Raw genomic sequence first — 55,734 nt, forward strand, 5'->3', positions numbered from 1 at the left:
CAACAAGGCGCGGCTGAAATATGTGCTCGACGCCATGGGCCATGACGGCTTCCTCAAGCTGGTTGAGGAGCGGCTGAAGGCGCCGTTCACGCGCGTGCCGGAAGAGGCGTTCGCGCCGCGGCCCGCGGCGGACCGCATGGCGCATGTCGGCGTGCACAAGCAGAAGCAGGAGGGCCTCAACTGGATCGGCGTGTCGCTGACCCTCGGCAAGCTCACCTCCGATCAGATGCGGGGCCTCGCCAAGGTCGCGCGCGACCTTGGCGACGGCGAGATCCGCCTCACGGTCTGGCAGAACCTCTTGATCCCGGGCGTGCGCGACGAGAATGTCGAGCTAGCGGTCGCGGCCATCAAGCAGATCGGGCTCGCCGTGGAAGCCTCGCACATCCGCGCCGGGCTGATCGCCTGCACCGGCAATGCCGGCTGCCGCTTCGCCGCGGCGAACACCAAGCGCCATGCCGCCGAGATCGGCGACTGGTGCGAGCCGCGCGTCGCGATGGACAAGCCGGTCAACATCCACGTCACCGGCTGTCACCATTCCTGCGCCCAGCACTACATCAGCGACATCGGACTGATCGGAGCCCGCGTCCCGGTCGGCGAAGAGGACACGGTCGAGGGCTACCACCTCTTCACCGGCGGCGGGTTCGGGCCCGACGCCGATGTCGGGCAGGAGGTCTATCACGACCTCAAGGCCGAGGACGCGCCGAAGACGGTCGAAGCGCTGCTCAAGGCCTACATCGCCCATCGCTCCTCGCCCGAGGAAACGTTCCTGTCTTTTGCGCGCCGCCATGACGGCGAAACGCTGCGCAAGCTTGCCGATGCACAGGTGTCCGCATGAACCAGATCACCCCTCCGCCCAAGCTCGACATCATCCCACCCAGCGCGCCGTTCTCCGACGCGCAGCGCTCCTGGCTGAACGGCTTCTTCGCCGGCCTGCTGTCGCCTGACGCCGCAACACCATTGTCGGCGGAGCAGGGCGCGGCCGTCATGCAAGCCGGTGACGGCGACGACGGCGAGGCGCCGTGGCACGACCAGACCATGCCGATTGCCGAGCGGATAAAGCTCGCCGAGGGACGGCCGGTGCGCCGCAAGATGATGGCGGCGATGGCGCAGCAGGATTGCGGCCAGTGCGGCTACAATTGCCACGATTATTCGGAGGCGATCGCGAGCCGCAGCGAAGCACGGCTCAACCTCTGCGTTCCCGGCGGCAAGGAAACCGCGCGGATGCTGAAGTCGCTGTACGAGGAGCTCGACAAGGCCCCGGTGGCCAAATCGGCCGACAAGGCGGACGCCGCGGCGCCGGCCGTGACCGTGACGATCGCAGAGCCGGGACGCTCGCGCGACAATCCCGTGACCGCAACCTTCCTGTCGCGCCGCCTTCTCAACAAGGGGAAGTCGGAGAAGGAGACCTATCACGTCGAATTCGATCTCTCCGACAGCAAGCTCGACTACGTCGTCGGCGATTCCTTCGGCGTGTTCGCACGCAACGATGTCGGCCTCGTCGACCAGATCATCGCGCTGCTCGGCGCCTCCCACACGACCAAGGTCAATGGCAAGACGCTGCGCGAGGTGTTGATCGACGACGTCTCGCTGTCGCCGGCACCCGACACGCTGTTCGAGCTGATCTCGTTCATCACCGGCGGCGCGGCGCGCGAGAAGGCGCGGGCGCTGGCGCAGGGCGAGGATCCCGACGGCGATGCCGCCACCCTCGACGTGATGGCGGCGCTCCAGAAGTTTTCCGGCATGCGGCCGCATCCCGAGGCCTTCGTGGAGGCGCTGGAGCCGCTGCAGCCGCGGCTCTACTCGATCTCGTCCTCGCACAATGCGACGCCCGGAAGGCTGTCGCTGACGGTGGACTCCGTGCGCTACGTCATCGGCAAGCGCAAGCGGCTCGGCGTCGCCTCGACCTTCCTCGGCGAGCGCATCAATGACGGCGACAAGCTCAAGGTCTACGTGCAGAAGGCGCATGGTTTCGGCCTGCCGCAGGACCCGAAGACGCCGATCATCATGATCGGTCCCGGCACCGGCATCGCGCCGTTCCGCGCCTTCCTGCTCGACCGCAAGGCGACCGGCGCGCCCGGCAAGAACTGGCTGTTCTTCGGCCATCAGCGCAGCGATTGCGATTTCTTCTACCAGGACGAGCTCAACGCCATGAAGACATCGGGCGTGCTCACGCGCCTGTCGCTTGCCTGGTCGCGCGACGGCGAGAAGAAGTTCTACGTGCAGGACCGCATGCGCGAGGTCGGCCGCGAGTTGTGGACCTGGCTTGCCGACGGCGCGCATTTCTACATCTGCGGCGACGCCAAGCGCATGGCCAAGGACGTCGAGCGCGCGCTGGTCGATATCGTCGCCCAGTTCGGCGCGCGTTCGACCGACGAAGCCGTCAGCTTCGTCGCCGAGCTGAAGAAGAGCGGCCGCTTCCAGGCGGATGTGTACTGACCGCTGCCGCTCGCCGTTATCCGAGCCGGTTCCGACTGGCTCGGATTTGAACGAATAAGATTCTCGGAACCCGAGCCTTGAGAGAATTTACGTCTGCGAGACGGCCGCCTCGGAGGAGGCGCATCGCTATTTGCGCCACCATCTTGCCTCCCGCCCTGGTTGATCCCTCATACTCCCGCAAATGGGGCGTTGGAGATCGACCATGCGCGAACTATCGGCGGAAGCCAGGCTGCACTTCTACGCGCGCTCGCTCTCGCGGCAGACCCGGGCGAACGCCCATCATCTGGCGCTCTACAGCGCGTTTGCGGTCATCGCGGCGATCGTGTTCGGGACGCTCTCGGTGCATCCGTTTTAGAGCTCTCGTTTAGAGCTCTCGTGGGTGGGCAAGGGCGCGCTCTTCGCGCCGTGCCCACCAACTCTCAATATACGACTTCGGTTTGGTGGGCACGCTTCGCTCTGCCCACCCTACGGCACCTGTCGTACCTCACCCGCGCTTGAACGGCGCGACCTCGATCCCCGCATCCTTCAGCGCCTGACGCACCCCGCGCGCGATGTCGACTGCGCCGGGCGTGTCGCCGTGGATGCAGACCGTGTCCGTGCGCATCTTGATGACCTTGCCGGTGACCGAGACCACCGCGCCGTCCTGCACCATGCGCACCACGCGGTCGGCGATCGCCTTGGCATCGTGCAGCACCGCGCCGGGCTTCTTGCGCGAGACGAGGTTGCCGTCGTCCTCATAGGCGCGGTCGGCGAAGACCTCGTGCACCATCGGCAGATTGGCCGCTTCGCCGGCCTTCACCAGCTTCGAATTGGCGAGCACGACGAAGATCAGGCTGGGATCGACCGCCTTGATGCCGGCGGCGATCGCCGTCGCGGTCATGTCGTCCTCGCACGCGACGTTGGAGAGGGCGCCATGCGCCTTCACATGCGTCACCTTGTGGCCGGCGGCGGTCGCGATCGCCTGCAGCGCGCCGATCTGGTAGGCGACGAGGTTCTCGATCTCGGACGCCTTCAGGCCCGCGATCGGATGGCGGCCGAAGCCGTGCAGGTCGCGATAGCCGGGATGCGCGCCGACCGAGACGCCGCGCGCCTTCGCCAGCTCAACCGTCCGCCGCATGATATCAGGGTCGCCGGCATGGAAGCCGCAGGCGACGTTGACCGAGCTTGCGAGCTCGATCATGGCGGCGTCGTTGCCCATCTCCCACGCGCCAAAACCCTCGCCGAGGTCGCAATTGAGATCGACTGTCTTCATGGGTGCTCTCCGCCTCTGGTCTCGTTGTAGCTTACGGCTCGGCCGCGACCTGCCAAGTCCCTGCGTCCATGGCGCTCACCGCATAGCCCGCAACGTTGGCATCGCTGAGCGCCGCGATGTTGAGCGCGACGGTGTCGGAGGAGCGCAGGCGATCGGGCAGGCTGCGGATCAACCGTGCAAACTTACGCGCCTCGTCCTGCGCCTCGGCCATGCTGACGGCCTTGAAGCGGAACGCGGTTCCCGCCGAGGTCTGGGCAAGGCGGCCGACATCGGCCGTAATCACGGTTGCAATCTTCGGATATCCGCCGGAGGTGCCGCGATCCATCATCAGTGCGATCGGCGCGCCGTTGCCGGGCACCTGGATGCTGCCGTTGACGGTGCCGTCGGAGACGATGTTGTGGCCGTGCAGATGCTTGATCGCGGGGCCCTCGAGCCGGTAGCCCATGCGGTCGGAGGTTGCCGAGATCTTCCACTCGCTGTCCAGGAACAGCGCCTTGTTGGCCTCGTCGAACTCGTCATCCTGCGGGCCCAGCAGGACCCGGATCGGACCTGTCGCAGGATTCGGCAATTCGATGCGTAGTTCCGGCGCGCCGCTCGCAGCATCGACGCTGAACTCGTCGCCGGCCTGGAGGGGGCGCGGGTAGGGGCTGCCGAGGCCGGCGCGGGCATTGACCGCGAGACTGCCGAACACCGGCTCGCCCTTGATCGCGCCCTCGATCGCGAGATAGGTAAAGGCGCCGCCGCGGGCAAAACCGAGCGTCAAGGTCTCGCCGTCCTTCAGCGTCACCGATGTGTCCATCGCGACCGGGTTTCCGGCGACGTCCGCATTGCGCGGCGCGCCTGATATCCCGACGCGGACGGCGCCGTCGCGGGCAGTGAAGGAGGCGCTGAACGGGCCGATCTCCACGGCGGCCGCGAACGGCTCGTTGCCGACCAGCGTGTTCGCTGCCGCAAGCGACAGGCGGTCCATCGCCCCGCTGACCGTCAAGCCATAGCGCTGTGCGCCGAAGCGGCCGCCATCCTGGACCGAGCTTGCAGGGCCGACGCTGGCGACGACGAGGCGGCTCATGCGTCCACCTGCTCGGCGACGATCTCGCCGGCTTCCGCGGCGCGGTCCAGGTCCGCGAACGTCTTGTGGTCGATGGCGAAGAACGTCACGCGATCGCCGGGCTCGGTGAGGAAGGTCGGATTGCGGTGGAGCTGATAGGTGCGCACCGGCGTGCGGCCGAGCAGATGCCAGCCGCTCGGCGCGGCGAGGCACTGGATCCCGGCCTGGATGCCGCCGATCGAGATCGTGCCGGCCGGCGTCAGCAGCCGCGGATTCTGCCGCCGCGACATGTGCAGCGATTTATCGAGGCCGCTGAGATAGGACCAGCCCGGCGTGAAGCCGATCATGGCGACCTTGTAGTCGCCGCCCGCATGCCGGGCGATGATGTCGTCGGGCGTGGTGTTGAGCGCCTTCGCGACATCCTCGAGGTCGATGCCATGCTCGCCGCCATAGGCGACGGGAATGCGCCAGCGGCGCGCCTTGGTGACCGGCGGCAGCGGCCGGGTGGCGATCGGGAGGATCTTTTCGCCGAGCGCGTCGAAACCGATCTTTTCGGGGTCGTAGTGGACCAGCAGCGAGCGATAGGTCGGCACGGTCTCGGTGATGCCGTCGATGGGGCTTGCCGCGAGCGCCTTGTCGAGCGCCAGCACGCGCTGGTTGGCGTCCTCGTCGATGGTGCGGCTGAACTCGACCGTGACGGCGCTGTCGCCACTGGGCAGAAGGCGGGGCGGGGGAAGCGTCGCGGCCATTGAGCTGTCGAAGAGCTGTCGAAATCGGACTTTTGGAAGTGCGCGGGCTCGACGTTGAGTTCCGCGTCACCCCTGCTTCGCGTAAATGCGCCCGCAAGTCCAATAAATTAATGCAAGGGGAGCCGATAAAGCCTTGTTATCGCGTCGCATAACAGCTCGGCGGCCCTGCGTTATTGGGACCCTCTTGGCCCTTGACGCAAGGGCTGCGGCTCGCAAGATGCGCGCGTTCTTTCCCGCCTATCCGGAGCTCGTTCTCGTCCATGTCGCTGTCCCCCGAAGCCCGCAAGACCCTCGCCGGTATCACCACCGCCACGATCACCACGGTCCTGCTGAAAAAGGGGCTGCGCAATGTGTGGATGCGCGGCGCCCGTCCGCTCCGCCCGGGCCTGCCGCGCCTGGTGGGTCCGGCCTTCACGCTGCGCTTCGTGCCGGCGCGTGAGGATCTGGCGACGCCGGAATCCTGGTCGTCGCCGATCTCGACCCGCACCGCGATCGAGGCGATGCCGGAAGGATGCATCGCCGTGGTCGACGCCATGGGCATCACCGATGCCGGCATCTTCGGCGACATCCTGTGCGCGCGCATGGTCAAGCGCGGCGTCACCGCGCTCGTCACCGACGGCGTCGTGCGTGACGTCGAGGGCGTGCTCGGCACCAATTTGCCGGTGTGGTGCGACGGCTATGCCGCGCCGCCTTCCGTTGCGGGCCTCACCTTCGTCGGCTGGGGCGAGCCGATCGGCTGCGGCGGCGTTGCCGTTTTCCCGAACGACATCGTCGTCGCCGACCAGGACGGCTGCGTGCTGATCCCGCAGGCGATGCTCGATCACGTCCTCGCCGAGGGTGTCGAGCAGGAGCGGATGGAGGCCTGGATCGTCAACGAGGTGAACAACGGCGCGGTGCTGCCGGGCCTCTACCCCATGAATGCCGAAACCAAGGCGCGCTACGCCGCGAGCAAGAAGTAACCGGGAAGAAGAGAGGTCATTTCGATGGAGATCACTGTTGCAGGCACGCGGCCGACCCGCCACGCGCCCAAGGAACACTTCACCGGCACTGTCTTGCAGGACCCCGTGATCATGGCGCCCGCGCCGGCACGGCTGAACTGCTCGCGCGTGTCGTTCGAACCGGGCGCGCGCACCAACTGGCATCACCATCCGCTCGGGCAGACGCTTTACGTCATTTCCGGCGTCGGCCGCATCCAGGCCAAGGGCGGGCCGATCCGCGAGATCCGTCCCGGCGACACCGTCTGGATTCCGCCGGGTGAACTGCACTGGCATGGGGCATCGCCGACCAACGCCATGTGCCACATCGCCATGCAGGAAGCGCTCGACGGCGTCTACTCGACCTGGCTCGAGCCGGTCACCGACGCGGAGTACGGCGGTCCGCTGGGCTAGAGCCTCGTGTCCCGGACAAGACGCATCGCCCTAAGGCGATGCGTCACCGATCCGGGACCCAGAGTTGCCCTGTCACGAAGCGTTCTGGGTCCCGGCTCTGCGCGGCAACGCTTCGCGTTGCCACTTGTCCGGGACACGGCAATCTACATCCGCTCCGCCGTCCACGTTCCCGCGCACACGGCGCCGCGCCACGTGCCGGAGCCGGAAATGCCGTTCAGCCGGCCGAAGCCGACGGCGCGCTCGATGCCGGTGCTCAGGGTGACGTTGATGCTGCCGGCATCGGCGACGCGACCGGACGCGTTCACCTCGAGATTCCGGGTTCACGCTTCGCGTGCCCCGGAATGACTCGGTATTGGAGAGTGCAAAAAACTCAGTTCACGCGAGTCCAGGTCTGGCCGCCGCAGAACATGCCGCCGAAGGCGCAGCCCTGCACGCGCAGCCGGTCGGTGCCTTTCATCGCGATCGTGGAATCGTAGGTCGAGCCGGAGTTCGGATCGAGGATGCGGCCGGACCATTTCTGGTCCTTGCCGGGCTTCATGTTGATCAGGACCTGCTCGCCGTTCTGGTTCGATCTGCTGTCGACCGAATAGCCGCAGAGATTGCTGCCGCATTGCTCGATGCGGACCTTGCCTTCCTTCTCCTCGGTCAGCCAGACGCCGAGCGGTGAATTGAGATCGCGCGTGGGCGCCGCTGCAGGAGCAGGCGGCGCGACGGCAGCCGCCTGGACTGGGGCGGTTGCCGGGGGCGGAGCGGGCGGAGGCGGCGCCGGAGGGGCCGCAGCGACGGCCGGGGCCGGCGGTGGTGTCATGGCGGGAGCTGCCTGCTGCGTGGCCGGTGCAGGCGGCGGCGAGGGCGGCGGCAGCACGGCAGTCTCGGCCGGCGCATTGCTGGCGGTTGCCGCCGGAGGCGGTGCAGGCGGTGGTGTTGCGGCAGCGGGTGCAGCAGGCACAGGTGCCTGCGCAGCCGCCGGCGGCGGGGCGACGGGAGCGGGCGCTGGCGCGGCCGGCGTTTGCGGCTCGACCGTGGCTTGCTGCGGCGCTTGGCCCGGGGCCGTCTCGTTCTTCTTCGCCTTCTTGGGCTTGCCCTGGCCGGTGTTGTCGTAGACGCCGGGGATCTGCACCGTGCCGCGGTCCGGATCGATGCGGATGGTGCGCCCGCCATACTCGAAAGTGTACTGCGCCTGTGCGGCGGTGCTCGCCAAAAGGAATGCGGCCGTGGCCAACAGCTTCCTCATTTCCGTCTCCTGAACAGGTGGTCCCCGGACCAACGCTTACGCGCCGGCTCGCTCGCAAAAAGTGATCTAGATCACTGTCGTTGGTATGAGTCGTCTTCCGGTGGTTCCGGGTTCAATAGGCCCGCAGCCGGTCCAAAGTTTGGCCGGGGCAAGCGACAGGAGGACGCGGCCAAAAACGCCTCAAGCATGATCCGGAAAAGTGCGTAGCGGTTTTCCGAAAAGATCATGCTCAAACAACAACCTAAAGCGCGATGACGATTTCATCCTCATCGCATCGCGCTTTAGTCGAACCAGGCGGCGTAGATCTTCTTGTAGCTGCCGTCTTCCATGGAAATATGCAGCCATTGGTCGACGTAGGCTTTCAGCGCCATGTCGCGCTGGAGCCAGTAGGCCTTCTCGGAGAAGTCGAACGGCTTTTCGGGATGGACCGCGCAGAGCACACCGGCATGCTGCTTCTGCTGGTAGCGGGTTTCGGACGCGTCCGTCATCATCAGGTCGGCGTTGCCCTTGGCAATTTCGTCGAAAATCACGGTGTTGTCGGCGAAGACAGTGATCTCGGCATCCCTGATGTTGGCACGCGCGAAGCGCTCATTGGTCCCGCCGGGATTGACGATGACGCGGGTGCCCTTCTTGTCGATATCCGGAAGCGTCTGGTACTTGGCGACGTCGGCGCAGCGCGCGATCGGGGTCTTGCCCTCGCGCATGATCGGGGTGGAGAACAAGCCTTTCTTCTGCCGGTCGAGTGTCACCGAGACACCGCCCATGGCGATGTCGAATTGGTCGGCCTCGAAATCCTTCATCAGCTTCGGCCAGGCCGTGGGCACGAATTCGACCTTGACGCCGAGCGCGTTGCCGAGAGCTTGCGCCATGTCGACGTCGAAGCCGCTGAACTGCTGCGTGGTCTTGTCCAGATAGGTGAAGGGCTTGTAGTCGCCGGTCATGCCGACGCGTAGCGTGCCGCGCTTGACGATCTCGTCGAGGCGCGAAGGCGCGGCCTGCTGAGCCTGCGCCGAGACATTCACCAGCAACGCTACGGCCAAAGCCGTCCAGAACCGAACGATCATCTCTTTTCCACCCATGCCCGAGCTGTCATTGTGCAGCCCTTGAGCGGTGGATTTAGACCAGATGCCCCTCGGTGGCGAGGCAGAATTGAAGGGAATCCAGAGGTGACGATCTCGATGTACGAGGCCTCAGTCGGCCTCTTCGTGCCCTATTTGCGCAACCTGTCCGCGCTGCTCGACAAGGGCGTCGCTGATGCGGAGGCCCGCAAGTTCAATCCGACGGTTCTGCTCGGCATGCGCCTTTCGCCGAACATGTACGATCTGGCGCAGCAGGTCGGCGAAGCCTGCCGGCACGCGGTGGTCGCGCCCGCCTTGCTAGCGCAGTGCGAGCCGGTGGCGCTGCCGGCCCTCGAGCACGACATGGCCGGGCTTCAGGCGCGCATCGCAACGTCCATCGAGTTCATCGAAAGCCTGCCGCGCGCGGAGATCGATGCGGCTGCGGAACGGAATGTCTTCTTCAGGTTGAAGAACGGGACCGAGCTGCCCTTCACCGGGCGGACGCTGCTGCTGACGTTCAGCGTCCCACAGTTCTTCTTTCACGTCACCACCGCCTACGACCTGTTGCGGCACGCCGGCGTCGAGCTGGTGAAGAAGGATTATCTCGGCAGGAAGTAGTTGGCGGGCTCGGTATACACCTCTCCCTGCGGGAGAGGTGCACGGCGACCTCCGATGCGGCTTTACGCTTCGCCCTTGCGCTCGTAGTCGGCGAGCGAGCTTCGGCCGGCGATCTCGCTGCGCAGCTCTTCGAAGCGACGATGTGACTCGTCCTCCCGTTCGTCAACGAAGCGCACGGCGGCCTCGCTCGTCATCGGGCCGCTGACCACGGGGGCGGATTGCTCGCCGATGGTCTCGTGGACGTAGAACTGGCCGTCATCGCCGCGATGGACCGTCCATTTGAGGCGGATCGCGACCATCGGACCGGGGCCAACCTTGCTGTAGCCATCCGCATCGGTGTGTTCCGGCACCAGCGGCTGCTCGTCGATCATCGGATGCTCGTCGACAGCATGATGTTCTTCGACCGACGGCTGCTCACCGACGACGACGATCTCGGTCTCCCGGATGGTCTCGGTCTCACGAACGACGAGGACGGGCTCGGGGTGCTCCAGGATGCTGGCGATGGTCGCGAGCGCGTGGTCGGTCGGGTCGATCTCTGACAAGGGCTCATCCTCCAGCTCGACGCGGCCGGCCAGTCTGTCCCACTGCCGCCGCGGCGGGTCTTATTACGCGCGTTTGATTAAGGCTGAGTTGGGGCTCGATCTGCACCAAAATGGGACGCTTTCTGGCACTCCGAAGGCGGGCGCATCCGACGCCCGCCCCGGAGTTCGGCTCAGCCCAGTACGTCCTGGTTGATCACGTTCTGCCTGATCGGATCACCGTCGAGCACACTCAGGATGTTGCGCGCGGTCTGCTCGCTCATGCGCTGGACGGCCTCGACCGTCACGCCGGCGACATGCGGGGCGACGATGACGTTGGGCAGCGCGAACAGCGCGTTGCTGACCGGCGGCGGCTCCACCTCGAACACGTCGATGCCGGCGCCGGCGAGCTTGCCGGAGACCAGGGCGTCGTACAGCGCAGCCTCCTTCACGATGCCGCCGCGTGCGGTGTTGATGAGGTAGGACTTCGGCTTCATCCGGCCGATCCGCGCCGCATCGAACAGGCCGACGGTTTCCGGCGTCTTCGGGCAGTGGATGGTGACGAAATCGGCGTTTGGCAGCGCGGCGTCGAGGTCAGGCACCGGCTCGCATCCTGCCGCCTTGATCTCGGCGGCGTCCTTGAAGGGATCGTAGACCTGCACCTTCATTTCCATCGCCAGGCAGCGCTTGGCGGTGCGACTGCCGATGCGGCCGAAGCCGATGATCAGGACGGTCTTGCCGTAGAGATCGAACGGCAGCATGCCGAGCCGGTCGGCCCATTTGCCGTCCCTGACACAGGCGTGCATCTCCTGCGCACGCTTGGCCAGCGTCAGCATCATGAACAGCGCCGCTTCCGCGACCGAGGGCGAGTTCGCGCTGCCCGCGACCATCAGCGGCACCTTGCGGCGGGAGAGGGCGGGCACGTCGACGGCGTCGTAGCCGACGCCGATCCGGGTCACCACCTTCATGTCCCTGGCGGCTTCGAGCTCGGTCTCTCCGAAGGCCGTTGCGCCGAGGGCCACGCCGTGGACGGGGGCATGGCTCTTCAACAAGGCCTCGAAGTCCTTCGCCGAGATCAGGTTCGCAAACTCGACAAGCTCGATATCGTCCCGCCGGGAGAGGAGGGCGCGTGCCCCTTGCGACAAAGTTTGTGTAACGAATATCTTCTTCTTGTTGGTCGCCATCGCTCCCCTGCCTGCGTTTCTTGGATCGCGGCGTCACAACACGACGCCGGTTTCCTCATTTAGCAGGTGTATGTTGTTGAGGTCCATCGCCAGGCGCATGGGTGCCCCGTCCTTGGCGCCGGCATTGGGATTGACGCGGCCGCAGACCGGCGTGCCTTCGAGCCCGAAATACACCAGCGTCTCCATTCCCATCGGCTCGGTGACGTCGAGCACGGTGTCGAAGGTCTCGACGCCGGGCTCCAGATGCGCATGCGACTCGGTAAGATGCTCGGGCCGGAGGCCCAGCAGCAGCTTGTCGGTGCGCGGCAGCGAATTGTAACGCGCGGCGCGGGCTGGCGGCAGCGGGAAGGCGATGCGGTCGGTGAGGCGGATCTGGAGCGTGCCGCCGACATCCTCGAGCCGGCACGGGATGAAGTTCATCGCCGGCGAGCCGATGAAGCCCGCGACGAAGCGCGTCGCCGGCTTGTGGTAGAGCTCGTTCGGCGTGCCGATCTGCTCGATCCGGCCCTTGTTCATCACCACCACGCGATCGGCCAGCGTCATCGCCTCGACCTGGTCGTGGGTGACGTAGACCGTGGTGGTGCGCACCTTCTGGTGCACTTTCTTGATCTCGATCCGCATCTGCACGCGGAGCTTGGCGTCGAGATTGGACAGCGGCTCGTCGAACAGGAACACCTTCGGGTTACGTACGATGGCCCGGCCCATCGCGACGCGCTGGCGCTGGCCGCCGGAGAGCTGCTTCGGCTTGCGGTCGATCAGGTCGGTGATGTCGAGGAGGCGGGCGGCCTCCGTCACCCGTGCCTTGATCTCGGCCTTGGGGTAGTGCTTCAGGCGCAGCCCGAACGACATGTTCTCGGCGACCGTCATGTGCGGATAGAGCGCGTAATTCTGGAACACCATCGCGATGTCGCGATCCTTCGGCGGCACGTCGTTGACGACGTCGCCGCCGATCATGATGTCGCCGTCGCTGATGTCCTCGAGGCCTGCGATCATGCGCAGCGTCGTCGACTTGCCGCAGCCGGAGGGGCCGACCAGCACGATGAACTCGTGGTCGGCGATATCGAGATCGATGCCGCGCACGGCTTCGACATCGTCGTAACGCTTGACTACCTTCCGCAAAGCAACTTCAGCCATGAGCCATCAACCCTTTGTCGCGCCGGCGGTCAGGCCGGCAATGTAATAGTCCATCAGGAAGGCGTAGATGATCAGCGGCGGCGCAGCGCCCAGCAGCGCACCGGTCATGATCTGCCCCCAGTTGAAGACGTCGCCCTTGATCAGCGTGGTCGTGATGCCGACCGGCAGCACGAGCTGATCGACCGACGTCGTGAACACCAGGGGATAGAGGAACTGCGCCCAGGACACCGTGAACGCGAAGATGGTCGCTGCGATCAGCCCGGGCAGGGCGACCGGGATGAATATCCGCGTCAGGGTCTGGAGCCAGGAGGCGCCGTCGATGAGGGCGGCCTCGTCCAGCTCCTTCGGGATGGAGGCGAAATAGCCGATCATGATCCAGGTGCAGAACGGCACGGTCAGCGTCGGATAGATGAACAGCAGCACGTACCATCGGTTGAGCAGCGTGATGCCGGTCAGGTCCTGGACCACCGCGAGCATCTTGAACAGCGGAATGAAGAGGAGGCTGTCCGGAATGAGGTAGGTGAGGAACACGCCGGTCGCGAGCGTCGTCGAGCCCCAGAACTTCATCCGCGCCAGCGCGAACGCCGCGGGAATGCTGATCAGCATGGTGACCATCACCACCACGATGGAGACGATGGCAGAATTCCAGAAGAAGCGCAGAAACTGGTTCGAGGTCAGAAGCTCGACGTAGTTGGAGAGGGTGGGATGAAACACCCACCAGGGATTGGTCGCCGCCGAAATCTCCGCGCTGCTCTTGAGCGAGGTGATCAGCATGTAGATCGGCGGAGTGAGCGAGAATATCGCGAACAGCACCAGGAAGAAGTAGGACCAGCGCAGCGCCCAGGTGCGATCCCGGCTCATGCTCCGGTATTTGACCTTGCGCGTGGGGCCGCCCTTGTCGATTGCAAGCGTGCTCATCAGGCTTCGTTCCCACGTTTGTTGACGTCGCGCAGAATGAAGATTGCCGCGACAGCAAGGATCGGCACCATGAACAGCGAGACGCAGGCGCCGAGCGGAATATCGCTGCTTTGAATGCCGACCTGGAACGCCCAGGTCGCGAATATATGCGTGGAGTCCAGCGGGCCGCCCGAGGTCAGAATGCGCACGATGTCGAAATTGGCGAAGGTCACGATCAACGAGAACAGCGTCGTGATGGCGATGATGTTGCGCATCATCGGCAACGTCACGTACCAGATCCGCTGCCACCAATTGGCGCCGTCGATGGCGGCCGCCTCGTAGAGCTGGTCCGGCACGGATTTCAGCGCCGCCAGGTACATGATCATGAAGAATGGTGCGCCGTACCAGACGTTGACCAGGATGACGGAAAAGCGCGCCCAGAAGGTATCACCGAGCCACGGGATCGGGCCGATGCCGAAGAACGACAGCGTGTAGTTGAAGGCGCTGTAGGAGGGGTCGAACAGCCACAGCCAGGCCAGCGTGCTCATGGCCGGCGGGATCACCCACGGCACCAGCAGCATGCCGCGCCATTTGCGCTGGCCCTTGGCCGGCAGGTTGTGGACGAAATGAGCGACGATGAAGCCCAGCAACGCTTTGAAGAACACCGCGGTGATCGCGAAGATGCAGGACTGCCTCACGACCATCCAGAACGTGTCGCGCTTGAACAGGAAGGTGAAGTTGCTCAAGCCGACGAACTTCTGCATCGACTTGTTCAGCGTCGCGAGATGCACGGAGTAGAAGGCGGGATAGAGCACCAGCAGCGCGATCAGGAGAATCAGCGGAAGCGTCAGGAAGAACGCCACCGTCGACTTCCGCCTGAGCGCGTTGTGCAAGCTGGTGCGTTTGCGCGGGCTCGCGGCGCGGACGGAGCGACCCTGCTCAACGACGACATCGGCCATGGTCAGACTTTCTTACGGAAGATTCAACGGGGAAGCCGGCCGCAACGGTCGCCTTCCCCCGACAACGGGACGGGCGGAATCATCGGCGGCTCACACCCAAGGATGTGAGCCGCCGTGGCGCACGGGCATCAGCTCCGCATGAAGCCTTCGCACTCGCCTTCGGCCCAGGCGAGCGCCTGCTCCATCGTCTCGCCCCGCGCATAACGCAGCGCCAATTTGGTCAGCGTCGCCTGCGAGTAGATCTGCTGTGCGATCTTCGGCGGTGCCGGAGCCGCCGCGATCGACATCGTCTGGTGCTTGTAGGGATCGGGATAGTGAAAGAGCGTGCCCTTCGGCGGCCCTTCCTCGGCCCAGGTCTTGAGCTTCGTCATGTTGGCGAATGCCGGAAGATCGTAGCCGCCGCTCGCCGCGACGAATTTTTCGATCGATGACGGCTGCGACAGATGAACGAGCAGGCTCTTGGCGGCCTCCTTGTTCTTGCCGAAGCTCCAGACGCCCCAGAAGTACGGCAGGAAGGGCGCGAAACGCCCTTTCGGTCCGGACGGGAAGCCGTGGGTCCAGCATTGCTCGGCCACTTGCGGTGCGTCGCGCTTGGCGACCGCCCAGGAACTCGGCGGGTTCAGGATCATCGCCCCGCGGCCCGAGATCAGCCATTTGTTGTTGGACGCATCGTCCCACGACGCCGCGTCAGGCGGCAGGACGGCAATCAGCTTCTTGTAGAACTCGAGCGCCTGACGAACCGCATCGGTCTTCACCGTGACGTCGCCCTTGGCATTGACGAGGTCCGCACCGAAAGAGCTGAAGATGGCGCCGGCGGTGTCGACGCTGTCGGTGGTCTCGCCGAGGCCGATGCCGAACGCAAAGCCGGCCTTGTGGCAGGCCTCGGCCGCCTTCAGGAAGGTCTCCATCGTCCAATTGTCCACCTTTGGCGGTGCGCCGACCGGGTACATCTCCTGCACGTCGATGCCGGCATGCTTCTTCATCAGGTCGATCCGTGAGCATGGGCCCTTGATCTGGCTGCCGACGGTCGCCGGGATGGCCAGCCATTTGCCACCGGCCTGGCCGAGATATTTGACCGTGTCGTTGACCTCGCCGTTCTGCTTGATGATCGGCTCCATCACGTCATTGACCGGCTCGAGGTTGTCCGCATAGGCATGCGGCCACCAGGTCGGCATCTGCAGAATATCGTGGCCGGATTTCGCCTGCGCTTCGGCGGCGACCGTCAGCTCGAGCTTCTTGTTGTTGCTGGTGATGTAGTCGATCGAGACTTCGACCTTCTCCTTCGCGGCCCATTCGTTGACCAGATCGGTCGAGGCCTTGTTGGCGCCCGGAACCCAATGGTCCCAGAATCCGATCGAGAGCTTGCCGGCGGCGTAAGCGCCCCGGACGTAGGGCGCCGTGATCAGCGCCGCGGAGGACATTGCAGTAGCAGCCACAAATTGACGCCGCGTCAGTGTCTTGCGTGACATCTCGTTTCCTCGCCTGGGTGTTGTTGTTGGAGTTTCCTCTGAAAGACTTTTGAGTTTCTTGTTCTCGAATTTTCTTATTGATGCCGGCGGCCGACGTGACAATTCACGCCGCCCGGAGCAAATTGGTAGCGCGATCAGATCATGATTGATGGCGTCTGTCGAGAAAGCCGAGCGGCTCCTCGTCTAAAACTAACGTTGTGCCCAGGACGCGCATCGCTGCGTGCAGGGCCATGCGTCTGACGTGAACCGCGGACGTATATTTTTGCGACGCACACAGCGCACAGACCAACCCGGAACGATCCGTTGCGCAATTACGCCGCAGTTTCGAATGAGCCTGCATAACCGCTTCGCGCGACAGACTTTTCCGGCGTGGACAGCACTCGGCTGTGTCTGGACCGCGCAGCGCTGGAAACGATAGAGTTCAGCTGGTGGTTTGCTTCCGCCCGCCAAGACCAATTGGATCGACGATGGAGACGAGAATGATCAATGCGGCGCCGCCAGCGCGGCCTTACCTGCGACGATGGCTCGCGCTGGGGTCCATGCTCGCGCTGTTGTTCGGCGCAGCGACTTGGGCGAATGCTCAGGGATTGGTCAAAGGCGTTCAGGAAGGCGCTGCGGCCGGGAACAAGGCGGCAGGTCCGGTCGGTGGCGTGCTCGGCGGCGCAATCGGCGGCGTGGTTGGGGTCTTCACGGGCGTGCTCGGTGTCGGCAACAACAGCGGTAGTCCTCCGCCAGCCGCCAGGGAGTCCAGCAAGGACGCCAAGCAGCAAGGCGCAGCCAAGGACAAGGATGCCAAGAGCGCCAAGCCGGGCAAGAGCGCCAAGGCGACCAAAGAGGCGAAGAACGCGCCGCAGGACAAGGGCAACAAGGACGTCACGGTTCTCACCCAGCCCGGCACGCCGCAACTGACCGCCGAACAGATCGTCGCCAACAGCGATTCCTACATCGAGCGGATCAAGACCCAGCTGAACCTCACGCCGGACCAGGAGAAGCACTGGTACGGCTTCTCGAGCGCGATGCACTACCTCGGGCATAATGGTGCAGAGCGGCTCAACCTGAGGGTTGCGCGCGCCAAGCGGGATCCGCCCGACGACATCATCGAGCAGATGCGCAACGAGGCCCAGTTCCTGATTGATCGCGCCGCCGACCAGCGCAACGTTGCCGACGCCGCCGAGCCGCTCTATTCGAGCCTCGACGACAAGCAGAAGCAGGCCTTCATTCAGGAGATGGTGCGCCTCAGTCACGAGCGTGGACTGGACTGATCAAGTTGAATCGGTTCGGGCGCATCTGAATTAACGGCGCCCGCCACGAATTCGTGAATCCTCCCCGCAATTCGGTTATGGTTAGCTTTGTAAGCTGACTGCGGGGGTGATATGGCGGACGGACTCTCCGTTTTCCTGGTCGAAGACGAGGCGTTGATCCGGATGATGATGGCCGACATGGTGGCGGAACTCGGCCACCACGTCGTCGCGGAAGCGGACAATGTGCGCGACGCCAGCGCCTTTGCCATGACCGCGCAATACGACATGGCCATCCTCGACATCAATCTCATGGGCGTCTACGTCGATCCCGTCGCCGACCTGATCGAACGTCGCGGAAAACCGTTTCTGTTCGCCACAGGCTACGGTCCGGAACTGCTGCCGTCCTTGCTCCGGCGCAGGCCGATCCTGCGCAAGCCGATCGCAATGGATCAGCTCAAGGCGATGATCGATTCGATGTTTCCCGGGCCGTCAACCAAAAGTCCAGGCTGACCGATCACGCCCGACCTGCGCGGCCGCAAGGGATTTAGCCGGTTCAGCTGCGACCGTTCCTCAGCACCTTGGCAATGGTGTGGGCCGTCATGGCAGCGCGATCCGACGCGCGCTGAGCAGCCAGCCGGTCGCGCGCCTTTTCCTCGATCAGGAGTTCGATCAGGGCCAACCGCTTGTCTTCGCTGTCCGCTTCGCTCAGCAGACGGTGATAGCGGTGATAGTCGAAACCCAGATCCTGCTTACGCATGTCACGCCCCCGCAACTACGCCACACACGGGGAGATTGTTTCGCATCTGAAACATGCACGCAAGCGCGTTCCTGCCTGGAACCGGGCGCGTGCTGAATCATCTGTGAATTACTGGAACACGCCAGCAGCGGAGCGTGATCGTCCGTCAATTCGCAGTGTGGTCGGCAAACATCTTCAGGCCGACGAAGCTCGCATCGGGCTTGATCACCAGCCTGGTCGGGATGTCGCGCAGATAGTCCTGGAAACGTCCCTTCGCTTCAAAGCGCGCCCGGAACGCGGAGGCCGCGAGGAACTCGCGAAAACGCGGCACGATTCCGCCGGCGATATAGACGCCGCCGCGCGCGCCGAAGGTCACCGCGAGATTGCCGGCAACCGAGCCAAGGATGGCGCAAAACATCTCCAGCGTGGCGCGGCTGACGGGACAGCTGCCCTCCAGCGCAGCCTTGGTGATGGCGGCGGCATCGCGATGCGGCACCTGGACGCCATCGATCTCGCCCAAGGCTTCATAGAGGTTCTGCAGTCCGGAACCCGAGAGCGCGCCACGCTCGATGGAGACATGGCCGAGGCGCCGGCGCAAGCTGGCGATCACGCGTTCCTCGCGCTCGTTCTCCGCCGGCAGGGTCGCGTGCCCGGCCTCAGTGACGACGGCCAGTCGCGAACCATGGCGTTCGATTAGACAAGACACACCAAAGCCAGTTCCGGGCCCGACGACCAGCAACGGCTCTCCGGGCAGGCCATCGCCTCCGCCGAGCGGGATCAGATCGGCAGGTTGCAAGGCGGGCAGGGACCAGGCCACCACCTCGAAGTCGTTCAGCACGTGCACGCTGTCGAAGCCGAGCGCAGGCTGCAACTCGTTGCCGTCGATGACCCAGGGGCTGTTGGTCATGACGCAGCGGTTGTTGGTGACGGGACCGGCCACGGCAAGCACCGCTCTTTGGGGCTGCTCGCCGCTTGACCGCCGCGCCAGGACATCCGCGATGGCTTCCCGTACGGTCGGGAAGTCGGCGACCTTCACGTAGTCGATCGGTCCGGTCTGATTGTTCCGGTTCAGCGCGAAGCGCGCATTGGTGCCGCCGATATCGGCGAGAAGAATGGTTCCTGTCTTGCCGATGCCCATAGTCCTGCGGCTTCCGCGGCCTTGCGGCCCTCGGGAACCTTCGCCTCCGTTCCTGATCCGATCCGCAAACCGCGGACGGTCTGAGAATCCTCGCTTGGTTGTTCCTAGTCAACACGGACAAGGTCAAACCGTTGCATTCTGGGCAAATCCTGGCCGTCAGCGCGGTATCGCCGCACGCGGTCGGTGGTTGCTAAGCTGCGCCGGAAGATCGACATTGGGAAGAAGCGTCCGGCGCCTGACGCTGGGCGGATCGAGTGGGGCCTTGCAATGAAGATTTCCGACCGCGACGTATTGCTGGTGATCGACGTACAGAACGACTTCTGTACCGGCGGAGCGCTCGCCGTTCCCAGTGGGGAGAAGGTCGTCCCTGCCATCAACCGGATCGCCCAGAAATTCGCCAATGTGGTGCTGACCCAGGACTGGCATCCGAGCGACCACGTCTCGTTCGCGTCGAATCATGCGGGCAAGCAGCCGTTCCAGGCCATCGAGCTCGACTACGGCACGCAGGTGCTATGGCCGGCGCATTGCGTGCAAGGCACGGCGGGCGCCGAATTTCATCGCGATCTCGACCTGACGCGGGCAGGCCTCGTGGTACGCAAGGGCTTTCGCCGTGGCATCGATTCGTATTCGGCTCTGTTCGAGAACGACCATCGGACGCCGACCGGACTGCTTGGCTATTTGCGTGAACGCGAGCTGAAGACCGTCTTTGTCGCCGGTCTGGCGCTGGACTTCTGCGTCCGCTTCTCGGCGGAGGATGCGCGTAAGGCGGGGTTGGAGGTGGCCGTCATCGAGGATGCCTGCCGTGGCATCGATCTCGACGGCTCGGTGGCCGCGACCCATCAAAGTTTCAGGGACCTCGGGATCACTGTCGTCAGCCTCGAGGCGTTCCTGTGAGGATATCGAGGTAGCCATGGTGGAGAGGACCGCCAAACAGCCACGTGGACCAGGGCATGGCCCTGACGATCCACGGCTGTGGCCGTTTGCGGCGGCGCAGCTCGCGATGGATGCCTGTTTCTGGTGGCTGGAGCGCGGACCCGCGAAGCAGGGTGAGAGCAGCCTGCCATGGACGACGCCCAACAGCGTTGCCCTGGAGCTCGCAACGATGCAGCTGCGCGATTGCTCGCGGACCCGGTCCGGCCAGCCGGCGCTGGTCTGCGCCCCCTATGCGCTGCATCGGGCCCTGATCGCCGATTTTGCGTCAGGCCATAGCGTGGTGCAGTCGCTGCAAGAGGGCGGTGTCGACAGGGTCTATGTCACCGACTGGCGGTCGGCCACCCCCAGCATGCGCTATCTCTCGATCGACAGCTATCTCGCCGACCTCAACGTCGCCATCGACGAGATCGGTGCGCCGGTCGATCTCGTCGGCCTTTGCCAGGGCGGATGGCTGTCACTGCTCTATGCGGCGCGCTTTCCAGCCAAGGTGCGGCGGCTGGTCCTGGTCGGTGCTCCCGTGGACTTGTCGATCGATTCCTTGCTCTCCCGCCTCGCCCGCAACGCGCCCGAGATGGTCTACGACCAGCTCGTCTCGCGCGGCGGCGGCAATGTCAGCGGCGAGGAGATGTTGCACTTTTGGTCCAAGGCGCCGAGCCGCGACGATATCGTCGCGGCTTTGCAGCGGGATCTCTCGGACGAGCAGGGTGCCGCGCTGCTCGCGCGCTTCGACCGCTGGAACGCCGAGACGCTCAATCTGCCGGGCACTTACTATCTCGAGATCGTCAACGGAATTTTCCGGGAGAACCGGATTGCCGGGGGCAGTTTCGTCGCGCTCGGCCGCCCGGTTCATCTGAAGGACGTCAAGACGCCAATCTTCCTGCTGGCCGGGCTCGACGACGATGTGGTGCCGGCGGCTCAAGCGCTCGCCACCGCCGGGCTTGTCGGCACACCGCCAGCCTTCATTGAGGCGGCTTCAGAGCCGAGCAATCATCTCGGGCTGTTCATGGGCGCGCGCACCCACGCGCATGTCTGGCGCCGGATCGCCGGGTGGCTGCGCGACGATCTGCCCGGCGTACTCGCCCGCAGCGCCTGAGCTCGCCGGCGCCGGGCGGGCCGCCCTGCAAGTCCGTTATGCATGCCGGGGGATGGCTCGCACGGGACCCGGTCGATGGGCTACATAGGATCCGGGGCTGAACGGCTTCGCCAGCGAAGAGATTTAAGGGTACTGCGCTCGATGACTTTCCACTCGATCTACGCTCACGGATTTGCGCGCGTGGCGGCCTGTGTCACCACGTCCCATGTCGCCGATCCCACGGCCAACGCCAAGGCTGTCCTGGCAGCGGCCGAAGCCTGCCACGAGCAGTCGGCGGCGGTCGCGGTCTTTCCCGAGCTGTGCCTGTCCGGCTATGCGATCGAGGACCTGGTCAAGCAAGATCCGCTGCTCGATGCCGTCGAGCGCGGGCTCGCCGCGATCGTTGAGGCTTCCGCGGGGCTGATGACGGTCCTGATCGTCGGGGCGCCGCTGCGTTTTGGTCATCGCATCTACAACTGCGCTGTCGTCATCCATCGCGGCAACGTCCTCGGCGTGGTGCCGAAATCTTACCTGCCGACCTACCGCGAGTTCTACGAGGGACGGCATTTCGCCTCCGGCGCCGGCATCGCCGGCGAGACGATCGCCTTCGGCGGCCTGCACGCCCCGTTCGGCGTCGATCTCCTGTTCGCCGCCGAGGACGTTCCGGGCCTCACCATCGGCGTCGAGATCTGCGAGGACATGTGGATCCCGGTGACGCCGGCTTCGGAGCTCGCGCTCGCGGGTGCGAGTGTTCTGATCAATCTTTCCGGGAGCCCGATCACGATCGGCCGTGCGCGCTCGCGCGCGCTGCTGTGCCAATCCACGTCGGCGCGCTGCCTCGCGGCTTACGTCTATGCGGCCGCCGGGGCAGGGGAATCGACCACGGATCTCTCCTGGGACGGCCAGACCTCGATCTTCGAGAACGGCGTGCTGCTGGCCGAGGGCGAGCGATTCCGCCAGGGCGGCCAGATCACGCTGGCCGACGTCGATCTCGACCTGCTCAGGCAGGAACGCGCCCTGATGGGGACGTTCGACGACAACCGGCGGCAGCGCGAGGCCTTTTACCGCAAGGTGACATTCGCGCTGAAGCCGCCAGCCGCTGACATCGGCTTCCTGCGCAAGGTCGAGCGCTTTCCGTTCGTGCCGAGCGACGAGAGCCTGCTCGAGCAGGATTGCTACGAGGCCTACAACATCCAGGTCGCCGGGCTCGTGCAGCGCATGCGCGCGACTGGTACCAAGCGCGTCGTGATCGGCGTATCCGGCGGCCTCGATTCCACCCATGCATTGATCGTGGCAGCGAAGGCGATCGATCTGCTCGGCCTGCCACGCGAGAACATCCTGGCCTACACCATGCCGGGCTTTGCCACCGGCAGTGAGAGCAAGACCCATGCGCTGGCACTGATGCAGGCGTTGCGGACGAGCTGGCAGGAGCTCGACATCCGCACCACCGCAACCCAGATGCTGAAGGACATCGGTCATCCCTTCGGCAAGGGCGAGAAGATTTACGACGTCACCTTCGAGAACGTGCAGGCGGGCCTTCGGACGGATTACCTGTTCCGGCTCGCCAACCATCACGGCGGCATCGTCATCGGAACCGGCGATCTCTCCGAGCTCGCGCTGGGCTGGTGCACCTATGGTGTCGGCGACCAGATGGCGCACTACAACGTCAATGCGGGCGTGCCGAAGACGCTGATCCAGCACCTGATCCGCTGGGTGATCGCATCCAGGCAGTTCAGCGACGACGTCAACCGGACGCTTGGTTCGATCCTGGCCGCTGAAATATCGCCCGAGCTGGTGCCGGTGCAGCCCGGCGAGAAGCCGCAGAGCACGGAAGCGTCCGTCGGGCCTTACGAGCTGCAGGACTTCAACCTGTTCTACACGCTGCGCTTCGGCATGCGCCCGTCCAGGATCGCCTTCATGGCCTTCCAGGCGTGGAAGGACGTCGCCAAGGGCGAGTGGCCGCCGGCATTCCCGAATGATCGGCGCAAGGCCTATGATCTGCCGGAGATCCGCCGCTGGCTGGACGTGTTCCTGCGCCGCTTCTTCGCGTTCAGCCAGTTCAAGCGCTCGGCCATGCCGAACGGGCCGAAGGTCTCGGCCGGCGGCTCGCTGTCGCCGCGCGGCGACTGGCGTGCGCCGTCGGATTCGAGTGCGGCCGCTTGGCTCGAGGATCTCGAACGGAACGTGCCGAACTGATCGGCGCGGCCGATCGGCATTGTTGGGAGACGATCTGATGTCGGCCGGGGATCGAACGCAAACGAGTGAGGGGGCCAAGGTCACCAACGGCCTCTACATTTTCGACATCGAGATGCGTGATGGCAAGCGAGGGCGGGCGAGAGGCGTGGTCGTGCTCTGCGAGGGCCGCATCATGGGCGGCGACAGCTATTTCTACTACACCGGCAGCTACACCTTCCGGAACGGCAAGTGGCGTGGCGACATGACCGTCAACCAGCACACCGAAGCGGTCGGCAGGACGCTTGCATTCGGCGGCAGGGAGGTCACCTGCGGCTTTTCCGGTGACTATTTTCCCGGCGGTGCGGAGGTCGAAGGCATGGCACTGGTCGGCAAGACCAGCGTGACGTTCACGGCGCGACTGACTCTCAAGGATGCGATGTGAGCGCGGCCTGATCGGCTCGCTGGTGAAACGCTACGTTCCCACTCAGGAACCTTCGCAAGGACAGAACGTTCGCGTCTGTTGTTGCGAATTGTTGAGGAGAGGGACCATGCATAAACACTTGATGCTATCGACTGCGGCCATCGGACTCATGCTCGCATCCGGATTCGCCTACGCTCAGGCGCCCGGTGAGCGAAGGGACGAGCCGAAACGAACCGAGGAACCCGCGAAAGGCGCTGCGCCGCAGCGCGGTGGCGCGGCCCAAGGCGCTCAAGAGCGCGTTCAAGAGCGCGCGCAGGGCGCTCAAGAGAGACTGCAGGGAGCGGGACGCGAAGAGAAGGGCGGTGCCAACGACGACAAGCGTCAACCGGCCGCGGCTTCCGAGCGCGATCAACCGAAGGCGAAGGATCAGGCACAAGAGTCTCGTGAACCTTCACGCGATCGCAACCGCGAGGCTGAGAGCGCGAAGCCGGGACGCGACAGCGGCAAGAGCAGTGCGGAGACGAAGCAGGACAAGTCAGCGCCGCAGAAATCAACCGCCGAGTCCGAGAAGTCCAGGACCGCCCCAACTGCTCAGCAGAACGAGCGCGCGGGAGCTGCGGCCAACCAGAACGAGCGCAACCAGGCTCAGCCGCCGCGCAATGCCGCCGAGCAACAGCAGCCGGCGCAACAGACCAACCGGCCGGCAACCGCGACGGATACGAGCCGGACGGCTCCGGCCAACAATGCGCAGACCGCGCCCGGCACATCGGGCACGCAGACCAATCAGGCCAATCAGACCACCCAGACCAACACGCAGGTCAATCAGCAGGCCCAGGTGACGACCGAGAAGCAGGTGCGGATCTCCGAAACGATGAGCCGGACACGCCTCGCGCAGCCGGAGCGCAATCTGAACATCTCGATCCGGATCGGCGAGACGATTCCGCCGCGCGTACGTCTCCACCGGCTGCCGCCCGAAATCGTCTCGATCGAGCCCGAATATCGGGACTACGAATATTTCGCAACGGACGACGAGGTGGTCATTGTCGAGCCCCGGACGCATCGCATCGTCAGCCAGGTGCCCCGCGATCCGTCGCGGGCGCGTGCACAAATGGGCGGCAGCGCATCGTCGAGCATGGCGGCGGCCGGCGGAAGCCCTTTGAACTGCCAGATCATGCGGCGTGACGCCTCGGGCAATGTCGCCCAAGCGGAACCCTCGACCGTTGGCTCGACTGCGCGCACCGATTCCTTGAGCGTGACGGTCCAGATGCCTGACGGCGGCTCGTCCGCGCCGATCGCGCTCGGCGCTCCCGCGGGCAACATCGTGGTCGCAACGCAAGGGCAGGGCGACTGCACGGTGACGATTGAGCCGCAGACGCGCTGACAGCGACGACGCTGAAACGACAACGCGCCGCCCGGCGGAAACCAGCCGGGCGGCGCGATTGCGTTCGATGTCGAAAGTTTCGAGGTCCGGAGTGCCTAGGAGTCCGGACCTCGTCACCTTGCCCCAGCCTTAGATCCCCCGCCCCATGTGGTCCCCCAACCCCGAGGTGCGCGATCAGAAGGTGATGCCTCTTGAAGTGCCGCCGATCGATGTCGCGCGATGTACGCGAGATCTGAATAGGATTCAAATCCGGATCACTACGGACACGATTGAACTTGCTGCTGCGGGAATCTGCAGATGCCTGCATTGACGGCAGCACCGCTGCTCAACATCGTTGCTTGCAATGCGCAGGATGTCCACATCTCGTTAGCGCCGCCGAAGACACATTCACGGGCCTGTCATTGAACTGGTCTAGCGCTGCTCCCGTCATCGCCGACAGTCAAGGAGCAAGCCATGTCGAAGCCGGTGCTGGGCGCCGCATTGTCCATCAAATCGATCCCCGCGCATCGCGACTGGCTTCTCGAACGGCAGCGCGATCTCGAGATCCAGGATTTTTTCCGCGCCGATCTGCTCGACAGCGATTGGCGGAGCACGGCGGGCGACATCAAGCAGATGCTTTCCGGCCATACCGGCCGGCTCGGCATCCACGGGCCGTTCTGGGGTTTCAAGATCGACAGCCACGATCCGATGATCCGCCAGGCGGTGACCAAGCGCCTGCTTCAGGGCCTGGATGCCGCCGAGTTCCTCGGCGCGACGCAGATGGTGATCCACTCGCCGTTCACGACGTGGGATCACAACAATCTCGATCTCTATCCGGAGAGCCGCGGCAACATCGTCGAGCGCGTCAAGGCGACGCTGGCCGAGGTGATTGCGCGCGCTGAAACCATCGGCTGCGAGATCGTCATCGAGAACATCGAGGACAAGGATCCGCGCGACCGCGTGCGCCTCGCCAGGGCGCTCGAAAGCAGCAAGGTCCGCGTCTCGCTCGACACCGGGCACGCCAACTACGCGCATGTCTCCACCGGAGCGCCGCCGGTCGACTACTATGTCGAGACAGCCGGTGACATGCTGACCCATGTGCACCTCCAGGACACCGACGGCTTTGCCGACCGGCACTGGGCCCCGGGCGAAGGCAATATCCCGTGGGTCGCCGTGTTCCGCGCCCTGGGCCGTCTGACGTCAAATCCGCGGTTGATCCTCGAACTCCGCAATCACGACGACGTCCGCGCCGGCGCAGCCCATCTCGCCGCGCTCGGCCTCGCCGAATAACCGTCATCACAAAGGCAGGGTCATCATCATGAGCAAGCTCACCCGTCGCAGCATCCTGAAATCCGGCGGCGTTGCCGCAAGCACGCTGCTGCTCCCGCGCTTTGCGATCGCGCAAGGCGACAACCGTCCGTCGGTCACGATCGCCGTGCAGAAGGTCACCAACTCGAACGTGCTCGACGTGCTGCGCGAGCAATCCAATGTCGGCGAGCGCGTATTCTTCTCCTCGGTTTGGGAGGGCCTGATCTCCAAGAACTGGCGTGGCAGTCTCGAAGCCGTGCCCGGCCTTGCCACCGAATGGCGCCGCATCGACGATCAGACCGTGGAGGTGAAGCTGCGCCAGGGCGTCAAATTCCACAATGGCGACGAGCTGACGGCAGAGGACGTCGTCTTCACCTTCAGCCGCGAACGCATGTTCGGCGAGACCGAGGCCAAGAACCGCTCCACGATCAAGGCGTTCGAGAAGATCCCGACGCCGCGGCCGGGCAAGGAGCTGCCGCCGGATGTGCCGGCCGTCGCCCGCCGCATCTGGCCGGACCTCGTGCGCGTCGATGCCGTCGACAAGTACACCGTGCGCTTCTACAACGCGACGCCCGACGTCACCATCGAGGGCCGGCTGTCGCGCTACGGCTCGGACATCATGAACCGCCGCGCCTGGGATGAGTCTGCGAGCTATCTCGACTGGGCGCGCAAGCCGATCACCACCGGCCCCTACAAGGTCGTCGAGCTCAAGCCCGACGTCTCGCTCACGCTCGAAGCCCACGACGAATATTGGGGTGGCCGTCCGCCGCTCAAGCGCATCCGCTTCCTCGAAGTGCCTGAAGTCGCGAGCCGCATCAATGGTCTGTTGTCGGGCGAATACCAGTTCGCCTGCGACATCCCGCCGGACCAGATCGCCGGCATCGAGAAGAATTCGGCGTTCGAAGTGCAGGGCGGCACCATCCTCAATCACCGCCTGACCGTGTTCGACAAGAACCACGCCCAGCTCGCCAATCCGCTGGTGAGGCGCGCGTTCACCCATGCGATCGACCGCCAGGCCATCGTCGACAGCCTGTGGGCCGGCCGCACCCGCGTGCCGAAGGGCCTGCAGTGGGAATTCTACGGCGACATGTTCAATGCCGACTGGAGCGTGCCCGCGTATGATCCCAAGCTTGCGCAGGATCTGCTCAAGCAGGCCAATTACAAGGGCGACCCGATTCCCTATCGTCTGCTCAACAATTACTACACCAACCAGGTCGCGACCGCGCAGATCCTGGTCGAGATGTGGAAGTCGGTCGGCCTCAACGTGCAGATCGAGATCAAGGAGAACTGGTCGCAGATCATGGAGCGTGGACCCGCGCGTGCCGTCCGCGACTGGTCGAACTCGGCCGCGTTCAACGATCCCGTGTCCTCGCTGGTCGCCCAGCACGGGCCGAACGGCCAGCAGCAGCAGATCGGCGAATGGACCAATGTCGAGCTGAACAAGCTCTCGGAGTTCCTGGAGACCTCGACCGACCGCGCCGCGCGCAAGAAGGCGTTCCGCCGCATGCTGGAGATCGCCGAGCGCGAAGACCCCGCCTACACGGTGTTGCACCAGAACGCGACCTTCACCGCCAAGCCGAAATCGATCAAGTGGAAGGCATCTCCCGCCTTCGCGATGGATTTCCGCGCCGGCAATTTCGAGGCCTGACGTGCCGCAGCTGGTCAGCATTGCAGGCCTGAGCGTCGCCTTCAGCGGCGTGCCGGTCCTGCGCGGCGTCGATCTCACCTTGGAGAAGGGCGAGGCCCTCGGCCTCGTCGGCGAGTCCGGGTCGGGCAAGTCGGTCACATGGCTCGGCGCGCTGGGCCTCCTGCCGCGCCATGCGCAGGTCTCCGGCTCGGTGCGACTCGAGGGACGAGAGATCCTCGGCGCGCCGTCCGCCGAGCTCGATCGCGTGCGGGGCGGACGCATTGCCATGATCTTTCAGGATCCGGCGAGCGCGCTCAACCCGGTGCTGACCATCCGCAAGCAACTCTGCGAGGCGCTGGCGCTGCATCGTGGTCTCTCCGGCAACGCCGTGAAAGCGGAAGCGCGCCGGCTGCTCGATCTCGTCGGCATTCCCGACGCGGCGCGGCGGCTCGAAGCCTATCCGCACGAATTCTCCGGCGGCCAGATCCAGCGCATCATGATCGCGATGGCGCTCGCCGGAAATCCCGATCTCCTGATCGCGGACGAGCCGACCACGGCGCTTGACGCCACCATCCAGGCCCAGATCCTGGAGCTGCTGTCCACCGTCCGCCGCGAGCTCGGCATGGCGATGGTGCTGATCAGCCACGATCTCGGCGTCGTCGCCGAGAATTGCGACCGTGTCGCGGTGATGTATGCCGGCCGCATCGTCGAGCAGGCGCCCAGCAACCAGCTGTTCGCCGATCCCGTGCATCCCTATGCGCAGGGTCTGATCGGCGCGCTGCCGCCGCTCGATGGACCACGCCGGCGTCTCACCGCCATTCCCGGGACGGTGCCTGATCCGGCGCACATGCCGAGCGGCTGCGCCTTCGCGCCGCGCTGCACGCTGGCGGCCGAGCCGTGCGGCCTTGCCGCTCCTAGCCTGGCGCCGATCGCGGATGACCGCAGCGTCGCCTGCATCCGCACCGAGACCTCGCGCCGCGCGCTGCTTGGGGTCGCGGCTGAATGAGCCCGCCGCTCGTCGAGGTGTCCGCGATCTCGCGCAGCTATGCCATGCGCTCCGGAATGTTCGGCCGCAGCACGGCCGTGCACGCGGTCGATGGCGTGTCGCTCACGATTGCCAAGGGCGAAACGCTGGGTCTCGTCGGCGAGTCCGGCTCGGGCAAGTCGACCACGGGACGCATCGTGCTCGGCCTCGAGCCGCCCGATAAGGGCGAAGTGCGCTTCCAGGGCAAGCCGATGGCTGCTGCCGGGACGGCCGCCTGGCGCGCGCAGCGGGCACGCATGCAGATGATCTTCCAGGATCCGCTCGGCGCGCTGGATCGGCGCCTGCCGGTGGCGACGCAAATCCGCGAGCCGCTGGACATCCATGGCCTCGGCACGCCCGCCGAGCGCGAGGAGCGCGTCCGCGAGTTGCTGCGCGCCGTCGAGCTGACGCCGGCGCATGGTGCGCGCTATCCCGGCGCACTGTCCGGCGGCCAGCGCCAACGTATCGTGCTGGCGCGGGCGCTCGCCACCAAACCTGATTTCCTGGTCTGCGACGAGCCGGTCAGCGCGCTCGACGTCTCGATCCAGGCACAGGTGGTGAACCTGCTCGCCGATCTTCAGGCCCGGCTGTCGCTGACGCTGCTGTTCATCAGCCACGATCTGCGCGTCGTCAGGCAGATCAGCAATGTCGTTGCCGTGATGTATCTCGGCCGCATCGTCGAGATCGGCAGCGCCGACGACCTGTTCGCGCGGCCCGAGCATCCCTACACCCAGGCGCTGGTCTCCGCATCGCCGGCACCGGGCCGCCGCAGCGCCGGCCGCATCGTGCTGTCGGGCGATCCGCCCAATCCTGCTGCGCGACCTCAAGGCTGCGCCTTCCATCCGCGCTGCCCGCGCGCCGTCGCGCGCTGCGCGAGCGAGGTACCGACACTCGCGGTCGTCGGCGGCAACAGGCAGGTCGCCTGTCATCTCGTCGCGGGCGCCGCGACACGGGACGCAGCCTGATGGGACGCTATTTCGCCATTCGGATCGGGCGCGCGGCGCTGACGATCGTGCTCGTCGTCACCTTCGCCTTCGTCGTGCTTCGCCTCTCCGGCGATCCCGCGCTGATGATCCTGGGGCCGGAGGCGCCGCCCGAGGTGCTGGCCGCCTTCCGCAAGGCCTGGGGCCTCGATGATCCCATCTGGTTCCAGTATCTCGACTATTTCAGCGCCATCGCCAAGGGCGAGCTCGGCCGCTCCATGCGCGACGGACGGCCCGCGATCGAGCTCGTGCTGGAGCGCATCCCGGCCACGCTGGCGCTGACCTTGCCGGCCTTCTTCTTCAAGGTCGCGCTCGGCGTTCCCGCCGGCATCTACGCCGCGCTGCATCGTGGCTCGGCGATCGACCGCGCCGTGATGATGACGGCGGTCGCCGGCTTCACGGTGCCGAGCTTCGTGCTCGCACTGCTGCTGGTGCTCGTCTTTGCCGTGCAGCTCGGCTGGCTGCCGTCCGGCGGGCAGGACAGCTGGCGCCACGCCATCCTGCCGATCGCAACCCTTAGCCTTGGCGGCGCTGCGGTGCTGGCGCGCTTCACCCGCAGCGCGATGCTCGAAGTGCTCGGCCAGCCCTATATCCGAACCGCCTCGGCCAAGGGCGTGCCGTGGCGCAGGGTGGTGACGTCACATGCGCTGCCGAATGCGGCGATCCCGACCGTCACCATTCTCGGCTTCATGGTGGGCACGCTGATCGCGGGCGCGGTCGTGGTCGAGAGCGTGTTCGCCTGGCCGGGGGTAGGGCGCCTGCTGGTGGTCGCCGTCGCCAATCGCGATCTCGCGGTCGTGCAATGCATCCTGTTGCTGGTCGCGATGACGATGGTGACGTCCAACCTGATCGTCGACTTCCTCTACGGCTTCCTCGACCCGCGGCTGCGCGCGAAAGGAGCCCACGCATGACCGACGCGACGCTGAAGGACACCGAAGCGTTTTCAAGCGAAGTGGATACCGGTTCGCGTAAAGAAAACGCGTCAAAACTAGAATCTGGAGCCCCGTTCCGATTTCATCGGAACGGAGGGGGCTCTGGCGTTCGTCGCCGTGTCGGCCTGCCGGCAATTCCGGTCTCCGTCGCGCTTGCGGTCGCCTGGATCATCGCGATGCTGCTGATCGCGGCATTCGCGGAGAAGATTGCGCCTTACGGCTTCACCCAGCTCGACCTGCGCAACCGGCTGGCCGCGCCCGGCAACGCGGCGCATTGGCTCGGCACCGATGAGCTCGGCCGGGACGTGCTGTCGCGGCTGCTGGTTTCCATCCGCATCTCGCTGCTGATCGCTTTCGGCGCGACGGCGATCTCGGCGATCGTCGGCACCACGCTGGGATTCCTCGCCGCTCATTTCCGCGGGGCCGCGGAGCAACTCGTGCTGATGCTGACCGACTTCCAGGCCAGCATGCCTTTCCTGATCATGGCGCTGGCCGTGCTCGCCTTCTTCGGCAATTCGCTGCCCCTGCTAATTGGCCTGATGGGCCTGTTCGGCTGGGAGCGCTATGCCCGCATCGCGCGCGGCCTCGCCATCTCCGCCAACGTGCAAGGCTATGCGGCGGCGGTGCGCCAGCTGGGGGCGACGCCGTCACGGATTTACCTCCGGCATATCCTGCCCAACATCGCCTCGACCCTGATCGTCTCGACCACGCTGGTCTTCCCCGAAGTGATCCTGATGGAATCCGGGCTGTCCTTCCTTGGCCTGGGCGTGCAGCCGCCAATGACCAGCCTCGGCAACATGGTCGGCTATGGCCGGGAGTACCTGACCCGGGCGCCCTGGATCATGCTGGCCCCGGCCACCACGATCGTCGTCACCACGCTGGCGGTCTCCGTGATCGGCGACTGGCTGCGCGACCGGCTCGATCCGACGTTGCAGTAAATGCTCCGTCATGGCCGGGCTTGTCCCGGCCATCCACGTCTTTGCCGCGCAAAACCAAGAACGTGGATGCCCGGGACAAGCCCGGGCATGACGGCTGAGACCGCCTGTGCCCCCTCGCCGGGAGCAGGGGAGCCCTGTCATGCCCAAGTTCCCGTTGCGCCCCGCCACCCCGTGCGCTATCCGGCCACAAAGGCCTGAGGCGGCACCAGATTTTCCCGCCCCGGCCCAACCCGAGGACGGAAACCGCCATGCCAGCCTATCGCTCCCGCACCACCACCCACGGCCGCAACATGGCGGGTGCCCGCGGCCTCTGGCGCGCCACGGGCATGAAGGACGCCGATTTCGGCAAGCCGATCATCGCGGTCGTCAACTCCTTCACCCAGTTCGTGCCGGGTCATGTCCATCTCAAGGACCTCGGCCAGCTCGTGGCCCGCGAGATCGAGCAGGCCGGCGGCGTCGCCAAGGAGTTCAACACCATCGCCGTCGACGACGGCATCGCCATGGGCCATGACGGCATGCTCTACAGCCTGCCGTCGCGTGAGCTGATCGCCGACAGTGTCGAGTACATGGCCAACGCCCACTGTGCCGACGGCCTCGTCTGCATCTCCAACTGCGACAAGATCACCCCGGGCATGCTGATGGCCGCGCTGCGGCTGAACATCCCCGCCGTGTTCGTCTCGGGCGGCCCGATGGAGGCCGGCAAGGTCAAGCTGCAGGGCAAGACCAAGGCCGTCGACCTCATCGACGCCATGGTCGCCGCGGCCGACTCCAAGGTCAGCGACGACGACGTCAAGGTGATCGAGCGCTCGGCGTGCCCGACCTGCGGCTCCTGCTCGGGCATGTTCACCGCCAACTCCATGAACTGCCTGACCGAGGCGCTTGGGCTTGCGCTGCCCGGCAACGGCTCGGTGGTCGCGACCCATGCCGACCGCAAGCGCCTGTTCGTCGAGGCCGGCCACACCATCGTCGATCTGGTCCGCCGTTACTACGAGCAGGACGACGCCAGCGTGCTTCCGCGCAACATCGCCAACTTCAAGGCGTTCGAGAACGCGATGACGCTCGACATCGCCATGGGCGGCTCGACCAACACCGTGCTGCATCTCTTGGCCGCCGCCCATGAAGGGCAGGTGGCGTTCACCATGCAGGACATCGACCGGCTCTCGCGCCGCGTGCCCGTGCTGTGCAAGGTCGCACCGTCGGTCGCCGACGTGCATGTCGAGGACGTGCACCGCGCCGGCGGCATCATGGGCATTCTCGGCGAGCTCGACCGCGCCGGGCTGATCGACACCACGGTCTCGACCGTGCATGCGCCGACCATGAACGAGGCGCTGGAGCGCTGGGACATCAAGCGCACCAAGAGCGAGACGGTGCGGACCTTCTACCGTGCTTCGCCCGGCGGCATCCCGACCCAGGTCGCCTTCAGCCAGGAGCGCCGCTACGATGAGCTCGATGCCGACCGCGAGAAGGGCGTGGTGCGCGACCTCGCGCATGCCTTCAGCAAGGACGGCGGCCTCGCGGTGCTCTACGGCAACCTCGCGCAGGACGGCTGCATCGTGAAGACCGCCGGCGTCGACGCCTCGATCCTGAAATTCTCAGGCCCCGCGCGCGTGTTCGAAAGCCAGGACGCGGCGGTAGACGGCATTCTGGGCGGCAAGGTCGTCGCCGGTGAGGTCGTGGTCATCATCTACGAAGGCCCGCGCGGCGGCCCCGGCATGCAGGAGATGCTGTATCCGACCAGCTATCTGAAATCGATGGGCCTCGGCAAAGCCTGCGCGCTCGTCACCGACGGCCGCTTCTCCGGCGGCTCGTCCGGCCTGTCGATCGGCCATCTGTCGCCGGAAGCCGCCGAAGGCGGCAACATCGGTCTCGTGCGCACGGGCGACATCATCGCCATCGACATTCCGAACCGCAGCCTCACGCTGGAGGTCTCCGACGAGGAGCTCGCCAGCCGCCGCGCAGCGGAAGAGGCGAAGGGCGATGCCGCCTGGCAGGCGACGGGCCGCAAGCGCAACGTCTCGACCGCGCTGCAGGCTTACGCCGCGCTCACCACCAGCGCCGCGCGCGGCGCGGTGCGTGAGGTCAAGCGCCGCTCGAACTGAGCGCACGCTGCGTTTGCGCGGCACGCAGATGGTCAACGAGTTCTGAACGGCCGGCGAAAGCCGGCTGTTCGCATTAAGGATGCCTCGACGAAGTTCGGCAGCCGAGGATATTGCGGCGTATACTGCGGCACCTTCGCAAATCCATTTCGGGCAACTGGGGCACCACCACAATGTCTCGTACTCTCGCCGTCGTCTTCTCGACTGCCGTCGCCGCGGTTTCCATGACGGGCGCAGCCTCCGCCGGCTGCTACAATTGCTACGCACCGCCGCCGTGCCAGACCTGCTATCAGCAGCAATACGTGCCGCCGCAATACCGCAGTGTCGACGAGACCGTGATGGTGTCGCCGGGCGCCGTGGTCGCGCACCGCACGCCGGCGCAGTACCGCACCGTGATGGTGCCGCAGACCGTGATGGTCGCGCCCCCGGGCGTCCAGTACGAGCGCATCCCGCCGCAATACGCCACGCGCCAGCGCGTCGAGATGGTCTCGCCGGGCTATTCCTACTACGCCCCGGTGCAGATGGGCTGCGCGTCCTGCGGCTACTGAACCGACGCGGAAGAGCATCACGCGGCGCTCCCCTCGGGGGGCGCCGCTTTCCTTTCCGGTGCTGCTTCGGAGCGCGAACAGGCAGAACTTCCGTGATCGCCGGCGCAACAGGATCGCTGACACGGATGCGCCCGATCCGCAGGCCGCGGGAAACAGCAACGCCGCCTGCTTGAAATATGGCAGGCGGCGTTGCTCCAGCCCCAGGGAGGGAAATGCAAAATCCCCGGTGAACGATAGGTCTGCATGGCGCGTGCCAAGGGTTCATGTGCCAGCCTGGGACAGCCATCGAGCCTATTGGGGGGATATGCGCACCGTTTCCGTCGGCGCTGGCGAACGCCGCATGTTGATCCGTCTCAGTGATGGGACAATCTGTTCAAGAACGGGATTGCCCCGCCTCGGCCTGATCATGCGGGAGCGGCGGCGCGGTTCAGGACCAGATTATTCGTTCGCCTTGCGTTCAACGCCACCATTGGCTAAGTGCTTGAGCCCGCTGACGGGGAAGGGTGGCCGAGTGGTTTAAGGCACCGGTCTTGAAAACCGGCGTGCCCGCAAGGGTACCGTGGGTTCGAATCCCACCCCTTCCGCCAAAAAATCAGCAAGATCAGGCGCTTGAGCTGAGCGTTCCTGCCGGAGCACAACCGGACGGTACAGCTCTTTTCGGTGCGGCCGCGACAGCTGTCGATATTGTCGCTTGGCTTCTGCGTGTGGGTGATGCTGGCAACCACATCAGGCTTGGCAAAAGAGACGCAGTTATGTTGAGAAGCCCGCCAGCGTAAATTGGCGGGCCTCGAAGCAGACTTCGCTCCAGGTCTTGAACTGTCCCTAGGTCTTCTCCCGCACTTCCGGCAGGCGACTTGGGGCAGAGCGACTTCAGCTCTTCGTATTGGCGCCCTTCAGCGCATTCCATGCGGTCTGGTTTGCTTGATCGAACGACTTTCGGGATTCGGCGAGCGCGGCGCTCAGGACGGACCAGGATTCACTGCCGGCCTCCTTCAGCTTCTGCAGACGTGCTTCGGCTTCGGACGCGTCGGATTTCATCTGCTTGAGTGCGGCATCGACGTCGGCCGTGCGGGCCGTGGCCACTTTGCCCGCGGCCTCGCGGAATTTGTCCGCCGCTTCGCGCCAGGCCTTGGCCTGTGCCGCCGCAACGTCGCCGAACGTGGCCTGCTGCTGCTCGAGCTGCTTGCCCGCGGTTTCGAAGAAGGTCTTCACCTGGGCTTCAAATCCAGCCCATTGCTTTTCCAGGTCTGTCTTGGCGCCCGCCCAGGCGGCTTCGCCCGCTTCCGCCTGCGTCTTGAGCAAGGCCTGAAACTCATCGCGCCGCTTCTTCAGGTCCGACAGGAGTTGATCAATCTTGACCTTGGACTCGGCCTTGGCCTCACCGGCCTTGACCTCGAAGGAGGCCAATGCGGCATCCATTTCGTCGATCCGCTCCTTGGCCCAATTGAGGTAAAAATGCACGCTGCTTTGTTGTGACATGGCCGCCTCCGTTTACTTGCCGAGGTCAGAATTCCAGAGCTCGGGCTGGCCCGTATTGACCTGTCTCAATGACCTTGTGGTCTGAAGCGCCGGCGAGCGGTCGGTGACGCACTTTATCCTAGCGCAAAGGAGGAAAAGCGCGCCAGGAACGCCATCGAATTTGAGAGATTAGCCTGACCGGAAGCTTCACAGCGGGCAACGCATGTTCTTCTTCTTCTCGAACCGGCTGGGATGTCTCGGCTCGCTGCTGATCTCCGGCTTGATCACTGTGGCGCTGCTGTTCCTGTTCGGGATACTCCGGTTTTGATCCTCACCATTTCGGCGCTCTCCGCCTTCGAGATGTCGTTTGCTCAGCTTCAGGAACTTGGTCCCGTCCGGTCTGTTGTTCGAACTCTCGACCACATGGAGAGCATCCTTGGAAAGGACCATCATCGGAGAATTCGACACGCGTCGTGGTGCCGAGCTTGCGGTTGAGCACGTCGTGCAGGAATGCGGCAACGGCCGTTGCGCTCCGAACCGCGATCGTGGGAACCCCTTGAGCGTCCAACGCGTTTAGACGCGAATGCGAATTGCGAGGTCCACCTGCTTCAGAGTTCATCGACCCTGATCCCTGGCGACACCGTCTGGCGGCGGTGCGAAGCGCGGCGTGTGGCGGTTCTGAACGATGCTGCCGCTTATTTCGCGGCCCTGCGGGAGGCGCTGCTGGAGGCGCAAGATCTCGTCTATCTCGTCGGGTGGGACATCCATAGTGAAACCCGGCTGGTCGGAGCTTCCGGACGAGCCGATGATGGCTTGCCGGAACAGCTCGGCCCGTTCCTGCGCGCGCTGGTTCAACGCCGGCCCGACTTGCGGATCAACATTCTCGTCTGGGACTTCGTCTCCCTTTACGCCTCCGAAAGGGAGTGGAATTCCGCGGCAAAACTTACTGCCGGAACAGATGGCCGCGTCCGGTTTCATCTGGATTCCACGCTTCCGTTTGGCTCGGCTCAACACCAGAAGATCGTCTGTGTCGACGGTTCACTGGCGTTCGTCGGCGGGCTCGATCTGACGATCAGGCGCTGGGACACGAGTGACCATCGCGCCGATCACGCATCGCGCTGCGACCCCCAGGGGAAGCCATACCTGCCGTTTCATGACGTCCAATGCATGGTCGACGGGGATGCCGCGGCATTGCTGTTCGAGCTCGCGGAGGCACGCTGGCGTGCGGCAGGTCAACAGAGAGATGAACGGCGCGCGCTGAAGAGCGTTCGGTGGCCGACCAATGTGCCGGTCGAGGCCGAGCACTTGCCGGTCGGTATCGCCAGGACCGAGGTGGTCTGTCCTGCAGGTTCGACCATCAGGGAGGTCGAGCGTTCCCTGATTGCAGCGATCCGGTCTGCGACGAGCTTCATCTACATCGAAAATCAGTTCACCAGCGCCACCAGGATCGCGCGTGAATTGGCGGAGCAGATGCGTCGCGCGCCATCGCTTCGGGTTCTTATCGTCGCTCCGAAACTGCATTCCTCGTGGCTGGAATCCCAGGCCATGCAGAACGGCCGCGGCGCCTTCATCGACTGCTTCGGTGCGGCCGGGGTCGCAGATCGCATTCGCTTTCTCTATCCGGTCTCACGCAGCGGAAATACGGAAGCTGCCGTGATGGTGCACAGCAAGCTCATGATCGTCGATAACAGGATATTGAGAATCGGCTCGGCTAACCTTAACAATCGGTCGATGGGGGCCGATAGCGAATGTGACCTCATTTTTGAGGCCGCATCCGAGGAGCATCGGGACTTCATCGCCTCGGTTCGCCATCGCTTGATCGCCCATTTCTGCGGTCTCGAAGAACAGACCCTCGCGCAAAATGAGGATCGTCTTTTTGCTCTCCTCGACGACGTGTCGAAAGGTGATGGGGCGAACACGCTGCGGGAAGTGGAGTCCTCGGGTTTGACCAGTACACTGGCCACGATGGTTCAGCCGGTGGCGGACCCTGAGAGGCCACTTCATTTGGAGCGGGCGGCATCTCGCATGTGGAGCACGAAGACGATAATCGGGATCGTATCGATCGTCGTGGCGCTTCTTGGGTTGGCGCTGGCCTGGACGTACACATCCTTGAGCGGTTTCGCCGATGAAGGCCGCATTTCGACGCTCCTGTCTGCCTATTCGCAATCCATCTGGGGACCATTCTTCGCGATCGCAGCGTTTGTCATCGGCGGGCTGGTGGTGTTTCCGATTCTCGTCCTCATTGCCGCAACTGCGGCTGCACTTGGGCCATGGCTGGGATTCTTCACTGCAATGGCTGGCGCCTTGCTCAGTGCCCTTGTCCTTTTCTTAATCGGACGGGTACTCGGTCGAGAACGCCTCCAGCATCTGCTTGGACGACGCGCAGCGCGCATCCAGGAACGGATTGTGGGTAGAGGCATTCTGGCCGTCGTCGTCATCAGGATGATTCCCGTCGCGCCGTACTCGATCGTGAATGTCGTCGCCGGTGCGAGCACGCTGCCGCTTCGTGACTTCATGGTTGGAACGCTGCTGGGTATCACGCCCGGGATTCTCGCCATGGCTGTCCTGGGAGCTCAGATCGCAGATCTGGCCAGGAATGCGTCCTGGAGCAACGTTTTGCTGCTCGCCCTGGCGTTTCTGGGCTGGCTCGGGTTCTGCGCGGGCGCACAATTCCTCGCGACCTGGCTCGCCGGGAGGCGCTGATGGCGCCGATGCGCTTCATGACATGGAATGTGCACGGCACGTTCAGTCTCAATCCGAAATTCAATCTGGAGGGTGTTTGCTCCATCATTCGCAAGTGGTCGCCGGATGTCGTCGCGCTTCAGGAGGTGGATTCCCGATCCCGGTCGGACGATCCGTTTGGGAAGCTCGCGCGTGTGGTCGGCGATCATCGCGTCCACGCCAAATCGATCGTCACGGAGGACGGTGACTACGGTCAGATGCTCCTGAGCCGCTTTCCGTTCTCCGGCGTGCCTGACATCGTCGACGTGTCGTATCGGGAGCGGGAGCCACGCCGAGCGATTGCCACAGGATTGCTGACGCCTCTTGGCGACGTCCGCGTGGTCGCCACTCATCTCGGCCTGAGTATCCACGAGCGTTATGCGCAGGCTCAGGCCCTGGTGAGCCTGGTGAAGCCTGGAAGAACTGTCGTCCTCGGCGATTTCAACGACTGGTTTTGGGTGAAATCGGTGCGGCGCGTGCTCGCGCAGGCCTGCCCCAACCGTACGCGGCTGCGAACCTTCCCGGCACGCTTACCCTTGCTTCGGCTCGACCGGATCTATGCAACGAGCGATAGTCGGTTCGGGAAAGTCTGGACCGACGAAGAGGCGAGGGCCTATTCGGACCATTTGCCTGTGATCGCGGACATCGAGATCTGATTTGCCGGCGACGGGACCGTTTCATTTCTCCTCTCGCCGTGGCCCAAAAAGCGGAACTCGCTCAGACGATGTGCCGAGGGATGAACGGGCTCTTGCGCCCTTAAAAAAGCGTTGTGGCAGCAGGACTTATCTACTGTGCATGGGGTTGTTTTCGCATATATTCAGGTATGGGCCTATGCCCCTCAGCGGGACCATACGGAACTTTTTCCTTGCCGCCGCGTTCATTCGGTATGACTGAAGACCTTTCCTTTCGACGCAAACCCCTGACCCCCGAACAGCGCCAGGCGCGTGATGCGGCGCGCCGGATCGAGGCCGAGAAGGCCATGCGCGACCATGAGGCGGCGCAGAAGGCGTTTTACGCCAACAAGGAACGGCTGAGGGCCGAGCGCTTGGCGCGTGAAGCGAAGGGCTGAGCGGACGCGCTTGCTGCCCAATCCTTGAAGCGTTTCTCCCGGCGACCCGCTTGGCCGCTTGTGTTGCTTGGACATTCCCTTCGCGCTCAGGGCCAGCTTCAGCGCCAGGACGGCCTCTGCCAAGGTCGAGCGGGCGTCATTGTGCCTCGATCGCTTTGGCCGCGCTGCGACAATCGTCGGCGACCTTCAGCAGTTCGTTCCTAAGCATCGCCAGCCTGGCCGGGTTGATTGGCGCGAAGCTGGTGCGTCGCGTGCACCCGCGCGTGCATCGGCAGGCTTGACGGCGTTCGGCTTCCGGGTGGAAGCTTCAAATGATCCCAAACTGACCTGAAGCACGGAGACCTTCGCTCCCAGCAAGTCCGATCCTCATCAGCGAACCCGAATGGAGCTGACCATGACCACGTTCGACAAGCGCGAGCAGGGCTTTGAAGCCAAATTCGCTCACGACGAGGAGTTCATGTTCAAAGCCACCGCGCGATCCAACAAGCTGCTCGGGCTGTGGGCCGCAGGCCAGCTCGGGCTCAGCGGAGATGCCGCGGCAAGCTACGCGAGCGCGCTGGTGACGGACCATCTGGAGAGCCGGACGATCGACGATATCGTCGGCAAGGTGTCAGGCGATCTCGCAGACAAGGGCGTCGCGCGTGAGCAGGTCGCTCAGAAGCTTCAGGAGTGCCTGCACCAGGCGCTGGCGCAGCTCGAAGCGGACAAGCAGTGAGACCGGCCGCTGCGCTTCATTCGGCGTGCTTGCGTGCGCCTGATTCACTGAGCTTGTCGACATAGGCAATGCCGATCGCCGAGACCACGAAGGTGAGGTGGATCAGCACCTGCCACATCACGCCGGTTTCGGTGAAGCCGGCGCGGTCGGAGCCGAGATTGCCGGCCTCGATGAAGGTGCGGAGCAGCGCGATTGAGGAGATGCCGATGATGGCCATCGCGAGCTTGATCTTCAGGACGCTCGCGTTGACGTGGCCGAGCCATTCCGGTTCGTCGGGATGGCCCTGGAGGTCGAGCCGCGAAACGAACGTCTCGTAGCCGCCGACGATGACCATCACGAGCAGGTTGGAGATCATCACGACGTCGATCAGCGCCAGCACGCTCATCATGATCTGCTGCTCGGTGAGGTCGAGGGCGTGCCAGGAGAGGTGCCAGAGCTCCTTGAGGAACAGCGCGATGTAGACGCATTGCGCCACGATCAGCCCGAGATAGAGCGGCAGTTGCAGCCAGCGCGAGCCGAAGATGATCGTCGCCAGCAGGCCGAGCCGCGGCGAAGGCGGGCGGGGGCCAGTTCTGGGTTCAGGCTCAACCGACATTCAGGCTGCAATCTCGCATAAGGACGATCTCGCCGTCGTGTACCCCGCCGAGATGGCCGGCGTAAGACGCGACGCGTCCGTGCCGCCTTCCATGGACAGCGCCGTTTCGTGCTACCGTGCCGACCGGCCGTCGGGTGACGACCGGCGAGTTGGAGGTGGGGAGTGTCTCGAAGCAGCCTTGGCAAGTGGTCCGGCGCAGTCGCATGCGCGGGTGCCATGCTGGTTGGTGCAGGCGGCGCCGAGGTCTCGGCGACGCCGCTGACGCCGTTTCGCTACGAGGCGCAGGCGCAGCGTCATTGCCCGCATGACAGGGTGGTCTGGCTCGACTTCAGGAACGGCGTCTACTACCGCAAGGGTCAGAAGCGGTATGGCCAGGGATTCGACGGCAGCTTCGTCTGCCTGAGCGAGGCCCGCGACGGCTTCTATCGCCGTTCACTGTTGGGTCTGCGCTGAGCGGCACGTGATCCAGGCTTGCCGACGCGCCAGCTACTTCTGCGCCGGCAGCTTGATCGGCACGTGCGGGCAGGTGCTGGTGATCCGGGGACTTCCATCCGGATAGGTGCGGTCGCCACGGATCAGGGATTCCAGGACCAGGAAGAATTTCTCGGCAAGCATCTGCGTCACCCTCGTTGGTGATGGCTCTCGCAATTGGTCGAGGCGCCGAACGCAGAAATTCAATCAATTGAATGGGAACGGGACAGTCGCGCTTGCTGCGCCGCGGTGAAGTTATGTCGTAGATCGGGAAGCAGGGCCCTCAGGCAAATGCCAGGGCCACGAGGCTCGAGCAGAGCAGCACCAAGCCGCCCGCGGTCAACGCCAGGAAACCATCGGATACGAGGTCATGGTTGCGCATGGGACACCTGCTACTCTCGTCTTCGATGCTCGGTCGGATCCATCAAAATCGTCCGAACGGGCCGCCTTGAAAGAGGTGACGCTTACCGCCCGCGCGAGTGCCTTTAGGCCCTCGTGCGGTAACCTTCAAACGCATGGGCCAGGAAGATCCCCGCGCTTACCAGACCCATCAGTGCCGAAACCGTCTCGATCATCGTTAAATTCCAATCCGCCCCTGCCAGCCGAGAAAACGCGTGCGGCCTTGCACAGTCAAAAGAATTTCGGTGAGCGCCGCGACAATGGGGGTGGGGTGAGGATTTGGCGCAACAGCTTGTCCAGCGGTGGCACAGAACGGGCGGCCAGGTTCCGTCGATCAGCCGGGAGAAACGAACCTGCCGTTTACCATGCCTGCGTGATCGCTGTGGGCTCCCCATTTCCGCCGTGTTCGGGTTGCGTTATCCTTACTACTTCCGACGCGGTGGTGGGCCGCCTTGGAATCACAGGACCGGATAGCGCTCTCCGTCACCAAGCGGGTTGGGTACGCCTCCGGCGGAATGGTATTTTGGGGCGCATGGGGATCCGACGGTCAGATTCGGTTTTGCGGGCCGCGCGTGGTGTTGCGGCGGTCGCGACCTGCCTCGCGCTCGCCAATTGCGCCTCGTCGAACAAATTCGCCAGCCGCGTCGATCCGAAATACGGCGTGTCCTCGAGCCCGCGGGTGGTGGCCTGGGGCGAACCGGTCCCGAAGGGCGGCGGCACCTACCGTGTCGGCAAGCCCTATGTCGTGGCGGGCCGGACCTACGTGCCGGAGGAGGACGTCAACTACCGCGCCGAGGGCATGGCGTCCTGGTACGGCGACGATTTCCACGGCCGCTTGACCGCCAACGGCGAGGTGTTCGACATGACCTCGCTGACCGCGGCGCATCCGACTCTGCCGATGCCGTCCTACGCGCGGGTGACCAATGTCTCGAACGGCAAGTCGCTGATCGTCCGCGTCAATGACCGAGGGCCCTATCACGGCAATCGCCTCATCGACGTCTCGAACAAGGCGGCCGAACTCCTTGAATTCAAAGGCAATGGTGTCGCCAAGGTTCGCGTCGAATATGTCGGCCGGGCGCCGCTTGAAGGCTCCGACGACCGCCAGCTGATGGCCACCTTGCGCACCGGCGTTCCGGCACCGTCGCCCTCGATGGTCCGTGTCGCCTCGGCAAAGCCGTTCGTGCCGGAGCTGCCGTCATCGAGCCGCGGCTCCATCCGCGGCGAGGTCCCGATGCCGGAAGGGCGCCCCTATAATCTCGGCAACACCTCGGCCGACATGGCATCGCTGAATGCGACCTCGGAAATGTCGGCCTCGAGCCGCGGCCGGGGCCGGGCGCTCCAGAACGCGCGCGCGGTGTCCTATGACGAGGACCGCCGCCTCGCCGAGAGCGCGCCTTCATCGGATGGCGCCGCCGAGGCCCGCAACATCCTGAGCGGCCGCGGGCTCTACTGAGCTGCGCTCGCCGTCAGGAAATTCACCAGCGCCGCGTTCACCTCGTTGGCCCGCTCCTGCTGCACCCAATGGCCGGCGCCCTCGAGGATCAGCCTGCCCTTGAGATTGGGCAGCACCCGCTCGAGCTCGTTGACGCGCTTCGCGCCGATCAGGCCGGTGATCACCGCGTCTCTTGAGCCTGCGATGAAGAGGGAAGGCTGGTGGATCTGTGCGTCCTGCCAGGGCGCGGTCAGCTCCCAGTTGCGGTCGATGTTGCGGTACCAGTTCAACCCGCCGCGGAAGCCGGACTTGCGGAAGGCTTCGGTGAAATAGGCCAGATCAGTCTCGCTGAGCCAGCCGGGCAGCGGCTCCTCGGCGCCCGCATGGCCGAGAAAGCCCTTGTCCTCCTGCACGAACATGGCCGCGGTGGGATCGGCGAGGCCGCGTCCGCCGAGCACGATGCGCATGGTGCGGGCGACGTCGCGCTCGAGCTCGGCCTCGGCGACGCCCGGTGTTTGGAAATACTGCCAATAGAAGTTGGTCACGCCACCCTGGCGCAACAAATCGAGCGGCCTGCCGCGCCCGCGGAACGGTGGCGGCACGCTGAGGCCCGCGACCGCCGTGAAGATGTCGGGCCGGAACAACGCCGCGTGCCATGCGACCGGGGCGCCCCAATCGTGGCCAACCACCATCGCCCTGGTCTCGCCGAGTGCCTGGACGAGGCCGACCACGTCACCGACCGTATCGAAGATCGAATAGGCCGCAACATCAGGCGGCGCTGCGCTTTGGCCGTAGCCGCGCATGTCGGGCGCGACGACGTGAAACCCGGCCTCGGCGAGCGCGGGGATCTGGTGGCGCCAGGAGTAGGACAGTTCCGGCCAGCCATGGCATAGCACCACCAGCGGACCCTGGCCGGCTTCCCGGACGAACAGCTCGACCCCGTTGGCCTTGATCATGCGGGTTGAGGACATTCGCTTTTCCGCCTTGTTTCAGGGGTTTGGTCGGCAAATATGAGATGCCACGATAGGGGCGCGAGGAGAATCGTGCAATCTCACGGGCAAGCATCCAACCGCGTGTTGTTCGCATCTGTTCCAACTGTTAGAACGCCTCCCTCAGGGCTTCGCCATGGCATTTCGTCTTCCTTTGCTTCGTCGCAACCGGCTCACCGCCGGCACGCTGGTGCGCGGGCTGATCGCTGCGGCCCTGGTGGCGGGGATCGGCTGGGGCGGGGCGCTCTATGCCGCCAACCAGAGCGTCCAGGGCGCCAAGAAAGCGGAAGAGGCCGGATTCGATGGCGATGCCCCGACTGCGATCCTGATCGAAGCCTCCAGCGGCAGCGTGCTGTTCGAGAAGAACGCCGACGAGCTGCGCGCGCCCTCGAGCATGATGAAGCTGATGACCGCGGAGGTCGTCTTCAATGCGATCAAGAAGGGCGACGTCAAGCTGACGGACGAGTACCGGATCAGCGAGAATGCCTGGCGCCGGGGCGGCGCGCCCTCGGGCGGCTCGACCATGTTCGCGGCCATCAACAGCAAGGTTTCGGTCGACGATCTCCTGCACGGCGCGATCATCCAGAGTGGCAATGACGCCTGCATCGCGCTTGCCGAAGCCATGGCGGGCAATGAGCGGATCTTCGCGGCCGACTTCATGACCAAGCGCGCCCGCGAACTCGGCCTCACCAGATCGACCTTCGGCAATTCCACCGGCTTGCCCGACCCCGGCAACAAGATGACGGTGCGCGAGCTCGGCATGCTCGCCCGGCACATCATTCTCGACTTTCCCGAATTCTACAAACTGTTCGGCGAGAAGGAGTTCACCTGGAACAAGATCCGCCAGCCCAACCGCAATCCGCTGCTCAATTCGATGGAAGGCGCCGACGGTCTCAAGACCGGCTACACCAAGGAAGGCGGCTATGGCATGGTGGGCTCGGCCGTGCAGAACGGCACGCGGCTGATCGTCGTCGTCAATGGCCTCGAAGACCCCGAGGATCGCGCCACGGAAGCCAAGAAGATGCTGGAATGGGGCTTCCGCAATTTCGAGACCCGCATCCTGATCCCGGCCGAGCAGCCGGTCGGTTACGCCAAGGTGTTCGGCGGCGAGAGCCCCTCGGTCAAGCTCGTCGCCAGGACGCCGGTGAAGGTGATGGTGCACAAGAACGGCAGCGACAAGCTGATTGCGCGCATCGTCTATAGCGGCCCGGTGCGCGCGCCGATCGAGGCCGGTCAGCGGGTCGGCGTGGTCAGGGTCTGGCGCAGCGGCAACATCGCGGTCGAGACGCCGGTCTATGCGGCGGAAGCGATCGGAGCCGGTTCGACCATGCGCCGCGCGATCGACGGTGCCAGCGAGCTCGTGATCGGCATGTTCCGCGCAGGCGCCGAGAAGCTCTGATCATGAGTGAGAGCGCGTTACAGCGGCCGTCCGGACGTGGACGCTTCATCACCTTTGAAGGCGGCGAGGGCGCGGGCAAGTCGACCCAGATCAAGAAGCTCGCTGACCGCCTCAAGGCGGCAAAGCTGCGCATCCGGGTCACGCGTGAGCCGGGCGGCTCGCCAGGCGCCGAGATCATGCGTCACCTGGTGCTGTCGGGTATGGGCAAGCTGCTCGGCCCCGAGGCGGAGACGCTGCTGTTTGCCGCCGCGCGCGATGATCATGTCCGCACCGTGATCCTGCCTGCGCTCAACCAGGGCACCTGGGTGCTCTGCGACCGCTTCGCCGACTCGACTCGGGCCTATCAGGGCAGCCTCGGCCGCGTTCCCGAGGGCCTGATCAACGCCATGCAAAGGGTCACGATCGGCGATCTCAAGCCTGATCTCACCATCATCCTCGATTTGCCGGTCGAGATTGGCCTGCAACGCGCTGCCGCGCGCCGCGGCAGCGGCACGCCTGACAGGTTCGAGGCCGAGAAGCTCAGCTTCCATGAGGGCCTCCGCGAAGCCTATCGCAAGATCGCGGCGGACGAGCCCGCGCGCTGCGTACTGATCGACGCCAATTCCGATCCCGACACGGTCGCGGCCCGAGTCTGGACGGCGCTGCGCGATCGTCTTCTTCCCACGCCGGCTTCGGTGATTTCGGCATGAGCCCGCGTCAGGCCGAGCGAGAAACCGCCATTCCCCATCCGCGTGAGACATCGCGGCTGTTCGGCCATCGAGAGGCCGAAGCCGCGCTGCTGGCGGCCTATCGCAGCGGACGCATTCCGCATGCCTGGCTGATCGGCGGGCCGCAAGGGATCGGCAAGGCAACGCTGGCCTATCGCATGGCGCGCTTCGTGCTAGGCCATTCTCAGCCGCTCGCGCCCGCCGTGCAGCGCGCCGAGAACCTTGCGATCGATCCTGACGACGCGGTCGCGCGCCAAGTGGCCGCCGGCTCGCATGGCGGCCTGCTGGCGCTGGAGCGAACCGCCAATGATCGCGGCGTGATGCGCACCGTGATTACCGTGGACGAGACGCGCGAGACGATCGCGTTCTTCGGCTCGACCGCGGCAGCCGAAGGATGGCGCGTCTGCATCGTCGACACCGTCGACGAGCTCAATCCAAACGCGGCCAACGCGCTTCTGAAGATCCTCGAGGAGCCACCCCAGCAATCGCTGTTCCTTCTGGTGAGCCACGCGCCCGCGCGCGTGCTCGCCACGATCCAGTCACGCTGCCGCAAGCTGCGCCTGCGGCCGCTCGCCACGGATGACGTGATCGCGGCCGCAGCTTCGGCGGCCGAGCTTGATCCGAACGATCCCGCGTTGCGCGAGGCGGCCGAGGCCTCCGAGGGGAGCGTCGCACGGGCGCTGACGCTGCTCGGCGGCGACGCCCTGAAACTTCAGCAGCGCACGGCAGCGCTGCTCGCGCGCCTGCCGCAGGTCGATCCGCGCGAATTGCACACGCTCGGCGATTCGCTCGGCACCAGCGACCGCGTCGCGCTTGCCGCCTTCATCGACGGCATCGACCGCTGGATCGCGGAGCGGCTGCATGCGGATGAGGCCAATGCCAACCAGAACCTGCCGCGCCTTGCGCGCCTAGCTGAGGTATGGGAAAAGATCGTCCGCGCCGCGCGCGACACCGAAACCTACAATCTGGAGCGCAAGCCCTTGGTCTTCTCGGTGTTCGGCTGGCTGGCGGACGCAACGCGCTAAAGCATGATCCGGAAAAGTGCGCAGCGGTTTTCCGAAAAGATCATGCGCAAAACAATAACCCTAACGCAGGTTCGTTTCCAAAATTTCGGACAAGCCCGTAAAGGAATTCGTGGTGGCAACGCGAGCTAAGAAGACCGTCAAAGGCAAGAGCAGCAAGTACAAGAAGGCTGCCAAGAAGGCCGTGAAGAAAGCCGCCGTGAGGGCCGTGAAGGCGCGCGCGGCCAAAGCCGCCAAGAAGACCAAGAAGGGCGCCGCCAGGAAGGGCGTGACGAAGAGCGCTGCGAAGACGACGAAGAAGGCCGGCAAAAAGGCTGCGAAGGGGCAGGTCGTCGCCAAGAAGGCTTCGAAGAAATCAGCTGCCAACAAGCCGGCCAAGGCTCCGGCGAAGAAGGTCGCGAAGAAGGCGGCTGCACCTGCCGTGACCGCAGCGCCGTCTCCTGTCGTCACGCCGCCGAGGGCTGTGACGCCCAAGGCGTCGAAACCCAAGACCCCGCGCGCGCCGAAGCCGGTCGCTGCTCCACAGGTCGCCGCACCCGTTGCCGCCCCCGCGCGCGACAACGTCTTCTACATCACGACCGCGATCGCCTATCCCAATGGCAGCCCGCATATCGGTCACGCCTATGAGGCGATCGCGACCGACGCGCTGGCGCGCTTTGCGCGACTCGACGGCAAGGATGTGTTCTTCCTGACCGGCACCGACGAGCACGGGCAGAAGATGATCCAGACGGCGGCCAGCGAAGGCATGTCCGCCGCCGCGCTCGCGACCCGCAATGCCGGCCGTTTCAAGGAAATGGACGAGCGTCTGAACGTGTCGTTCGACCGCTTCATCCGCACCACCGAGGAGCAGCATCACCGCTCCAGCCAGGAGATCTGGCGGCGCATGGAAGCAAACGGCGACATCTATGCCGACACCTATTCGGGCTGGTACTCGGTCCGTGACGAGGCCTATTACGCCGAGGACGAGACGCGCGTGAACGACGATGGCGTCCGCTTGGGCCCGCAGGGTACGCCGGTCGAATGGGTCGAGGAGAAGAGCTATTTCTTCCGCCTGTCGGCGTACCAGGACAAGCTGCTCAAGCTCTACGCGGACCACCCTGATTTCATCGGGCCGGACTCCCGCAAGAACGAGGTTGTGAGCTTCGTCAAGGGCGGTCTGCGCGATCTCTCGATCTCGCGCACCACCTTCGATTGGGGTGTGAAGGTGCCTGGCGACGAAGGACACGTGATGTATGTCTGGGTCGACGCGCTGACCAATTACATCACCGGCGTCGGCTTTCCCGATGAGAGCGACAAGAACTGGCGCTACTGGCCGGCCGACGTGCACATTATCGGCAAGGACATCATCCGCTTCCATGCGGTGTATTGGCCGGCCTTCCTCCTGTCGGCCGGAATCCGGCTGCCGAGGCGGGTCTATGCCCACGGCTTCCTGTTCAGCAGGGGCGAGAAGATGTCGAAGTCGGTCGGCAACGTCGTCGATCCCTTCAATCTTGCCGACCAGTACGGCGTCGACCAGATGCGTTATTTCTTCCTGCGCGAGGTGCCGTTCGGCCAGGACGGCAACTACAACCACGAGGCCATCGTGGCGCGCATCAATGCCGATCTCGCCAACGACCTCGGCAACCTCGCGCAGCGCTCGCTCTCGATGATCGCCAAGCAGTTCGGCGGCGTGCTGCCCGAGCCCGGGGACTTCAGCGACAACGACAAGGCGATGCTGGCAATGGCCGACGGCATGATCGCTGCGTCGCGCGAGGCCATGGCGACGCAGCAGATCCATCAATGGCTCAACGCCGTCTGGGCCGTGGTCGCAGAGGCCAACCGCTATTTCGCGGGCGAGGCGCCGTGGGCGCTCGCGAAGACGGATCCTGCCAGGCAGAAGACGGTGCTCTACGTCACCGCCGAAGTCGTGCGCCAGGTCGCAATCCTTGCTCAGCCCGCGATGCCGATCGCCTCGGGCAAGCTGCTCGACAGCCTCGGCATCCCCGAGACCGAGCGCGACTTCGCCATGCTCGGCGGCACCAAGCGCATCGCACCCGGCTCGACCTTGCCGGCGCCGACGCCGGCGTTCCCGCGCTACGTCGAGCCGGCGGCCTGAAGGCGTTCGCGCGATGCTGGTCGACAGCCACTGCCACCTGGATTTTCCGGACTTTGCGGAAGACCTCGACGGGATCGTGTCGCGGGCGCGAGCGGCCGGCATCACGCGCATGGTCACGATCTCGACGCGGGTGCGCCGGCTGAAGGATCTGCTCGCGATCGCCGAACGCTATGACGACGTCTATTGCTCGGTCGGCACCCATCCGCACAACGCGGACGAGGAGGACGGCATCGCGCCGGACGAGCTCGTTGTCCTGACGCAGCACCCCAAGGTCGTCGCGCTCGGCGAGGCTGGGCTCGACTATTTCTACGACAACGGCTCGCCGGAGGCGCAGGCGAGGGGCTTTCGTGCCCACATTGCCGCCGCCCGCGCCACCGGCCTGCCGCTGGTGATCCACACCCGCGAAGCCGACGAGGACTGCGCACGCATTCTGGAAGACGAGGCGGCCAAGGGATCGTTTCGCGCCGTGCTGCATTGTTACACGGGCGGACGCGAGCTGGCACTGAAGGCGGTGTCGCTCGGGCTCTATATCGGCTTCACGGGAATCCTAACCTTCAAGAAATCAGAGGCCTTGCGCGCGCTCGCGGCCGAGCTGCCATCGGACCGTATTCTGGTTGAAACGGACTCGCCCTATCTTGCGCCCGGCAAGTTTCGAGGCAAGCGTAACGAGCCGGCCTATGTCGTCGAGGTGGCAAGAGTGCTCGCCGAGACACGCGGCGTGTCGTTTGACGAGATCTCGCGCCAGACCACCGAAAACTTCTTCCGCCTGTTCTCGAAGGTGAGAGCTTGAGACTGGGAACCACATGACGTTGACGCTGACGATCCTGGGCTGCGGCTCCTCCGCCGGCGTGCCGCGCCCGGCGCTCGGCTGGGGCGCCTGTGATCCCAACAATCCCAAGAACCGCCGTCGCCGCTGCTCGCTGCTGGTCGAACGGACGTCCGAGCACGGCACGACACGCATCGTGATCGACACCTCGCCGGATCTGCGCGAGCAGTTGCTCTCGACCAATGTCGATCACATCGACGCAGTGTTCCTGACGCACGAGCACGCCGACCAGACCCACGGCATGGACGATCTACGCTCGGTCGTCATGCACATGCGCCGTCGCATCCCGACCTACTTCAACCAGTCGACCGCCAAGGACATCCTGTCGCGATTCTCCTATTGCTTCATCTCGCCGGAGGGCAGCGACTACCCGCCAATCCTGACTCGGCATTCGATCGAGGCGGGCGAGAGCCAGACCATCCTGGGGAAGGGCGGCGCGGTGACGATGACAGCCTTCCTGGTGCAGCACGGCAACATTCCCGCGCTCGGCTATCGCATCGGCGATGCCGCCTACACGCCCGACCTCAACGACATCCCGCGCGAGAGCTGGGGCGCACTGGAAGATCTGGACCTCTGGATCGTCGATGGCCTGCGCTACACCAGCCATGTCAGCCATTTCAGCATCAACGACGCGCTGTCCTGGATCGAGCGGTTCAAGCCGAAGCGCGCGGTCATCACCAACATGACCGCTGACGTCGACTACGAGGTCATCCGTCAGTCGCTGCCGGCCGGCGTGGTGCCGGCCTATGACGGGCTGCGGCTGGTGACGCAGTGAACCTGGGGTAGAAATTCTGGCGTCAGCCGGCATACTCCTTGCTTGCACCCACCCCATCATGTTGATCTAACGTCTGAAAGACAGGCGTTGGACACGGCGATATTCAGGCGCGACCGGCACGGGTCGATTGAATCGCCTTGAGAATGGGGATTGCGTTGGCAGGGGACGATGTGGCGGCTCGGGGACCGGTGCGACGCGCTCTGGACCTGCTTTATCTCGGCGCGGGCTACGCCGCGGGCGTCTTCCTGGTCGCGATCTTCGCAATCATGATGGCCATGTCGGTCGGACGCCAATTTGCGATCAACATTCCCGCCGGCGACGATTTCGCGTCCTGGTGCATGGCCGCGATGGCTTTCCTCGGCCTCGCGCACACCTTCAAGCGCGGAGAGATGATCCGCGTCGGCCTGCTGCTGGAGCGTCTGCACGGGCGGACCAAGCAGATCGCCGAGATCACGGCGCTCGGTATCGCCACCGCCTTCATCCTCTATTTCACCCGCTATGCCGTGCAGATGACCTACGACTCCTGGCGCTTCAACGATGTGGCGCAGGGCGTCGTCGCGCTTCCGCTCTGGATTCCACAGCTCGGCTTTGCCGGCGGCCTTGCGATCCTGTCGATCGCGCTTATCGATGAAATGGTCAATGTCGTCGGCGGCGGCCGCCCAAGCTACGAGAAGGGCTCGCCGGATGAGACGCCGGACGAATTCATCGAGCGCATCTCGCAGGGCGGCGGAGGTTGACCATGGCCAATCTCGGCATGATCGAGCTGTCGTTCGTTCTGCTCGGCGTCATGATCCTGCTGCTGGGAAGCGGCGTGTGGATCGCGGTCTCGCTTGGACTTGTCGGCTTCGTGGCGATGGCGCTGACGACGAGTCTCCCGCTCGGCGCCGTGCTCGCCACCACCACCTGGAGCGCTAGCTCGTCATGGACGCTGGCCGCGCTGCCGCTGTTCATCTGGATGGGCGAGATTCTCTTCCGTACCAAATTGTCGGAAGAGATGTTCCGGGGGCTGTCGCCCTGGGTTCAGTGGCTGCCGGGACGCCTGACCCATGTCAACGTGATCGGCTGCGGCATCTTTGCGGCGGTGTCCGGCTCTTCGGCGGCGACCTGCGCGACGATCGGAAAAATCGCGCTGCCTGAGCTGGACAAGCGCGGCTACGACAAGAACCTCAGTCTCGGATCGCTCGCAGGCGCGGGCACGCTCGGCCTCCTGATTCCGCCCTCGATCCCGATGGTGGTCTACGCGGTCACGGCGAACGTCTCCGTGCTTCAGGTGTTCCTCGGCGGATTCCTGCCGGGCGTGCTCGTGATGGTGCTCTATTCGGGCTACATCATCATCTGGTCGCTGCTCAATCCCAAGAAGGTTCCGCCACGCGATCCGCCGATGCCGTTCCGACAGAAGCTGCGAGAATCGGCGAAGCTCGCACCCTGCCTGCTCCTGATCCTGGCCGTGTTTCTTTCACTCGTACTGGGCTTCGCGACCGCCACCGAATGCGCCGCATGGGGCGTCACGGGCGCGCTGCTGCTGGCGTGGTGGAGCGGTACGCTCACGCGCAAGAACTTCCTCGAGAGCATCATGAGCGCGACGCGCCTGACCTGCATGATCATGCTGATCCTGGCAGGTGCGGCCTACACCACGGCTGCGATGGCCTATACGGGCATTCCGGCCGCGCTCGCCACCTGGGTCCAGGGTCAACAGCTCACGCCGGGCATGCTCGCGCTGTATCTGAGCATCATGTACATCATCCTGGGATGCCTGATCGACGGCATCTCGATGATCGTCCTGACCGCCGTCATCGTGCTGCCGATGGTGAGGCAGGCCGGCCTCGACCTGGTCTGGTTCGGCGTCTATCTCATCATTCACGTGGAAATGGCGCAGATCACGCCGCCGGTTGGATTCAATCTCTTCGTGCTCCAGAACATGAGCGGCCGTGATACGTTCACCGTTGCGCGGGCGGCGTTTCCGTTCTTCGTCCTGCTGCTCGCGGCTGTGTTCATCATCACCGAGTATCCGCAGATCGTAATGTTCTTGCCCAAGCTCGCCTTCCCAGACTGAGCGTGCGAAGTGTTCAAATTGACTGTGAGGAGAAGCCCGATAATGTCCCGTTTAATCCGCGCATCCTTGATCGCCGGCGCTATGCTCGCCGCGACGCCCGCTATGGCTCAGACCAAATGGAATCTGCCGGCGGCATATCCGGCCGACAATCCCCATTCCGAGAATCTCGTCGCGTTCGCCAAGGACGTCGAAGCCGCCACCTCCGGCAAGCTTCAGATCACGGTTCATCCGGGCGCCTCGCTGTTCAAGGCACCCGACATCAAGCGCGCGGTCGTGACCGGGCAGGCGCAGATGGGTGAGGTGCTGCTGTCGATTCACGAGAACGAGGACCCGCTCTTCGGCATCGACGTCGTGCCGTTCCTCGCGACCAGCTTTCCGGACGCGCTGAAGCTGTATCAGGCCTCCAAGCCCGCGATCGTCAAGAAGCTCGATGCGCAGGGTCTCAAGCTGCTGTTCGCCGTGCCGTGGGCGCCCCAGGGCGTCTATGTCAACAAGCCGCTCGCCTCGATCGAGGACATGAAGGGCCTGAAATGGCGGGCCTACAATGTCGGAACCGCGCGGATCGGCGAGCTGGTCGGCGCCCAATCGGTCACGATCCAGGCGGCCGAGCTGCCGCAGGCGCTTGCGACCGGCGTGGTGAACTCCTTCATGTCGTCGGGCGGCACGGGCTACGACTCGAAGGCCTGGGAGTCGCTCAAGTACTTCTACGACGTGCAGGCCTGGATCCCGAAGGACTATACCTTCGTGAACAAGGCCGCGTTCGACGCGCTCGACAAGCCGACACAGGAGGCCATCCTCAAGGCCGCGGCGACCGCGGAGACCCGCGGCTGGAAGGCTTGGCAGGACAAGAGCACCTGGTATCTCGATCAGCTCAAAGCGAAAGGCATGAACGTCGAGCCGCCAAGCCCGGCGCTCAAGGCCGGCTTCCAGAAGATCGGCGAACAGCTCACGGCCGACTGGCTCAAGAAGGCCGGCGCCGACGGTCAGGCGATCGTCGACGCCTACAAGAAGATGTGAGGATGAGGCCTTCCGCCCGCCGCCTTCCGGTGCGCGGGCGGAAGGTATTCTGCAATCAGCTCAGGCCGAGATCGCCTTCGCCGATCCGACCTCGTTGCGCAGCAGGAATTTCTGGATCTTGCCGGTCGAGGTCTTCGGGATGGGGCCGAACACGACCGCCTTCGGCGTCTTGAAGCCGCTCATGTGCAAGCGGCAGAAGGCGATGATGTCGGCCTCGCTGGCGCTGGCGCCGTCCTTCAGTTCGACGAAGGCGCAGGGCACTTCACCCCATTTCGGATCGGGCTTGGCGACTACGGCTGCGAACAGCACGGCCGGGTGCTTGTAGAGGATGTCCTCGACCTCGACGGAGGAGATGTTCTCGCCGCCGGAAATGATGATGTCCTTGGAGCGGTCCTTGATGATGACGTAGCCATGCTCGTCGAGCACGCCGAGATCGCCGGTGTGAAACCAGCCGCCTTCGAACGCTTCCCTGGTCGCCTTCTCGTTCTTGAGATAGCCCTTCATCACGATGTTGCCGCGGAACATGACCTCGCCGATGGTCTCGCCGTCGCGCGGCACCTCCTGCATCGTCTGCGGGTTGATGACGGTGACGGCTTCCTCGAGCGGGTAGGGCACGCCCTGCCGGCGCTTCATCCGAGCCCGCTCAGCCGCCGGGAGCTCGTCCCAGCCGGGCTGCTCGGCGCAGACGGAGGCGGGGCCGTAGACCTCGGTCAGGCCGTACACGTGTGTCAGCTTGATGCCGATGCGTTCGGCGCCTTCCAGCACCGCGACCGGCGGCGCAGCGCCGGCGATCAGGCCGACGACGCGGCGGGCCGCATTGCCCTTGGGCGCATCGGGTGCATTGATCAGCGTGTTGTACACGATCGGCGCGCCGCACATGTGCGTGACGCCGTGCTGCTTGATCAGCTCGAAAATCTTCGTTGGCTCGACCTTGCGCAGGCAGACATTGATGCCGGCCGAGGCCGCAATGGTCCACGGGAAGCACCAACCGTTGCAGTGGAACATCGGCAGCGTCCAGAGGTAGACCGGATGCTGGCCGAGATTGCCGGCGAGGATGTTGCTGACGGCGTTCAGATAGGCGCCGCGATGATGGGTGACGACGCCCTTGGGATTGCCTGTCGTGCCCGAGGTGTAGCTCAGCGCGATCGCGTCCCATTCATCGCCCGGCGTGATCGCGGCGAAGTTCGGATCGCCCTCGGCGACCGCCGCCTCATATTCGATCTCGCCGATGCGATTGCCGCCCTTGAACGCGGCGTCGTCGACGTCAACCACGAGCGGCTTGGGGCCCGTCATCTGCGCCAGCGCGTCGGTGATGACGCCCGAGAACTCGGGGTCGACCAGGATGATCTTCGCGCCGCCATGGTCGAGCTGAAACGCGATCGAGGGCGCATCGAGGCGGATGTTGAGCGCGTTGAGCACGGCGCCGGTCATGGGCACGGCGAAATGCGCCTCGTTCATCGCCGGAATGTTCGGCAGCATCGCCGCGACGGTGTCGCCGACACCGATACCCTTGCG

55 protein-coding genes, 1 tRNA gene and 1 pseudogene (2 of these 57 only partly in view) are annotated in these 55,734 nt (G+C 64.8%); 37 read left to right on the top strand and 20 right to left on the bottom strand.

The annotated features are described in order from the left end of the window. The 3 genes from AC1RQP_RS01910 to AC1RQP_RS01920 form a co-directional block, all read left to right on the top strand. Window positions 1–835, top strand: the 3' portion of a protein-coding gene (locus tag AC1RQP_RS01910) for a NirA family protein (RefSeq protein WP_492935721.1). The gene continues 947 nt to the left of window position 1, outside the view; only the last 835 of its 1,782 coding nucleotides appear in the window; its start codon lies beyond the left edge, outside the window; it ends in the stop codon at window positions 833–835. Beyond that, window positions 832–2,436: a sulfite reductase subunit alpha gene (locus AC1RQP_RS01915; protein ID WP_492935722.1), complete on the top strand. Its 1,605-nt coding sequence runs from the start codon at window positions 832–834 to the stop codon at window positions 2,434–2,436. Before AC1RQP_RS01910 ends, AC1RQP_RS01915 begins: the two co-directional genes overlap by 4 nt. A gap of 202 nt (window positions 2,437–2,638) precedes the next feature. Further along, on the top strand, window positions 2,639–2,791 hold the full coding sequence (locus AC1RQP_RS01920) for a hypothetical protein (protein WP_035677849.1): 153 nt from the start codon (window positions 2,639–2,641) through the stop codon (window positions 2,789–2,791). 129 nt (window positions 2,792–2,920) lie between these two features. Here the strand turns inward: AC1RQP_RS01920 and AC1RQP_RS01925 are convergent, their stop codons facing one another. Genes AC1RQP_RS01925 through pxpB form a run of 3 tightly spaced genes read right to left on the bottom strand, consistent with a single transcriptional unit; the run spans window position 2,921 to window position 5,485 of the window. Beyond that, a complete protein-coding gene (locus tag AC1RQP_RS01925) occupies window positions 2,921–3,688 on the bottom strand; it encodes a LamB/YcsF family protein (protein WP_492935723.1) in 768 nt (255 codons plus the stop codon). Between the two features lie 31 nt (window positions 3,689–3,719). Further along, complete coding sequence (locus AC1RQP_RS01930) at window positions 3,720–4,757, bottom strand: 5-oxoprolinase subunit C family protein (protein ID WP_492935724.1); 1,038 nt, start codon at window positions 4,755–4,757, stop codon at window positions 3,720–3,722. Further along, window positions 4,754–5,485 carry a 5-oxoprolinase subunit PxpB gene (pxpB, locus tag AC1RQP_RS01935; protein WP_194393923.1) on the bottom strand — a complete coding sequence of 244 codons (732 nt, stop codon included), beginning with the start codon at window positions 5,483–5,485 and terminating at the stop codon, window positions 4,754–4,756. Before pxpB ends, AC1RQP_RS01930 begins: the two co-directional genes overlap by 4 nt. Before the next feature lie 260 nt (window positions 5,486–5,745). On the opposite strand from pxpB, the gene AC1RQP_RS01940 reads away from it, so the two are divergent. Both AC1RQP_RS01940 and AC1RQP_RS01945 read left to right on the top strand, forming a co-directional pair. Continuing rightward, a complete protein-coding gene (locus tag AC1RQP_RS01940; protein WP_027550912.1) occupies window positions 5,746–6,444 on the top strand; it encodes a ribonuclease activity regulator RraA in 699 nt (232 codons plus the stop codon). A gap of 24 nt (window positions 6,445–6,468) precedes the next feature. Continuing rightward, window positions 6,469–6,873: a (R)-mandelonitrile lyase gene (locus AC1RQP_RS01945; RefSeq protein WP_492935725.1), complete on the top strand. Its 405-nt coding sequence runs from the start codon at window positions 6,469–6,471 to the stop codon at window positions 6,871–6,873. Window positions 6,874–7,016: 143 nt separating this feature from the next. Here the strand turns inward: AC1RQP_RS01945 and AC1RQP_RS01950 are convergent. The 3 genes and pseudogenes from AC1RQP_RS01950 to AC1RQP_RS01960 all read right to left on the bottom strand — a co-directional run. Then, window positions 7,017–7,178: pseudogene (locus tag AC1RQP_RS01950) on the bottom strand (hypothetical protein); the annotation flags it as partial. Between the two features lie 65 nt (window positions 7,179–7,243). Beyond that, window positions 7,244–8,107, bottom strand: a complete 864-nt coding sequence (locus AC1RQP_RS01955; RefSeq protein ID WP_492935726.1) for a DUF2147 domain-containing protein — start codon at window positions 8,105–8,107, stop codon at window positions 7,244–7,246. A gap of 281 nt (window positions 8,108–8,388) precedes the next feature. After that, complete coding sequence (locus AC1RQP_RS01960; protein WP_492935727.1) at window positions 8,389–9,171, bottom strand: transporter substrate-binding domain-containing protein; 783 nt, start codon at window positions 9,169–9,171, stop codon at window positions 8,389–8,391. Window positions 9,172–9,285: 114 nt separating this feature from the next. On the opposite strand from AC1RQP_RS01960, the gene AC1RQP_RS01965 reads away from it, so the two are divergent. Then, on the top strand, window positions 9,286–9,783 hold the full coding sequence (locus tag AC1RQP_RS01965) for a DUF1993 domain-containing protein (RefSeq protein WP_492936362.1): 498 nt from the start codon (window positions 9,286–9,288) through the stop codon (window positions 9,781–9,783). Between the two features lie 62 nt (window positions 9,784–9,845). Here AC1RQP_RS01965 and AC1RQP_RS01970 read toward each other — a convergent pair whose 3' ends face one another. The 6 genes from AC1RQP_RS01970 to AC1RQP_RS01995 form a co-directional block, all read right to left on the bottom strand. Next, complete coding sequence (locus tag AC1RQP_RS01970) at window positions 9,846–10,325, bottom strand: hypothetical protein (RefSeq protein ID WP_239623651.1); 480 nt, start codon at window positions 10,323–10,325, stop codon at window positions 9,846–9,848. Between the two features lie 170 nt (window positions 10,326–10,495). Next, the gene (locus tag AC1RQP_RS01975; protein WP_492935728.1) at window positions 10,496–11,485 is read right to left on the bottom strand and encodes a hydroxyacid dehydrogenase; all 990 of its coding nucleotides are present in this window, start codon (window positions 11,483–11,485) and stop codon (window positions 10,496–10,498) included. 33 nt (window positions 11,486–11,518) lie between these two features. Further along, the gene (locus tag AC1RQP_RS01980) at window positions 11,519–12,619 is read right to left on the bottom strand and encodes an ABC transporter ATP-binding protein (protein ID WP_492935729.1); all 1,101 of its coding nucleotides are present in this window, start codon (window positions 12,617–12,619) and stop codon (window positions 11,519–11,521) included. 6 nt (window positions 12,620–12,625) lie between these two features. Next, window positions 12,626–13,537, bottom strand: coding sequence for a carbohydrate ABC transporter permease (locus AC1RQP_RS01985; RefSeq protein ID WP_028179734.1), 912 nt, complete (start codon window positions 13,535–13,537; stop codon window positions 12,626–12,628). Beyond that, window positions 13,537–14,475, bottom strand: a complete 939-nt coding sequence (locus AC1RQP_RS01990; protein WP_239623648.1) for a carbohydrate ABC transporter permease — start codon at window positions 14,473–14,475, stop codon at window positions 13,537–13,539. The genes AC1RQP_RS01985 and AC1RQP_RS01990 overlap by 1 nt, the downstream gene beginning before the upstream one ends. A gap of 128 nt (window positions 14,476–14,603) precedes the next feature. Continuing rightward, window positions 14,604–15,944, bottom strand: coding sequence for an ABC transporter substrate-binding protein (locus tag AC1RQP_RS01995; RefSeq protein WP_492935730.1), 1,341 nt, complete (start codon window positions 15,942–15,944; stop codon window positions 14,604–14,606). A 479-nt stretch (window positions 15,945–16,423) separates the two neighbouring features. On the opposite strand from AC1RQP_RS01995, the gene AC1RQP_RS02000 reads away from it, so the two are divergent. Together AC1RQP_RS02000 and AC1RQP_RS02005 are read left to right on the top strand one after the other, a co-directional pair. Next, complete coding sequence (locus tag AC1RQP_RS02000) at window positions 16,424–17,206, top strand: Spy/CpxP family protein refolding chaperone (protein WP_492935731.1); 783 nt, start codon at window positions 16,424–16,426, stop codon at window positions 17,204–17,206. A 111-nt stretch (window positions 17,207–17,317) separates the two neighbouring features. Further along, entirely contained in the window at window positions 17,318–17,695 is a 378-nt protein-coding gene (locus AC1RQP_RS02005; protein WP_239623645.1) for a response regulator, read from the top strand. Between the two features lie 43 nt (window positions 17,696–17,738). Here the strand turns inward: AC1RQP_RS02005 and AC1RQP_RS02010 are convergent, their stop codons facing one another. Together AC1RQP_RS02010 and glk are read right to left on the bottom strand one after the other, a co-directional pair. Further along, complete coding sequence (locus AC1RQP_RS02010; protein WP_239623644.1) at window positions 17,739–17,942, bottom strand: hypothetical protein; 204 nt, start codon at window positions 17,940–17,942, stop codon at window positions 17,739–17,741. A 145-nt stretch (window positions 17,943–18,087) separates the two neighbouring features. Next, window positions 18,088–19,059 (bottom strand): glucokinase, encoded by a 972-nt coding sequence (glk, locus tag AC1RQP_RS02015; protein WP_492935732.1) that lies wholly within the window; start codon window positions 19,057–19,059, stop codon window positions 18,088–18,090. A gap of 267 nt (window positions 19,060–19,326) precedes the next feature. Between glk and pncA the strand changes: the two genes are divergently transcribed. The 14 genes from pncA to AC1RQP_RS02085 all read left to right on the top strand — a co-directional run bounded on the left by pncA (window position 19,327) and on the right by AC1RQP_RS02085 (window position 35,063). Further along, complete coding sequence (gene pncA, locus AC1RQP_RS02020) at window positions 19,327–19,953, top strand: bifunctional nicotinamidase/pyrazinamidase (protein ID WP_492935733.1); 627 nt, start codon at window positions 19,327–19,329, stop codon at window positions 19,951–19,953. A gap of 16 nt (window positions 19,954–19,969) precedes the next feature. After that, on the top strand, window positions 19,970–21,085 hold the full coding sequence (locus AC1RQP_RS02025; protein WP_492935734.1) for an alpha/beta fold hydrolase: 1,116 nt from the start codon (window positions 19,970–19,972) through the stop codon (window positions 21,083–21,085). A 141-nt stretch (window positions 21,086–21,226) separates the two neighbouring features. Beyond that, on the top strand, window positions 21,227–23,260 hold the full coding sequence (locus AC1RQP_RS02030; RefSeq protein WP_492935735.1) for an NAD(+) synthase: 2,034 nt from the start codon (window positions 21,227–21,229) through the stop codon (window positions 23,258–23,260). Between the two features lie 37 nt (window positions 23,261–23,297). Next, window positions 23,298–23,681, top strand: a complete 384-nt coding sequence (locus AC1RQP_RS02035) for a GrlR family regulatory protein (RefSeq protein ID WP_492935736.1) — start codon at window positions 23,298–23,300, stop codon at window positions 23,679–23,681. Between the two features lie 106 nt (window positions 23,682–23,787). Further along, complete coding sequence (locus AC1RQP_RS02040) at window positions 23,788–25,041, top strand: DUF1236 domain-containing protein (protein WP_492935737.1); 1,254 nt, start codon at window positions 23,788–23,790, stop codon at window positions 25,039–25,041. 453 nt (window positions 25,042–25,494) lie between these two features. Next, on the top strand, window positions 25,495–26,310 hold the full coding sequence (locus AC1RQP_RS02045; RefSeq protein ID WP_492935738.1) for a sugar phosphate isomerase/epimerase family protein: 816 nt from the start codon (window positions 25,495–25,497) through the stop codon (window positions 26,308–26,310). Window positions 26,311–26,338: 28 nt separating this feature from the next. Next, complete coding sequence (locus tag AC1RQP_RS02050) at window positions 26,339–27,976, top strand: ABC transporter substrate-binding protein (RefSeq protein WP_492935739.1); 1,638 nt, start codon at window positions 26,339–26,341, stop codon at window positions 27,974–27,976. A 1-nt stretch (window position 27,977) separates the two neighbouring features. Then, window positions 27,978–28,961, top strand: coding sequence for an ABC transporter ATP-binding protein (locus tag AC1RQP_RS02055; RefSeq protein ID WP_492935740.1), 984 nt, complete (start codon window positions 27,978–27,980; stop codon window positions 28,959–28,961). Continuing rightward, on the top strand, window positions 28,958–29,944 hold the full coding sequence (locus tag AC1RQP_RS02060; RefSeq protein ID WP_492935741.1) for an ABC transporter ATP-binding protein: 987 nt from the start codon (window positions 28,958–28,960) through the stop codon (window positions 29,942–29,944). The genes AC1RQP_RS02055 and AC1RQP_RS02060 overlap by 4 nt, the downstream gene beginning before the upstream one ends. After that, entirely contained in the window at window positions 29,944–30,873 is a 930-nt protein-coding gene (locus AC1RQP_RS02065) for an ABC transporter permease (RefSeq protein WP_165935806.1), read from the top strand. The genes AC1RQP_RS02060 and AC1RQP_RS02065 overlap by 1 nt, the downstream gene beginning before the upstream one ends. Then, window positions 30,870–31,832: an ABC transporter permease gene (locus tag AC1RQP_RS02070; protein WP_492935742.1), complete on the top strand. Its 963-nt coding sequence runs from the start codon at window positions 30,870–30,872 to the stop codon at window positions 31,830–31,832. Before AC1RQP_RS02065 ends, AC1RQP_RS02070 begins: the two co-directional genes overlap by 4 nt. 248 nt (window positions 31,833–32,080) lie before the next feature. Then, window positions 32,081–33,931, top strand: a complete 1,851-nt coding sequence (ilvD, locus tag AC1RQP_RS02075; RefSeq protein WP_492935743.1) for a dihydroxy-acid dehydratase — start codon at window positions 32,081–32,083, stop codon at window positions 33,929–33,931. Window positions 33,932–34,152: 221 nt separating this feature from the next. Further along, entirely contained in the window at window positions 34,153–34,476 is a 324-nt protein-coding gene (locus AC1RQP_RS02080) for a hypothetical protein (RefSeq protein ID WP_492936363.1), read from the top strand. A gap of 497 nt (window positions 34,477–34,973) precedes the next feature. Further along, a tRNA-Ser gene (locus tag AC1RQP_RS02085) sits at window positions 34,974–35,063 on the top strand. 283 nt (window positions 35,064–35,346) lie between these two features. Here the strand turns inward: AC1RQP_RS02085 and AC1RQP_RS02090 are convergent. Further along, a complete protein-coding gene (locus AC1RQP_RS02090; protein ID WP_492935744.1) occupies window positions 35,347–35,955 on the bottom strand; it encodes a sll1863 family stress response protein in 609 nt (202 codons plus the stop codon). Between the two features lie 186 nt (window positions 35,956–36,141). Continuing rightward, on the bottom strand, window positions 36,142–36,387 hold the full coding sequence (locus tag AC1RQP_RS02095; RefSeq protein ID WP_239623629.1) for a hypothetical protein: 246 nt from the start codon (window positions 36,385–36,387) through the stop codon (window positions 36,142–36,144). A 216-nt stretch (window positions 36,388–36,603) separates the two neighbouring features. Here AC1RQP_RS02095 and AC1RQP_RS02100 point away from each other — a divergent pair, with 216 nt between their 5' ends. The 4 genes from AC1RQP_RS02100 (at window position 36,604) to AC1RQP_RS02115 (ending at window position 40,439) form a co-directional block, all read left to right on the top strand. Next, complete coding sequence (locus AC1RQP_RS02100) at window positions 36,604–38,637, top strand: VTT domain-containing protein (RefSeq protein WP_492935745.1); 2,034 nt, start codon at window positions 36,604–36,606, stop codon at window positions 38,635–38,637. Then, on the top strand, window positions 38,637–39,311 hold the full coding sequence (locus AC1RQP_RS02105; protein WP_492935746.1) for an endonuclease/exonuclease/phosphatase family protein: 675 nt from the start codon (window positions 38,637–38,639) through the stop codon (window positions 39,309–39,311). The genes AC1RQP_RS02100 and AC1RQP_RS02105 overlap by 1 nt, the downstream gene beginning before the upstream one ends. A 230-nt stretch (window positions 39,312–39,541) precedes the next feature. Further along, window positions 39,542–39,724 (top strand): hypothetical protein, encoded by a 183-nt coding sequence (locus AC1RQP_RS02110; RefSeq protein WP_239623626.1) that lies wholly within the window; start codon window positions 39,542–39,544, stop codon window positions 39,722–39,724. 394 nt (window positions 39,725–40,118) lie between these two features. Further along, complete coding sequence (locus AC1RQP_RS02115; protein WP_492935747.1) at window positions 40,119–40,439, top strand: DUF1476 domain-containing protein; 321 nt, start codon at window positions 40,119–40,121, stop codon at window positions 40,437–40,439. A gap of 16 nt (window positions 40,440–40,455) precedes the next feature. Here the strand turns inward: AC1RQP_RS02115 and AC1RQP_RS02120 are convergent, their stop codons facing one another. Further along, a complete protein-coding gene (locus AC1RQP_RS02120; RefSeq protein WP_492935748.1) occupies window positions 40,456–41,034 on the bottom strand; it encodes a TIGR00645 family protein in 579 nt (192 codons plus the stop codon). 216 nt (window positions 41,035–41,250) lie between these two features. Here AC1RQP_RS02120 and AC1RQP_RS02125 point away from each other — a divergent pair, with 216 nt between their 5' ends. After that, window positions 41,251–41,487 (top strand): hypothetical protein, encoded by a 237-nt coding sequence (locus tag AC1RQP_RS02125; RefSeq protein WP_492935749.1) that lies wholly within the window; start codon window positions 41,251–41,253, stop codon window positions 41,485–41,487. Window positions 41,488–41,520: 33 nt separating this feature from the next. Here AC1RQP_RS02125 and AC1RQP_RS02130 read toward each other — a convergent pair whose 3' ends face one another. After that, window positions 41,521–41,649, bottom strand: a complete 129-nt coding sequence (locus tag AC1RQP_RS02130; protein ID WP_492935750.1) for a hypothetical protein — start codon at window positions 41,647–41,649, stop codon at window positions 41,521–41,523. 787 nt (window positions 41,650–42,436) lie between these two features. Here AC1RQP_RS02130 and AC1RQP_RS02135 point away from each other — a divergent pair. Then, on the top strand, window positions 42,437–43,357 hold the full coding sequence (locus AC1RQP_RS02135; protein ID WP_239623622.1) for a septal ring lytic transglycosylase RlpA family protein: 921 nt from the start codon (window positions 42,437–42,439) through the stop codon (window positions 43,355–43,357). Here AC1RQP_RS02135 and AC1RQP_RS02140 read toward each other — a convergent pair. Beyond that, on the bottom strand, window positions 43,351–44,307 hold the full coding sequence (locus tag AC1RQP_RS02140; RefSeq protein ID WP_492935751.1) for an alpha/beta fold hydrolase: 957 nt from the start codon (window positions 44,305–44,307) through the stop codon (window positions 43,351–43,353). The two genes, AC1RQP_RS02135 and AC1RQP_RS02140, sit on opposite strands and share 7 nt — an antisense overlap. A 154-nt stretch (window positions 44,308–44,461) precedes the next feature. Between AC1RQP_RS02140 and AC1RQP_RS02145 the strand changes: the two genes are divergently transcribed. The 9 genes from AC1RQP_RS02145 to AC1RQP_RS02185 all read left to right on the top strand — a co-directional run bounded on the left by AC1RQP_RS02145 (window position 44,462) and on the right by AC1RQP_RS02185 (window position 54,219). Continuing rightward, window positions 44,462–45,724 (top strand): D-alanyl-D-alanine carboxypeptidase family protein, encoded by a 1,263-nt coding sequence (locus AC1RQP_RS02145; protein WP_492935752.1) that lies wholly within the window; start codon window positions 44,462–44,464, stop codon window positions 45,722–45,724. Window positions 45,725–45,726: 2 nt separating this feature from the next. Beyond that, complete coding sequence (tmk, locus tag AC1RQP_RS02150) at window positions 45,727–46,413, top strand: dTMP kinase (RefSeq protein WP_492935753.1); 687 nt, start codon at window positions 45,727–45,729, stop codon at window positions 46,411–46,413. Beyond that, window positions 46,410–47,456, top strand: a complete 1,047-nt coding sequence (locus AC1RQP_RS02155; RefSeq protein WP_239623618.1) for a DNA polymerase III subunit delta' — start codon at window positions 46,410–46,412, stop codon at window positions 47,454–47,456. The genes tmk and AC1RQP_RS02155 overlap by 4 nt, the downstream gene beginning before the upstream one ends. A 112-nt stretch (window positions 47,457–47,568) precedes the next feature. Further along, window positions 47,569–49,548, top strand: coding sequence for a methionine--tRNA ligase (gene metG / locus AC1RQP_RS02160; protein WP_492935754.1), 1,980 nt, complete (start codon window positions 47,569–47,571; stop codon window positions 49,546–49,548). A gap of 13 nt (window positions 49,549–49,561) precedes the next feature. Continuing rightward, window positions 49,562–50,338: a TatD family hydrolase gene (locus AC1RQP_RS02165; protein WP_492935755.1), complete on the top strand. Its 777-nt coding sequence runs from the start codon at window positions 49,562–49,564 to the stop codon at window positions 50,336–50,338. Between the two features lie 13 nt (window positions 50,339–50,351). Further along, window positions 50,352–51,149 (top strand): MBL fold metallo-hydrolase, encoded by a 798-nt coding sequence (locus tag AC1RQP_RS02170; protein ID WP_492935756.1) that lies wholly within the window; start codon window positions 50,352–50,354, stop codon window positions 51,147–51,149. A 143-nt stretch (window positions 51,150–51,292) separates the two neighbouring features. Then, the gene (locus AC1RQP_RS02175; RefSeq protein ID WP_492935757.1) at window positions 51,293–51,886 is read left to right on the top strand and encodes a TRAP transporter small permease; all 594 of its coding nucleotides are present in this window, start codon (window positions 51,293–51,295) and stop codon (window positions 51,884–51,886) included. A 2-nt stretch (window positions 51,887–51,888) separates the two neighbouring features. Next, window positions 51,889–53,202 (top strand): TRAP transporter large permease, encoded by a 1,314-nt coding sequence (locus AC1RQP_RS02180; RefSeq protein WP_492935758.1) that lies wholly within the window; start codon window positions 51,889–51,891, stop codon window positions 53,200–53,202. Window positions 53,203–53,241: 39 nt separating this feature from the next. Continuing rightward, the gene (locus AC1RQP_RS02185) at window positions 53,242–54,219 is read left to right on the top strand and encodes a TRAP transporter substrate-binding protein (RefSeq protein ID WP_492936364.1); all 978 of its coding nucleotides are present in this window, start codon (window positions 53,242–53,244) and stop codon (window positions 54,217–54,219) included. 60 nt (window positions 54,220–54,279) lie between these two features. Here AC1RQP_RS02185 and AC1RQP_RS02190 read toward each other — a convergent pair whose 3' ends face one another. Beyond that, window positions 54,280–55,734: the 3' portion of an acyl-CoA synthetase gene (locus AC1RQP_RS02190; protein ID WP_492935759.1), read on the bottom strand. It continues 195 nt past the right edge of the window; only the last 1,455 of its 1,650 coding nucleotides appear in the window; the start codon falls outside the window, past its right edge; it ends in the stop codon at window positions 54,280–54,282.

The organism is Bradyrhizobium sp. GW821-FHT13H06, assembly GCF_058803975.1.

Bases quoted from the DNA above. Each gene is read 5' to 3' on its own strand.
- AC1RQP_RS01915 (WP_492935722.1), top strand. From the start codon at position 832: ATGAACCAGATCACCCCTCCGCCCAAGCTCGACATCATCCCACCCAGC.
- AC1RQP_RS01920 (WP_035677849.1), top strand. From the start codon at position 2,639: ATGCGCGAACTATCGGCGGAAGCCAGGCTGCACTTCTACGCGCGCTCG.
- AC1RQP_RS01925 (WP_492935723.1), bottom strand. From the start codon at position 3,688: ATGAAGACAGTCGATCTCAATTGCGACCTCGGCGAGGGTTTTGGCGCG.
- AC1RQP_RS01930 (WP_492935724.1), bottom strand. From the start codon at position 4,757: ATGAGCCGCCTCGTCGTCGCCAGCGTCGGCCCTGCAAGCTCGGTCCAG.
- pxpB (WP_194393923.1), bottom strand. From the start codon at position 5,485: ATGGCCGCGACGCTTCCCCCGCCCCGCCTTCTGCCCAGTGGCGACAGC.
- AC1RQP_RS01940 (WP_027550912.1), top strand. From the start codon at position 5,746: ATGTCGCTGTCCCCCGAAGCCCGCAAGACCCTCGCCGGTATCACCACC.
- AC1RQP_RS01945 (WP_492935725.1), top strand. From the start codon at position 6,469: ATGGAGATCACTGTTGCAGGCACGCGGCCGACCCGCCACGCGCCCAAG.
- AC1RQP_RS01955 (WP_492935726.1), bottom strand. From the start codon at position 8,107: ATGAGGAAGCTGTTGGCCACGGCCGCATTCCTTTTGGCGAGCACCGCC.
- AC1RQP_RS01960 (WP_492935727.1), bottom strand. From the start codon at position 9,171: ATGATCGTTCGGTTCTGGACGGCTTTGGCCGTAGCGTTGCTGGTGAAT.
- AC1RQP_RS01965 (WP_492936362.1), top strand. From the start codon at position 9,286: ATGTACGAGGCCTCAGTCGGCCTCTTCGTGCCCTATTTGCGCAACCTG.
- AC1RQP_RS01975 (WP_492935728.1), bottom strand. From the start codon at position 11,485: ATGGCGACCAACAAGAAGAAGATATTCGTTACACAAACTTTGTCGCAA.
- AC1RQP_RS01980 (WP_492935729.1), bottom strand. From the start codon at position 12,619: ATGGCTGAAGTTGCTTTGCGGAAGGTAGTCAAGCGTTACGACGATGTC.
- AC1RQP_RS01985 (WP_028179734.1), bottom strand. From the start codon at position 13,537: ATGAGCACGCTTGCAATCGACAAGGGCGGCCCCACGCGCAAGGTCAAA.
- AC1RQP_RS01990 (WP_239623648.1), bottom strand. From the start codon at position 14,475: ATGGCCGATGTCGTCGTTGAGCAGGGTCGCTCCGTCCGCGCCGCGAGC.
- AC1RQP_RS01995 (WP_492935730.1), bottom strand. From the start codon at position 15,944: ATGTCACGCAAGACACTGACGCGGCGTCAATTTGTGGCTGCTACTGCA.
- AC1RQP_RS02000 (WP_492935731.1), top strand. From the start codon at position 16,424: ATGATCAATGCGGCGCCGCCAGCGCGGCCTTACCTGCGACGATGGCTC.
- AC1RQP_RS02005 (WP_239623645.1), top strand. From the start codon at position 17,318: ATGGCGGACGGACTCTCCGTTTTCCTGGTCGAAGACGAGGCGTTGATC.
- AC1RQP_RS02010 (WP_239623644.1), bottom strand. From the start codon at position 17,942: ATGCGTAAGCAGGATCTGGGTTTCGACTATCACCGCTATCACCGTCTG.
- glk (WP_492935732.1), bottom strand. From the start codon at position 19,059: ATGGGCATCGGCAAGACAGGAACCATTCTTCTCGCCGATATCGGCGGC.
- pncA (WP_492935733.1), top strand. From the start codon at position 19,327: ATGAAGATTTCCGACCGCGACGTATTGCTGGTGATCGACGTACAGAAC.
- AC1RQP_RS02025 (WP_492935734.1), top strand. From the start codon at position 19,970: ATGGTGGAGAGGACCGCCAAACAGCCACGTGGACCAGGGCATGGCCCT.
- AC1RQP_RS02030 (WP_492935735.1), top strand. From the start codon at position 21,227: ATGACTTTCCACTCGATCTACGCTCACGGATTTGCGCGCGTGGCGGCC.
- AC1RQP_RS02035 (WP_492935736.1), top strand. From the start codon at position 23,298: ATGTCGGCCGGGGATCGAACGCAAACGAGTGAGGGGGCCAAGGTCACC.
- AC1RQP_RS02040 (WP_492935737.1), top strand. From the start codon at position 23,788: ATGCATAAACACTTGATGCTATCGACTGCGGCCATCGGACTCATGCTC.
- AC1RQP_RS02045 (WP_492935738.1), top strand. From the start codon at position 25,495: ATGTCGAAGCCGGTGCTGGGCGCCGCATTGTCCATCAAATCGATCCCC.
- AC1RQP_RS02050 (WP_492935739.1), top strand. From the start codon at position 26,339: ATGAGCAAGCTCACCCGTCGCAGCATCCTGAAATCCGGCGGCGTTGCC.
- AC1RQP_RS02060 (WP_492935741.1), top strand. From the start codon at position 28,958: ATGAGCCCGCCGCTCGTCGAGGTGTCCGCGATCTCGCGCAGCTATGCC.
- AC1RQP_RS02065 (WP_165935806.1), top strand. From the start codon at position 29,944: ATGGGACGCTATTTCGCCATTCGGATCGGGCGCGCGGCGCTGACGATC.
- AC1RQP_RS02070 (WP_492935742.1), top strand. From the start codon at position 30,870: ATGACCGACGCGACGCTGAAGGACACCGAAGCGTTTTCAAGCGAAGTG.
- ilvD (WP_492935743.1), top strand. From the start codon at position 32,081: ATGCCAGCCTATCGCTCCCGCACCACCACCCACGGCCGCAACATGGCG.
- AC1RQP_RS02080 (WP_492936363.1), top strand. From the start codon at position 34,153: ATGACGGGCGCAGCCTCCGCCGGCTGCTACAATTGCTACGCACCGCCG.
- AC1RQP_RS02090 (WP_492935744.1), bottom strand. From the start codon at position 35,955: ATGTCACAACAAAGCAGCGTGCATTTTTACCTCAATTGGGCCAAGGAG.
- AC1RQP_RS02095 (WP_239623629.1), bottom strand. From the start codon at position 36,387: ATGATGGTCCTTTCCAAGGATGCTCTCCATGTGGTCGAGAGTTCGAAC.
- AC1RQP_RS02105 (WP_492935746.1), top strand. From the start codon at position 38,637: ATGGCGCCGATGCGCTTCATGACATGGAATGTGCACGGCACGTTCAGT.
- AC1RQP_RS02110 (WP_239623626.1), top strand. From the start codon at position 39,542: ATGACTGAAGACCTTTCCTTTCGACGCAAACCCCTGACCCCCGAACAG.
- AC1RQP_RS02115 (WP_492935747.1), top strand. From the start codon at position 40,119: ATGACCACGTTCGACAAGCGCGAGCAGGGCTTTGAAGCCAAATTCGCT.
- AC1RQP_RS02120 (WP_492935748.1), bottom strand. From the start codon at position 41,034: ATGTCGGTTGAGCCTGAACCCAGAACTGGCCCCCGCCCGCCTTCGCCG.
- AC1RQP_RS02125 (WP_492935749.1), top strand. From the start codon at position 41,251: ATGCTGGTTGGTGCAGGCGGCGCCGAGGTCTCGGCGACGCCGCTGACG.
- AC1RQP_RS02130 (WP_492935750.1), bottom strand. From the start codon at position 41,649: ATGCTTGCCGAGAAATTCTTCCTGGTCCTGGAATCCCTGATCCGTGGC.
- AC1RQP_RS02135 (WP_239623622.1), top strand. From the start codon at position 42,437: ATGGGGATCCGACGGTCAGATTCGGTTTTGCGGGCCGCGCGTGGTGTT.
- AC1RQP_RS02140 (WP_492935751.1), bottom strand. From the start codon at position 44,307: ATGTCCTCAACCCGCATGATCAAGGCCAACGGGGTCGAGCTGTTCGTC.
- AC1RQP_RS02145 (WP_492935752.1), top strand. From the start codon at position 44,462: ATGGCATTTCGTCTTCCTTTGCTTCGTCGCAACCGGCTCACCGCCGGC.
- tmk (WP_492935753.1), top strand. From the start codon at position 45,727: ATGAGTGAGAGCGCGTTACAGCGGCCGTCCGGACGTGGACGCTTCATC.
- AC1RQP_RS02155 (WP_239623618.1), top strand. From the start codon at position 46,410: ATGAGCCCGCGTCAGGCCGAGCGAGAAACCGCCATTCCCCATCCGCGT.
- AC1RQP_RS02165 (WP_492935755.1), top strand. From the start codon at position 49,562: ATGCTGGTCGACAGCCACTGCCACCTGGATTTTCCGGACTTTGCGGAA.
- AC1RQP_RS02170 (WP_492935756.1), top strand. From the start codon at position 50,352: ATGACGTTGACGCTGACGATCCTGGGCTGCGGCTCCTCCGCCGGCGTG.
- AC1RQP_RS02175 (WP_492935757.1), top strand. From the start codon at position 51,293: ATGGGGATTGCGTTGGCAGGGGACGATGTGGCGGCTCGGGGACCGGTG.
- AC1RQP_RS02180 (WP_492935758.1), top strand. From the start codon at position 51,889: ATGGCCAATCTCGGCATGATCGAGCTGTCGTTCGTTCTGCTCGGCGTC.